General features: G+C 63.1%; 47 protein-coding genes, 2 tRNA genes and 2 pseudogenes (1 of these 51 cut by a window edge). 24 read left to right on the top strand and 27 right to left on the bottom strand.

Features of this window, described 5'->3' with window-relative positions:
• Positions 1–2,419, top strand: the 3' portion of a protein-coding gene (locus AC1RBA_RS11265; RefSeq protein WP_492418208.1) for a TonB-dependent receptor. Its footprint begins 71 nt before the window's first position; 2,419 of the gene's 2,490 nt are visible here — the last part of the coding sequence; the start codon falls outside the window, past its left edge; its stop codon occupies positions 2,417–2,419.
• Here the strand turns inward: AC1RBA_RS11265 and AC1RBA_RS11260 are convergent.
• Together AC1RBA_RS11260 and AC1RBA_RS11255 are read right to left on the bottom strand one after the other, a co-directional pair.
• Positions 2,416–3,063 carry a response regulator gene (locus AC1RBA_RS11260; protein WP_492418206.1) on the bottom strand — a complete coding sequence of 216 codons (648 nt, stop codon included), beginning with the start codon at positions 3,061–3,063 and terminating at the stop codon, positions 2,416–2,418. The genes AC1RBA_RS11265 and AC1RBA_RS11260 overlap by 4 nt on opposite strands.
• Before the next feature lie 8 nt (positions 3,064–3,071).
• Positions 3,072–3,983: a histidine kinase gene (locus tag AC1RBA_RS11255; RefSeq protein ID WP_492418205.1), complete on the bottom strand. Its 912-nt coding sequence runs from the start codon at positions 3,981–3,983 to the stop codon at positions 3,072–3,074.
• 441 nt (positions 3,984–4,424) lie between these two features.
• On the opposite strand from AC1RBA_RS11255, the gene AC1RBA_RS11250 reads away from it, so the two are divergent.
• From AC1RBA_RS11250 to AC1RBA_RS11230, 5 genes are all read left to right on the top strand, one after another.
• Entirely contained in the window at positions 4,425–5,240 is an 816-nt protein-coding gene (locus AC1RBA_RS11250) for an NF038120 family PEP-CTERM protein (RefSeq protein ID WP_492418203.1), read from the top strand.
• Between the two features lies 1 nt (position 5,241).
• Positions 5,242–8,406 (top strand): S8 family serine peptidase, encoded by a 3,165-nt coding sequence (locus AC1RBA_RS11245; RefSeq protein ID WP_492418201.1) that lies wholly within the window; start codon positions 5,242–5,244, stop codon positions 8,404–8,406.
• 156 nt (positions 8,407–8,562) lie between these two features.
• Positions 8,563–9,180, top strand: a complete 618-nt coding sequence (locus tag AC1RBA_RS11240) for an AIM24 family protein (RefSeq protein ID WP_070217680.1) — start codon at positions 8,563–8,565, stop codon at positions 9,178–9,180.
• Between the two features lie 17 nt (positions 9,181–9,197).
• On the top strand, positions 9,198–9,839 hold the full coding sequence (locus AC1RBA_RS11235; RefSeq protein ID WP_034784288.1) for an AIM24 family protein: 642 nt from the start codon (positions 9,198–9,200) through the stop codon (positions 9,837–9,839).
• Between the two features lie 3 nt (positions 9,840–9,842).
• Positions 9,843–10,580, top strand: coding sequence for an AIM24 family protein (locus tag AC1RBA_RS11230; RefSeq protein ID WP_070217678.1), 738 nt, complete (start codon positions 9,843–9,845; stop codon positions 10,578–10,580).
• 1 nt (position 10,581) lies between these two features.
• On the opposite strand, the gene AC1RBA_RS11225 is transcribed toward AC1RBA_RS11230, so the two are convergent.
• Both AC1RBA_RS11225 and AC1RBA_RS11220 read right to left on the bottom strand, forming a co-directional pair.
• The gene (locus tag AC1RBA_RS11225; protein WP_070217674.1) at positions 10,582–11,382 is read right to left on the bottom strand and encodes an enoyl-CoA hydratase; all 801 of its coding nucleotides are present in this window, start codon (positions 11,380–11,382) and stop codon (positions 10,582–10,584) included.
• A 42-nt stretch (positions 11,383–11,424) separates the two neighbouring features.
• The gene (locus AC1RBA_RS11220) at positions 11,425–12,054 is read right to left on the bottom strand and encodes a head GIN domain-containing protein (RefSeq protein ID WP_070217672.1); all 630 of its coding nucleotides are present in this window, start codon (positions 12,052–12,054) and stop codon (positions 11,425–11,427) included.
• A gap of 175 nt (positions 12,055–12,229) precedes the next feature.
• Between AC1RBA_RS11220 and AC1RBA_RS11215 the strand changes: the two genes are divergently transcribed.
• On the top strand, positions 12,230–12,787 hold the full coding sequence (locus AC1RBA_RS11215) for a flavin reductase family protein (RefSeq protein WP_070217670.1): 558 nt from the start codon (positions 12,230–12,232) through the stop codon (positions 12,785–12,787).
• Between the two features lie 95 nt (positions 12,788–12,882).
• Here the strand turns inward: AC1RBA_RS11215 and gdhA are convergent, their stop codons facing one another.
• The 4 genes from gdhA to AC1RBA_RS11195 all read right to left on the bottom strand — a co-directional run bounded on the left by gdhA (position 12,883) and on the right by AC1RBA_RS11195 (position 17,953).
• A complete protein-coding gene (gene gdhA, locus AC1RBA_RS11210; RefSeq protein ID WP_492418198.1) occupies positions 12,883–14,226 on the bottom strand; it encodes an NADP-specific glutamate dehydrogenase in 1,344 nt (447 codons plus the stop codon).
• A gap of 206 nt (positions 14,227–14,432) precedes the next feature.
• Positions 14,433–15,680 (bottom strand): DUF819 family protein, encoded by a 1,248-nt coding sequence (locus AC1RBA_RS11205; RefSeq protein ID WP_070292436.1) that lies wholly within the window; start codon positions 15,678–15,680, stop codon positions 14,433–14,435.
• Positions 15,681–15,864: 184 nt separating this feature from the next.
• Positions 15,865–17,226 (bottom strand): prephenate-dependent tRNA uridine(34) hydroxylase TrhP, encoded by a 1,362-nt coding sequence (gene trhP / locus AC1RBA_RS11200; protein WP_230506785.1) that lies wholly within the window; start codon positions 17,224–17,226, stop codon positions 15,865–15,867.
• 88 nt (positions 17,227–17,314) lie between these two features.
• Positions 17,315–17,953 carry a TetR/AcrR family transcriptional regulator gene (locus AC1RBA_RS11195; RefSeq protein ID WP_492418196.1) on the bottom strand — a complete coding sequence of 213 codons (639 nt, stop codon included), beginning with the start codon at positions 17,951–17,953 and terminating at the stop codon, positions 17,315–17,317.
• 105 nt (positions 17,954–18,058) lie between these two features.
• Here AC1RBA_RS11195 and AC1RBA_RS11190 point away from each other — a divergent pair.
• Positions 18,059–19,165: pseudogene (locus tag AC1RBA_RS11190) on the top strand (TCR/Tet family MFS transporter); the annotation flags it as partial.
• Here AC1RBA_RS11190 and AC1RBA_RS11185 read toward each other — a convergent pair.
• From AC1RBA_RS11185 to AC1RBA_RS11175, 3 genes are all read right to left on the bottom strand, one after another.
• A complete protein-coding gene (locus AC1RBA_RS11185) occupies positions 19,141–21,588 on the bottom strand; it encodes an acyl-CoA dehydrogenase (RefSeq protein WP_492418194.1) in 2,448 nt (815 codons plus the stop codon). The pseudogene AC1RBA_RS11190 and the gene AC1RBA_RS11185 sit on opposite strands and share 25 nt — an antisense overlap.
• Before the next feature lie 144 nt (positions 21,589–21,732).
• Positions 21,733–22,065, bottom strand: a complete 333-nt coding sequence (locus tag AC1RBA_RS11180; RefSeq protein ID WP_492418192.1) for a collagen-like protein — start codon at positions 22,063–22,065, stop codon at positions 21,733–21,735.
• A 415-nt stretch (positions 22,066–22,480) separates the two neighbouring features.
• The gene (locus AC1RBA_RS11175; protein WP_492418190.1) at positions 22,481–24,535 is read right to left on the bottom strand and encodes a hypothetical protein; all 2,055 of its coding nucleotides are present in this window, start codon (positions 24,533–24,535) and stop codon (positions 22,481–22,483) included.
• A gap of 162 nt (positions 24,536–24,697) precedes the next feature.
• Between AC1RBA_RS11175 and AC1RBA_RS11170 the strand changes: the two are divergent.
• A pseudogene (locus tag AC1RBA_RS11170) lies at positions 24,698–25,956 on the top strand (IS3 family transposase).
• 412 nt (positions 25,957–26,368) lie between these two features.
• Here the strand turns inward: AC1RBA_RS11170 and AC1RBA_RS11165 are convergent.
• Positions 26,369–26,444, bottom strand: a tRNA-Phe gene (locus AC1RBA_RS11165).
• 119 nt (positions 26,445–26,563) lie between these two features.
• Between AC1RBA_RS11165 and AC1RBA_RS11160 the strand changes: the two genes are divergently transcribed.
• The gene (locus AC1RBA_RS11160) at positions 26,564–27,334 is read left to right on the top strand and encodes a hypothetical protein (protein WP_492418189.1); all 771 of its coding nucleotides are present in this window, start codon (positions 26,564–26,566) and stop codon (positions 27,332–27,334) included.
• Between the two features lie 41 nt (positions 27,335–27,375).
• On the opposite strand, the gene AC1RBA_RS11155 is transcribed toward AC1RBA_RS11160, so the two are convergent.
• Positions 27,376–27,801 carry a hypothetical protein gene (locus AC1RBA_RS11155; protein WP_492418187.1) on the bottom strand — a complete coding sequence of 142 codons (426 nt, stop codon included), beginning with the start codon at positions 27,799–27,801 and terminating at the stop codon, positions 27,376–27,378.
• Between the two features lie 208 nt (positions 27,802–28,009).
• Between AC1RBA_RS11155 and AC1RBA_RS11150 the strand changes: the two genes are divergently transcribed.
• Entirely contained in the window at positions 28,010–29,005 is a 996-nt protein-coding gene (locus AC1RBA_RS11150) for a cytochrome-c peroxidase (protein ID WP_121668405.1), read from the top strand.
• Between the two features lie 119 nt (positions 29,006–29,124).
• On the opposite strand, the gene AC1RBA_RS11145 is transcribed toward AC1RBA_RS11150, so the two are convergent.
• The 3 genes from AC1RBA_RS11145 to AC1RBA_RS11135 form a co-directional block, all read right to left on the bottom strand.
• Complete coding sequence (locus AC1RBA_RS11145; RefSeq protein WP_492418185.1) at positions 29,125–31,512, bottom strand: S9 family peptidase; 2,388 nt, start codon at positions 31,510–31,512, stop codon at positions 29,125–29,127.
• A gap of 92 nt (positions 31,513–31,604) precedes the next feature.
• Positions 31,605–33,875 (bottom strand): putative bifunctional diguanylate cyclase/phosphodiesterase, encoded by a 2,271-nt coding sequence (locus AC1RBA_RS11140; protein ID WP_492418184.1) that lies wholly within the window; start codon positions 33,873–33,875, stop codon positions 31,605–31,607.
• Between the two features lie 258 nt (positions 33,876–34,133).
• The gene (locus AC1RBA_RS11135) at positions 34,134–34,454 is read right to left on the bottom strand and encodes a PsiF family protein (protein WP_492418182.1); all 321 of its coding nucleotides are present in this window, start codon (positions 34,452–34,454) and stop codon (positions 34,134–34,136) included.
• A gap of 264 nt (positions 34,455–34,718) precedes the next feature.
• Between AC1RBA_RS11135 and AC1RBA_RS11130 the strand changes: the two genes are divergently transcribed.
• Positions 34,719–35,258 (top strand): DUF2058 domain-containing protein, encoded by a 540-nt coding sequence (locus AC1RBA_RS11130; protein ID WP_070223805.1) that lies wholly within the window; start codon positions 34,719–34,721, stop codon positions 35,256–35,258.
• A gap of 128 nt (positions 35,259–35,386) precedes the next feature.
• On the opposite strand, the gene AC1RBA_RS11125 is transcribed toward AC1RBA_RS11130, so the two are convergent.
• Positions 35,387–35,462: transfer RNA gene (locus AC1RBA_RS11125), tRNA-Phe, on the bottom strand.
• 186 nt (positions 35,463–35,648) lie between these two features.
• Here AC1RBA_RS11125 and dkgB point away from each other — a divergent pair.
• From dkgB to AC1RBA_RS11080, 9 genes are all read left to right on the top strand, one after another.
• On the top strand, positions 35,649–36,473 hold the full coding sequence (dkgB, locus tag AC1RBA_RS11120) for a 2,5-didehydrogluconate reductase DkgB (protein ID WP_492418180.1): 825 nt from the start codon (positions 35,649–35,651) through the stop codon (positions 36,471–36,473).
• Between the two features lies 1 nt (position 36,474).
• Positions 36,475–37,404 carry an LLM class oxidoreductase gene (locus AC1RBA_RS11115; RefSeq protein ID WP_492418178.1) on the top strand — a complete coding sequence of 310 codons (930 nt, stop codon included), beginning with the start codon at positions 36,475–36,477 and terminating at the stop codon, positions 37,402–37,404.
• 66 nt (positions 37,405–37,470) lie between these two features.
• On the top strand, positions 37,471–38,703 hold the full coding sequence (locus AC1RBA_RS11110) for an FAD-dependent monooxygenase (protein ID WP_492418176.1): 1,233 nt from the start codon (positions 37,471–37,473) through the stop codon (positions 38,701–38,703).
• A 159-nt stretch (positions 38,704–38,862) separates the two neighbouring features.
• Positions 38,863–39,579 (top strand): DsbC family protein, encoded by a 717-nt coding sequence (locus AC1RBA_RS11105; protein ID WP_070223812.1) that lies wholly within the window; start codon positions 38,863–38,865, stop codon positions 39,577–39,579.
• Positions 39,580–39,711: 132 nt separating this feature from the next.
• Complete coding sequence (locus tag AC1RBA_RS11100; RefSeq protein ID WP_034753534.1) at positions 39,712–40,170, top strand: (2Fe-2S)-binding protein; 459 nt, start codon at positions 39,712–39,714, stop codon at positions 40,168–40,170.
• A 10-nt stretch (positions 40,171–40,180) separates the two neighbouring features.
• Positions 40,181–42,439: a xanthine dehydrogenase family protein molybdopterin-binding subunit gene (locus AC1RBA_RS11095; protein ID WP_230506774.1), complete on the top strand. Its 2,259-nt coding sequence runs from the start codon at positions 40,181–40,183 to the stop codon at positions 42,437–42,439.
• A 13-nt stretch (positions 42,440–42,452) separates the two neighbouring features.
• Positions 42,453–43,061: a nucleotidyltransferase family protein gene (locus tag AC1RBA_RS11090; protein WP_492418174.1), complete on the top strand. Its 609-nt coding sequence runs from the start codon at positions 42,453–42,455 to the stop codon at positions 43,059–43,061.
• A 27-nt stretch (positions 43,062–43,088) separates the two neighbouring features.
• Positions 43,089–44,999 (top strand): M61 family metallopeptidase, encoded by a 1,911-nt coding sequence (locus AC1RBA_RS11085; RefSeq protein ID WP_492418172.1) that lies wholly within the window; start codon positions 43,089–43,091, stop codon positions 44,997–44,999.
• Positions 45,000–45,218: 219 nt separating this feature from the next.
• On the top strand, positions 45,219–46,388 hold the full coding sequence (locus AC1RBA_RS11080) for a GGDEF domain-containing protein (RefSeq protein ID WP_492418170.1): 1,170 nt from the start codon (positions 45,219–45,221) through the stop codon (positions 46,386–46,388).
• Here the strand turns inward: AC1RBA_RS11080 and AC1RBA_RS11075 are convergent.
• The 7 genes from AC1RBA_RS11075 to rpe all read right to left on the bottom strand — a co-directional run bounded on the left by AC1RBA_RS11075 (position 46,339) and on the right by rpe (position 52,462).
• The gene (locus tag AC1RBA_RS11075; protein ID WP_230506771.1) at positions 46,339–46,788 is read right to left on the bottom strand and encodes a hypothetical protein; all 450 of its coding nucleotides are present in this window, start codon (positions 46,786–46,788) and stop codon (positions 46,339–46,341) included. The genes AC1RBA_RS11080 and AC1RBA_RS11075 overlap by 50 nt on opposite strands.
• A gap of 20 nt (positions 46,789–46,808) precedes the next feature.
• Positions 46,809–47,609, bottom strand: a complete 801-nt coding sequence (trpC, locus tag AC1RBA_RS11070; RefSeq protein ID WP_492404045.1) for an indole-3-glycerol phosphate synthase TrpC — start codon at positions 47,607–47,609, stop codon at positions 46,809–46,811.
• A 34-nt stretch (positions 47,610–47,643) separates the two neighbouring features.
• Positions 47,644–48,687 (bottom strand): anthranilate phosphoribosyltransferase, encoded by a 1,044-nt coding sequence (gene trpD, locus AC1RBA_RS11065; protein WP_070223787.1) that lies wholly within the window; start codon positions 48,685–48,687, stop codon positions 47,644–47,646.
• A 65-nt stretch (positions 48,688–48,752) separates the two neighbouring features.
• The gene (locus tag AC1RBA_RS11060) at positions 48,753–49,316 is read right to left on the bottom strand and encodes an aminodeoxychorismate/anthranilate synthase component II (RefSeq protein ID WP_070223786.1); all 564 of its coding nucleotides are present in this window, start codon (positions 49,314–49,316) and stop codon (positions 48,753–48,755) included.
• Position 49,317: 1 nt separating this feature from the next.
• The gene (trpE, locus tag AC1RBA_RS11055; RefSeq protein WP_077399327.1) at positions 49,318–50,814 is read right to left on the bottom strand and encodes an anthranilate synthase component I; all 1,497 of its coding nucleotides are present in this window, start codon (positions 50,812–50,814) and stop codon (positions 49,318–49,320) included.
• Positions 50,815–51,083: 269 nt separating this feature from the next.
• Entirely contained in the window at positions 51,084–51,788 is a 705-nt protein-coding gene (locus tag AC1RBA_RS11050) for a phosphoglycolate phosphatase (protein WP_492418167.1), read from the bottom strand.
• Positions 51,788–52,462, bottom strand: coding sequence for a ribulose-phosphate 3-epimerase (rpe, locus tag AC1RBA_RS11045; protein WP_086145604.1), 675 nt, complete (start codon positions 52,460–52,462; stop codon positions 51,788–51,790). Before rpe ends, AC1RBA_RS11050 begins: the two co-directional genes overlap by 1 nt.
• 167 nt (positions 52,463–52,629) lie before the next feature.
• Between rpe and apaG the strand changes: the two genes are divergently transcribed.
• On the top strand, positions 52,630–53,004 hold the full coding sequence (apaG, locus tag AC1RBA_RS11040) for a Co2+/Mg2+ efflux protein ApaG (protein ID WP_035828598.1): 375 nt from the start codon (positions 52,630–52,632) through the stop codon (positions 53,002–53,004).
• 24 nt (positions 53,005–53,028) lie between these two features.
• On the opposite strand, the gene AC1RBA_RS11035 is transcribed toward apaG, so the two are convergent.
• Positions 53,029–53,175, bottom strand: coding sequence for a hypothetical protein (locus tag AC1RBA_RS11035; RefSeq protein ID WP_162995539.1), 147 nt, complete (start codon positions 53,173–53,175; stop codon positions 53,029–53,031).
• A 49-nt stretch (positions 53,176–53,224) separates the two neighbouring features.
• On the opposite strand from AC1RBA_RS11035, the gene mltA reads away from it, so the two are divergent.
• Positions 53,225–54,454, top strand: coding sequence for a murein transglycosylase A (gene mltA, locus AC1RBA_RS11030; RefSeq protein ID WP_268994221.1), 1,230 nt, complete (start codon positions 53,225–53,227; stop codon positions 54,452–54,454).
• 37 nt (positions 54,455–54,491) lie between these two features.
• On the opposite strand, the gene AC1RBA_RS11025 is transcribed toward mltA, so the two are convergent.
• Together AC1RBA_RS11025 and AC1RBA_RS11020 are read right to left on the bottom strand one after the other, a co-directional pair.
• Positions 54,492–54,929, bottom strand: coding sequence for a universal stress protein (locus tag AC1RBA_RS11025; RefSeq protein WP_070312619.1), 438 nt, complete (start codon positions 54,927–54,929; stop codon positions 54,492–54,494).
• Positions 54,930–55,066: 137 nt separating this feature from the next.
• Complete coding sequence (locus AC1RBA_RS11020) at positions 55,067–56,368, bottom strand: MFS transporter (protein WP_492418165.1); 1,302 nt, start codon at positions 56,366–56,368, stop codon at positions 55,067–55,069.
• 76 nt (positions 56,369–56,444) lie between these two features.
• On the opposite strand from AC1RBA_RS11020, the gene AC1RBA_RS11015 reads away from it, so the two are divergent.
• Positions 56,445–57,221, top strand: coding sequence for an enoyl-CoA hydratase (locus tag AC1RBA_RS11015; protein ID WP_492418164.1), 777 nt, complete (start codon positions 56,445–56,447; stop codon positions 57,219–57,221).
• Positions 57,222–57,544: the final 323 nt, after the last annotated feature.

Raw genomic sequence — 57,544 nt, 5'->3', positions numbered from 1 at the left:
TGCCAACCTGGACCCGGCGTACGATTTGCCCACCGTCATTATCACGGGCAGCATGCCGCTGCCCACCGTGGAGCAGCCGCGCGATGCCTTCGCCGCGCCCGTGCAGACGGCCGGCGCGCAGCAGATCGCCGGCAGCGGCGCGCTCGATATCTCCGCCTTCCTGCGCCGCAACCTGGGCAGCGTCTATGTGAACGAGGTGCAGAACAACCCCTTCCAGCCCGACGTCAGCTACCGCGGCTACACGGCCTCGCCCCTGCTGGGCACGCCGCAAGGACTTTCCGTGTACCTCGACGGCATGCGGCTGAACCAGCCGTTTGGCGATGTCGTCAGCTGGGATTTGATCCCGCGCATGGCCATCGCCTCGCTGACCCTGATGCCCGGCTCGAACCCCCTGTTCGGCCTGAACACCCTGGGCGGCGCGCTGGCCCTGCAGACCAAGGATGGCAAGACCAGTCCCGGCACCGCCGTCGAGGCGCGCCTGGGTTCCGATCAACGTCGCGGCGTCGAGGTCGAGCATGGCGGCAGCCATGCCAGCGGCTGGCACTGGTACGTGACGGGCAACCGTTTCAAGGAAGACGGCTGGCGCGACGATTCCCCGTCCGACGTGCACCAGGTCTTCGGCAAGCTGGGCTGGAGCGATGCGCGCACGGACATCGCCGTCACCGTGGCCCACGCGGACAATGCGCTGACGGGCAACGGCTTGCAGGAGCAGCGTCTGCTGGCGCGCGATTACCGCAGCGTCTACACCAAGCCCGATTTGACGGAAAACAAGTCGACCCTGCTGAATGTGACGGGCAAGCACCAAGCCGGCGCTGGCTTGCTCTTGTCCGGCAATGTGTACTACCGCAAGATCGACACGCACACGTTCAATGGCGACTTGAACGACGAGTCGCTCGACCAGTCCGTCTACCAGCCCGGCGCGGCCGAGCGGGCGGCCCTGGCGGCGGCCGGCTACACGGGCTTTCCCGCCAGCGGGGCGAACGCGTCGAATACGCCTTTCCCGAAGTGGCGCTGCATCGGCAACGTGCTGCTGAACGATGAACCGGCCGAAAAATGCAACGGCATGCTCAACCGCAGCCATACGCAGCAGGAAAACTATGGTTTGTCGGGTCAGTTCACGGCGCTGGCCGACCTGGCCGGGCAGCGCCACGCCGTCACGGTCGGCGCCGCCTTCGATGCCAGCCACGCCACGTTTCGCCAGACCAGCCAGTTCGGCTATCTGAACCCGGACCGCAGCATCACGCCCGTCGACTTCTTTGCCGACGGTACGGAAATCGACGACGACGGCACGCCCGTCGACAACCGCGTCGACTTGAGCGGGCGCATGCGCACGTGGAGCGTGTATGCGAGCGACAGCATTGCGCTGAATCAAGCATTGACCTTGACCGTTTCCGGCCGCTACAACCGCAGCACCGTGCGCAACCGCGACGCCATCACGCCCGGCGGCGGCAGCGGCTCGCTCGATGGCGACCACCGTTTCAGCCGCTTCAATCCCGCCATCGGCCTGGCCTATGCGCCGGCCGATGGCGTGAGCGCCTATCTCGGCTACAACGAAGGCAGCCGCACGCCGACGGCCATCGAACTCGGCTGCGCCGACCCGGACAACCCGTGCCGCCTGCCCAACGCCATGGCGGGCGATCCGCCCTTGAAACAGGTCGTCACCAAGACGTGGGAAGCGGGCCTGCGCGGCAAGCTCGCCGACGTGGCCCGCTGGAGCGCCGGCGTGTTCCGCGCGGAAAACCACGACGATATCCTGTTCGTGGCCAACAATCAGGCCGGTTTCGGCTACTTCAAGAATTTCGGCAAGACGCGCCACCAGGGCGTGGAACTGGCGGCGGGTGGCAAGGCCGGTGCGCTGGACTTCGGCGTCAACTACACGTGGCTGCAGGCGACGTATCAAAGCCGCGAGCTCGTCAACGGCAGCGCCAACAGCAGCAGCGATGCGCAGGCGCCCGGCCTGGAAGGCAATATCGTCATCACGCCCGGCAACCGCATTCCGCTGACACCGAGCCATATCTTCAAGGCGCACGTGGACTATCAGGGCGGACGCGACTGGACGGTGGGCCTGGCCATGACGGCCGTGTCGAGTTCCTACGCGCGCGGCAACGAGAACAACCGGCACCAGGCGGGCGGCCCGGCATACCTGGGTTCCGGCAAGAGCGGCGGCTACGCCGTGGTGGAGCTGAACGGCAAGGTTCAGCTGACGCCACGGCTCAGCGTGTTCGCCCAGGTGAATAATCTGTTCGACCGCCAGTACGCGACGGCGGCCCAACTGGGCGCCACGGGCTTCGACGCCAACGGCAATTTTGCCGCCCGGCCATTGCCCGCCATGAACGGCGGCTATCCGATGGTCAACGCGACGTTCTATGCGGCCGGCGCGCCGCGCAGCGTGAATGCGGGTCTGCGCTACGTGTTTTAAGGCTGGACGTGCTCGATGACGCCATTGCGCAGCGCCAGGTGCACGAGGGCGGCGGGGCCGGGCACGTCGAGCTTTTCCTTGATGCAGGTCTGGTGGTTGGCCACGGTCTTGCTGCTCAGGTGCAGCAGGCGGGCGCAGTCAGCGGCGCTGCGGCCTTCGGCCAGCAGGCGGAAGATTTCGAATTCGCGCTGGCTCAGGCTGCTCAAACGGTCCGCTTCCATGCGGGCCGTACCGTGCAGCACGCCCGGTGCGCTGTGCGGATCGAGGTAGCGGCGGCCCGCGTGGGCGGCGCGCACGGCGTCGACCAGGTGTTCCGGGTCGGCTTGCTTGCTGACGAAGCCGCAGGCGCCGCCGTCCAACGCGCGCGCGATCAGTTGCGGCGTGTCGTGCATGGTAAACACGAGCACGCGCGCGCCTGCGTCGCGGGCCAGCAGCTTGCGCAACAATTCCAGGCCGCCGATGCCGGGCATGGACAAATCCGTCACGCAGACGTCGGGCGCGTGCTCCAGGTGCAGGGCATATGCCGTCTCGCCATTGCCCGCCTCGGCCACGACGGCGATATCGCCGCCCTGTTCCAGCAGCCGGCGGTAGCCCGTGCGCACCACCGGGTGGTCATCGACCAGCATCACGCTGATCGGGGGCATGGCCGCGTTCATGCCGCACCGGCCGCCAGCGGCATCGCCACTTCGATGCGCAAGCCCTTGCCCAGCGCGCTGATCCAGCGGATATGGCCGCGCAGGCCGGCCACGCGCTCGCGCATGCCCAGCATGCCGAAGCCATCTGCTGGCGTTTTATCCGGACACAAACCCTGGCCATTGTCTTCGATGGTCAGGTGCAGCACGCCGTGCGCATCGGCGCGCAATTCCACCGTGGCACGGTCGGCGCCCGCGTGGCGCGCCACGTTCGTCAAGCCTTCCTGCACCAGGCGGTAGACGGCGGTGGCGGTGCAGTCGTCGAGGCTGGCGGGGACGGCGTGCGGCGCGAAATGGCAGGCGATGCCGTGCTGCTGGGCCCAGCTGTCGCACAGCGCCTGCAGGGCCGGCGCCAATCCCAGGCTGTCGAGCACGGGCGGGCGCAGCCGGCGCAGCATCGTGCGCACCATCGCGTGCAGCGCTTCCGACGAGCGGGCGATGCTGGCGGCGCAGGCCTGCACGTTCGCCTGATCGCCGTCGCGCGCGCGCAGGATGTAGCTGGCGGCGGCGCGGATGGCCGTACAATCCTGTCCCACTTCATCGTGCAGCTCGCGCGCCAGCGCGCAGCGCTCCTCTTCCTGCGTGCGCAGCAGGCGCTGCGTGAGGGCGCGGTTTTGCGCCAGCAGCAGCGCCACCTGGCGTCCGCGCCGCACGGCAAAGCCGGCCAGCGCCAGCGCCAGCAGCAACAGGCTCATGGCCAGTTCATCGAGTTGCCAGCGTTCGTGGCGCCAGAGCGCGTGCGTCAGCCGTTCGGCCAGGTCCAGCCTGGCGGCCAGCAGGAAAAAAGCCAGTGCCAGCGCGCAGCACACGAGGATGCGCCGGGCCGGCCGCGTGCCTGCGCGGCCGCTGCCGGCCAGTTGGTAGTGTTCCATGATGCTGCTCCCTGAGCACGGTCGATCTCTTTGTTGTGCAAGCTTCATGCCACCGGCGCAGGGGCCTCTGGGGGCGCGTCATGCGGGGCAGGGGAGGGGATGACTGTTCCAGGATGGAACAGGTGTACCGCGATGTGACGGTGGGCGCTTGCGCTGGCCGCAGGCACGGTTTTCGAGCTTATCTGAAGTCGCGCCGGCACGCTGGCGCGCACGCCTGCAGTGCGATGCATTGTTGTTCCAATGTAACGTTGAGCTTACTCAAACTTTCATAGATAAAACAAAACAAAGTTTCGCAGGCTTAGATAAAAAATAAATAAATGATATTAAAAATATGATATTTGTTTTATGCGATTTGCTATATTTGTTGACACTTTTGTGAAAAAGCTGAAAGCGGGCACCAGACCTGCCGACCTATCTATCCACAACAAACAAGGGAATAGAATGAATCGTCCATCACATGCGCGGGTATCACCCGCCACCGTCTATCCACCCGCTACCCGCGGCCGCACCACCGTCCTGGCCGCGCTGGCCGCCGTGTCCGTGCTGGTCTCGGCGCCGACCATGGCCGATGTTTTGACCTTCGATAATTTGCGTCCCGACGTGTATGAAAGCGGCCAGACGCTCAATACGTCGAGCTACAATCTGCGGTTCCTGGCCGACCCGACCACGGCTGCCGGCGGCGGCGTCAGCGGCGTGGGTGCCATCCTCGATGGCCGCGCGGGTTCGTCGTGCGATATCGCCGCCTGCCCGCAGGGTGCCACCGGCAACTACCTGGCCATCCTCAACGATGGCGGCGTAAATTTCGCGCGTGCCGACCGCCAGGCGTTCAGCCTGGCCGGATTCGACTATTCCTTCATCGCGCCCGTCTCCGGCTTGCCCAACATGCAGTGGGGCGAACTGCAGCTGAGCGGCACCCTCAGCAACGGCCAGGTGGTCAGCACCTCGCTGGCGTTTCCCGGCCAGGGCAGCGATGGCAATTACCATTTCCAGGGCGCTTCCCTGCTGGGCGGTTTCAGCAACTATGCGTTTACGGGCCTGACCTTCAACGCCTGCATTTTCAATGACACCGGCGTGTGCAGCAATTCCATCGATTTCCCGGCCTTTAACCAGGGCCAGTTTGCGCTCGATAATATCAACGTCAGCGCCGTGCCGGAACCGTCGACCTACATGCTGCTGCTGGCCGGCCTGGGCGCCATCGGCATGCTGTCGCGCCGCCGCAGCGGCAAGGTCGCCGCGTTCACCGTGCAAGGAGCGTGAGATGAAGTTACGTCCCGTTTCACTCGCCATCCTCCTGCTGGCCGCCAGCCTGGCGCAAACGGCGCAGGCGCAGGAACGCCGTTCCTACATCGTGCAGCTGGTCGACAAGCCGGCCGCCACCTACACGGGCCAGGTTGACGGCCTGGCCGCCACCAAGCCGGCCCCGGGCGCGCGCATCAATGTGGGCGCCGCCGACGTGCAGGCCTATTTGAGCTACCTCGACAGCAAGCAGGCCGCCGTGGCCGGCACCGTCAGCGCGGCAGAAATCACGCACCAGTACAGCGTCGTCTTCAACGGTTTTTCCGCCTTGCTGACGGACGATGAAGTGCGGGCCCTGAAGAAAAACAGCGGCGTGGCCAGCATCAGCGCCGACTCCATCCTGCAGCTCGACACCACCTACACGCCCAGCTTCCTGGGCCTGGACAAGCCGGGCGGCCTGTGGGAGCAGCTGGGCGGCAAGGCGCACGCGGGCGAAGACATCGTCATCGGCATCGTCGACAGCGGCATCTGGCCCGAGAACACGGCCTTTGCCGACCGCCTTGACGAGAACGGCGTGCCCAGCCACAGCGGCAGCAATGTCGTGTACGGCGCGCCGCCGGCCAGCTGGCAAGGCACGTGCCAGACGGGCGAGGGATTCTCCGCCGAGAATTGCAACAACAAGCTGATCGGCGCGCGCTACTACCGCGCTTCCACGGCGGCGCTGCACTGGACGGAATTCCTGTCGCCGCGCGATTCCGTCGCCGGCCTGACGGGCCACGGCGGCCATGGCACGCACACGGCCTCCACGGCCGGCGGCAACAATGGCGCCATCGCCACCTCGAACGGTGTGTCGCTGGGCAAGGCCTCGGGCATGGCGCCGCGCGCCCGTATCGCCGCCTATAAAGTCTGCTGGACGGCCGCGTCGACTGGCCGCAACGGCTGCGCCACGGCCGACAGCGTGGCCGCCATCGACCAGGCGGTCAAGGATGGCGTCAACGTCATTAACTTCTCCATCGGCCCGAACGCGGGCGGCGGCGCCTTCGACGAACCGACGGAAGTCGCCTTCCTTGGCGCGGCGGCGGCCGGCGTGTTTGTCGCCACCTCAGGCGGCAATTCCGGTCCATCCACGCCCGCGCCCGACGTGCCGGCGCCCGTCTCGCACATCAGCCCCTGGCTGGCAACGGTGGCCAATTCCACCCACAACCGCCTGTACGCGGGCAACGTCATCCTCAGCAACGGCAGCAAGCTGGAAGGCGCATCGAGCAACGCGAAGACGCCGGCGCTGCCGCTGATCCGCTCGCGCGACGCGGGCCTGGCCGGCGTGCCGCCGACGGACGTCAATCTGCTGCGCTGCTTCGGCGCGGCCGATGCCGCACCGGCTTATCTGGACCCGGCGAAAGTGGCGGGCAAGATACTCGTGTGCGACCGCGGCGGCAATGTGCTGGTCAACAAGAGCGCGAATGCCAAGACGGCGGGCGCGGCGGGCGTGGTCATCGCCAACGTGGTCGGCGGCGCCAATACCATCATCAATCAGGCGCACGTGCTGTCGACGGTGCACCTGGCGCAGGCGCAGGGCGACGCGCTGAAGGCTTTCATGGCGGCCAATCCGGACGGCACGGCGGCATTGGGCGAAATCCACACCATCGCCGACACCACGGTGCAGGCGCCGATCGTCAGCGACCGCTCCTCGCGCGGGCCGAACGTGGCCAACGCGAACATCCTGAAACCCGACCTGTCGGCGCCCGGCACCAACATCCTGGCCGGCGTGACGGCCGACCTGACGCCGGCGCAGCGCGATGCCGTGGCCGCCGGTGGTGTGGCGCCAGCAGCGGAGTGGGATTTCTATTCCGGCACCTCGATGGCCAGTCCGCACGTGGCCGGCGTGGCGGCGCTGCTCAAGCAGCAGCATCCGAGCTGGTCGCCCGCGGCCATCAAGTCGGCGCTGATGACGACGGCGTTCAGCACGTATCCCGATGGCTTGAACGGTTCCGTGTCGTGGGATGCCACGGCGAAGAACTCGGGCCAGTTGCCGTGGGGCCAGGGTGCCGGCCACATCGCGCCGAACGGCGCCGCCGATCCCGGGCTCGTGTACGACGTGTCGGAAATCGACTATGCGCGTTTCCTGTGCGGCCTGAACCTGAAGGTCTACAGTCCCGCCACCTGCCAGGCCGTCGGCACCATTCCCGCCTACAACCTGAATCTGGCGTCGCTGACGGCGGCCAACGTACTGGGCACGCAAGTGCTGACGCGCACGGTGACCAACGTGGGTGCCAGCAGCGCCGTCTACAACGTCTCGGCCAGCCTGCCCGGCTACACGGTGGCGGTGACGCCAACGAGCCTGAGCCTGGCGCCGGGCGCCAAGGCGCAGTACCAGGTCAAGCTGACGCGCACCACGGCGCCGGCCAATACCTGGACCTACGGCGCCCTGAGCTGGACGGATGGCACGCATACGGTGCGCAGCCCGCTGACGGCGCGCGGCACCTCGCTGGCCGCCATTCCGCTGGTCAGCAGCGAAGCGGCCACGGGCAGCAAGGTGCTGACCCTGGGCACGGGCTTCTCGGGGGCGCTGGTCGGCGTCAAGTCGGGTCTCGTCGAAGCCGTGCGCCAGACGCGCACGATCGGCCAGGCGACGACGGGCGCTGCCGCATCGGCTGCCTGCAAGGCGGGCGGCGCCACGGGTGTGAACGTGCACAACGTGGTGATCCCGGCCGGCACCCTGGCGGCGCGCTTTGCCACCTACGACGCGGAAACGACGGGCGGCGCGAATACCGACATGGACATGGAGGTCTACAACGCCGCCAATGTACTGGTCGGCAGCAGCGGCAATGAAAGTTCCAATGAGCAGGTGGAACTGCGCCTGCCGGCCGCCGGCACGTACAAGGTGTGCGTGATCGGCTTTGCGCCGCAAAACGGCCAGGCCGACTACACCCTGTCGTCGTGGGTGCTGGCGCCGGGCTTGAACAACGGCAACTTCAAGGCGCTGATGCCGGGCACGGCCTACACGGGCGGCACGGCGACGGTCTCCCTGAGCTGGTCCAACCTGGCCGAAGGCAAGCGTCACCTGGGCGCCGTCGGCTACCAGGTCGCTGGCGTGGTGCAGGGCGTCACGGTGGTCGAGGTCAATACCAACGATCCCGTGCCGCTGTTCCAGAACGCGCGCGCCGCCAGGCCGGTGCTGGCTGAATAAACCGTTCTTTTCGTGAACGCAAGGCGTGCCTCCTGGCACGCCTTTTTTTTATGCACGCCCCCGTTCGGGAGGAATAGCACTTGCATGGCGGTAACGCCCCCGGTATCTTGTCGGATAGCCATGGCTTTGTGCCCTGGCATTCTTGGGGAGTCGCGCGTGACCAGTTTCCGCACCAATACCGACCGCCTGCTGGAAGTGCGCCTGCAGGATGAAAAAGTGCTGGCGATTGCCGGCGCGATGGTCGCCTATACGGGCAGCATCAAATTTGAAAAATCCCTGCTGGGCGGCGAGGGCCTCTTCGGCGCGCTCAAGCGCAAGGTGACGAACGAAGGCATGCAGGTGATGCAGGCCGCCGGCACGGGTACCGTGTTTTTCGCGCAGAACGCGGCCGAAATCACCGTCATGGCGCTGGCCGGCGAAAAGCTGACCATCGAAAGCAGCAGCCTGCTGGCCTACGACACGAGCCTGAAGACGGGCACCAGCTTTGCGGGCCTGCGCGGCGCCAGTTCCGGCCAGGGCCTGTTTTCCACCACCGTCGAAGGCCACGGCAACCTGGCCGTCATTTCGCGCGGCAACCTGATCATGCTGGAAGTGACGCCGGCGCACCCGCTGCGCGTGGACCCGGACGCCTTCGTCGGCTTCAAGGGCGATATCCGCCAGGAATTCGTTTTTGATGTCAACTGGCGCACCATGATCGGCCAGAGCTCGGGCGAATCGTACCAGCACAAATTCACAGGCCAGGGCGTGGTGTTCATCCAGCCCGCCGAACGTTAAGTCAGCGAGGACCCGCGATGCCTGTCTATCAGCAGATCAATGAAAAGATGCTCGAGGTTAAACTCGGCAATGAAGAAGTGTTCGCCCGCAAGGGCGCCATGGTGTCCTACCAGGGCGACGTGGCGTTCAGCCGCTCCTTCCTGGCCGGCCAGGGCGTGCAAAGCCTGGCCATGCGCGCCGTCACGAACGAGGGCTATGCCCTGATGTCGGCGCGCGGCACGGGCAGCGTGTTTTACGCGCAGGGCGGCCTGTTCGTCACCATCGTGCCCGTGCGCGGCGAAACGTTCTATGTGGAAAGCGACTCCCTGCTGGCCTTCGATGCGCGCCTGACGGCCGGCACCATGTTCCTCGGCAACCAGGGCGGCGTGCAGGGCGTGGTGCGCGGCATGGCCTCGGGCCAGGGCTTGTTTACCACCACCTTGCAAGGCACGGGCGAAGTGGCGATTTTGTCCGACGGCAATGCCATCGGCTTGCCCGTCACGCCGGACGTGCCCGTCTTCGTCGACCCGCAAGCGTATATCGGCCACACGGGCCAGCTGAGCTCGACCATCGTCACGGACCTGAACTGGAAAACCTTTGTCGGCCAGGCGTCCGGCGAATCGTACCAGGTGAAATTTACGGGCCAGGGCACGGTCTACATCCAAGCGAGCGAAAGGTAAGCCATGACGATTTACAACCCCGATACCTTGCCGAAGAACGATAACCTGAACCGTTTTTCGTATGTCATCGACGTCAAGGAACAGATCTTCATTCGCAAGGGCAAGATGATCGCCTTTTATGGCGAGCTGCGCTTCGAAGCCATGGGCAGCAGCGTGCTCGACTTGATCGTGCGCAATGCCTTCAATGCACCGAAATACGTGCACCACTTTGTCGTGGCACAAGGCCAGGGCCAGTTGATCCTGGGCGACAACGGCAACGACCTGGCGTGCTACGACCTGGACAACGCCAACATGACCATCCGCGCGAAAAACCTGCTGGGGTTTACCAAGGACGTGATTTGCCAGGAATCGACCTTGCCCGGCTATCTGACCATGATAGGCACCGGTAAAGTGATCGCCTCGTCGAACGGCCCCGTGCATTTCCTCGAGTTGCCGTGCCGCGTGGACGAGCAGGCCGTGCTGGGCTGGGCCGATTGCCCCAGCCCCTCGTATCACTACGATTACGCCCACGTGCAGGGCTGGGCCTCGGCCGCCGGCGCGCTCACGGGTTTTACCCTGTCGGGCGAGGAAAAGCAGATCGACTTCACGGGTGCCGGCACGGTGCTGGTGCAGTCGTCCGAGCTGGACGTGACGGGCAGCTCGGCCCTGATGCAGCTGCTGGCGCAATTGCCGCTGCTGGGCAAGGAAGACCTCGGTACCTTGAGTCTTTCCGTGCAGCAGCAACTAAAACAGGAGCGTTAAGCTACTTGACGGTCGCCCAGCCGGGCGGCCGCTTTTCAAGGAAGGCGCTCACGCCTTCCTCCGCATCCTCTTCCATCATATTGCGCGCCATCACGTCGCCCGCGTACGCATACGCCTCGTCCAGCGGCAGCTGGCGCTGCCGGTAGAACATCTGCTTGCCGTAGCGGATGGCCGTCGGGCTTTTCGCCATGATCTGCTGCGCCAGGCGCGCCACGGCCTCGTCGAGCGCCGCGTCGGCTACCGTTTCATTGATCAGGCCCCAGTCGGCGGCCGTGTCGGCGTCGATGAAGCGGCCCGTCACCAGCATGTCGAAAGCCCGCTTGGGCGACACATTGCGCGACAGGGCGACGGACGGCGTGGCGCAAAACAGGCCCACGTTGATGCCGGACACGGCAAAGCGGGCGGACGCGCCCGCCACGGCCAGGTCGCAGCTGGCGACCAGCTGGCAGCCGGCCGCCGTGGCGATGCCATGCACGCGGGCGATCACGGGCACGGGCAAGGTTTGAATGGCTTGCATCACGCGCGAGCATTGCGCGAACAGGGTTTGATAGTAATCAAGCTGGCGCGTGGCCTGCATCTGGCGCAAATCGTGGCCCGCGCAAAACGCCTTGCCTTCGGCGGCCAGCACCACGCAGCGTACGTGCGGCTGCTGCGCGATGGCATCAAACGCTTCCTGCAGCGCGGCCAGCATGGCTTCCGACAAGGCATTGAATTGCAGGGGACGGTTCAGGCGCAGGGTGACGAGCCCACCCTCGTCCTCGCGCAGCACCAGCGGCGCATCGTTATCTTGTAAAGCGGTCATGCGGTCTCCAGTGGCCTGATGGCCTTGTTTTTATGGAAAAGCTTACTTGGCGGCATTCACGCTGCCGATGCCGGCGATCGACTTGTGCACGATCTTCGGCTTGCCGTAATACGTCAGTTCGCCCATGCCGCGCACCACGGCGTTCAGCTCGCCCGAGGAATACACTTTGACGGAGCCGATGCCCTCGAAATTGACGTCGACGTTTTTCGCCAGCAAGGCTTTCGTATCGACTTCGCCCACGCCCTGCGCCTTCAGGCGCAGCCAGTCGACCTGGCCATCGGCGGCCAGGCGGCCCGCGCCCTTGTAGCTGATGTCGACTCTTGGACCATTGAGCTTGGTCAAGATCTTCTCGCCCGCGCCTTCCGCGATCAGCTTGCGCAAGGTGGGCATGGTGATGATGATGCGCGGGTCGCCCTCGGTCTTCTTGATATCTTTATCCTTCATGGAAATTTTCAGCTCGCCATCGACCACTTCCGTGATGACGCCGCTGAGGAATTTCTGGTCGCCGCGCAGCAGCAGGCTTTGCTCCTTGCCCGATTCCACTTCCATGCTGATGGGGCCGCGAATATCGATGGCGTTGAAGGCGGCGACCGTGCGGGTTTGCTCGTCGGCATGCGCGACGGTAGCGAGGCAAGCGAAGGATAGGAGTGGCAACAGGAACAGAGGACGCATGGCGGTTTCCTTGAGTAGTTGATCAGTGTATTCTATGTTGCAACATCTCCAACGGGGAGAAATTTGCGATGAACGGCGCAAATCGCGGCGCGGATGACACGCCGCCATCGCCCAGCCGCGCGCCCGCAAAGGCGCCGTTGGTCTATGCTATGGCGTACCGCGTCCTGGAGAGCAGATGAAAAATTATCACAAAGAAGATTATCCCGTCGCCGATATCCGCCGCTTCCTCGAGCCTGGCCCGGTGGTGCTCGTCAGTTCAACGTGGCAGGGCGAAAGCGACGTCATGACCATGGCCTGGCATATGCTGATGGAATTTACGCCATCCTTGCTCGGCTGTTTTATTTCCGACGCGAACCACAGCTATGAAATGATTAAGCGCAGCATGGAGTGCGTGATCAACCTGCCCACGGCCGACATGGTCGATCAGGTGGTCGCTATCGGCAATTGCAGCGGCGAAGACACGGACAAGTTCACGGCCTTCGGCCTGACGCCGCAGCCGGCCGAGCTGGTGGGCGCGCCGCTGATCGCCGAGTGCTATGCCAACTTCGAATGCAAGCTGGCCCAGGTGGCGGGCAACCCGAAGGGCGGCTTCTTCATCTTCGAGTGCGTGAAAGCCCACGTGGCCACCTCGCCCAAGCTGCCCGAAACCCTGCACTACCGGGGCAACGGCGAGTTCATGGTGTCGGGCCGGACCATCAGCCGCAAGAGCCTGATGAAGCCCGAGATGTTGTAGTCGGATTAGCGCGGCAACGCCGCGCGTAATCCGACGACATTGTTGACGCTTGCGGTGGTGTCGGCTTACGCGCTTCGCGCTAAGCCGACCTACGGTTAAATCACCCCCTGCGCCAGCATCGCATCGGCCACTTTGACGAAGCCGGCGATATTCGCGCCATCGACGTAGCTGACCGTGCCGTCGGCGCGCGTGCCGTATTGCTTGCACGCGGCATGGATGCCTTGCATGATCTGCAGCAAACGCGCGTCGACTTCTTCGCGCGGCCAGGAAATGCGGGCCGCGTTCTGGCTCATTTCCAGGCCGGAAGTGGCCACGCCGCCCGCATTGCTGGCCTTCCCCGGCGCGTACAGCACGCCAGCCGCCTCGAAGGCCTTGGCCGCTTCGATGGTGGTGGGCATGTTGGCCCCTTCGGCCACGCATTGCACGCCATTGGCGATGAGCAGGCGCGCATCGTCGATATGCAATTCATTTTGCGTGGCGCAGGGCAGGGCGATGTCGACCGGCACATGCCATGGCGACACGCCCGCTTCGAAGCGCACGCCCGTGCGCGCGGCGTAATCGCTGACGCGGCCATACAAATGGTTCTTGACTTCCATCAGGATGGCCAGCTTTTCCGGCGTAAAACCGTCTTCGTCGATGACGGTGCCGCTCGAATCGGAGACGGTGATGACTTTCGCGCCCATGGCCATGGCTTTTTCCACCGCGTACTGCGCCACGTTGCCCGAGCCGGAAACGGACACGCGCATGCCTTCGAACGAGCGGCCCCGCGTCTTCAGCATTTCTTGCGCAAAATACACGGTGCCGTAGCCCGTCGCTTCCGGACGCATCAGCGAGCCGCCGAAGCTGGCGCCCTTGCCCGTAAACACGCAGTCGGCGCGGTTGCTGAGCTTTTTCATCATGCCGGCCATATAGCCCACTTCGCGCCCGCCCACGCCGATGTCGCCGGCCGGCACGTCCGTATCCGAACCCACGTGACGGAACAGTTCGCTGACAAACGCCTGGCAGAAGCGCATCACTTCGCCCGGGCTCTTGCCCTTCGGATCGAAATCGGCGCCGCCCTTGCCGCCGCCCATCGGTAACGTGGTCAGCGCATTCTTGAACGTCTGTTCGAAGGCAAGGAATTTCAGCACGGACAGGGTGACGGAAGGGTGGAAGCGGATGCCGCCCTTGTACGGCCCGATGGCCATGCTGTGCTGGATGCGGTAGCCGCGATTGACTTGCACCTGCCCATGGTCATCGACCCACGACACGCGGAACATCACCACGCGCTCCGGCTCGATCAAGCGTTCCAGCAAGCCTTGTTCCGCGTATTTCGGGTGCTGTTCCAGGAACGGCCACAAGCTCTCCATGACTTCGGTGACGGCTTGCAGAAACTCGGGCTGACCTGGATTGCGTGCGGCGACATGCTGGACATACTCGTGAGCAGATGCGTATTTCATCAGAATTCCATGGAGGTAATCGGTTATTTGGGCAACTATCATCGCAGATTTCGCACAAAAATGGTGCGGAAGTTTGGTTTTGAGGGGTTTCTGCTACATTATGGGGAGTTTTCAGGACACTGCGGCCGATGCGAGCAGTAAACGACAACGCCAGCCCGAAGGCTGGCGTTGTCGTGGCAAGTTTGGCTGCTCAAGCCGGGTGGGCATCACCCCGCCATGCTGCGCAGGATCAAGCCCGTGATGTAGGCGCCATAGGTGCCCAGCGCATAGCCGAGCACGGCCAGCAGGACGCCCACGGGCGCCAGGGCCGGGTGGAAGGCGCTGGCGATGACGGGGGCCGAGGCGGCGCCGCCGATGTTCGCCTGCGATCCGACGGCCATGAAGAACAGCGGCGCGCGGATCAGCTTGGCGACGAGCAGCATCAGGCCGCCATGCACGGCGATCCAGATCAGGCCCAGCAGGAACAGGAAAGGCTTGTCGAACAGGGCTTTCAAGTCCATGTGCATGCCGATGGTGGCCACCAGCACGTACAGCATGGCCGAGCCGATGGTCGAGGCGCCCGCGCCTTCCAGGCTGCGCGCCCGGGTAAAACTCAGCAGCAGGCCGAAGGTGGTGGCGAGCACGACGATCCAGAAGAAGTTCGACGTCAGGCTGTAATCCTGCAGGCGCCATTCTGCCGGCAGGGTGGTGATCCAGCTGATGATGGGGCCGGCCAGGAAATGCGACAGGCCCGTCACGCCCAGGCCCACGCCGAGGATGATCATGATGTCGGTCAGATTGGCGACGCGTGCATGCTGGGCCCGGTAGCTTTCGATGCTGTCCTTGAGCGCATTGATGGCCGTCAAGTCGGCACCGGTCCAGCGGTCGAAGGCGCCCGCGCGGCCGGCCAGGAACAGCAGCACGGCCGTCCAGACGTTGGCCACCAGCACGTCGACGGCGACGAACTGGCCGAATAGGGTGGCGTCCACTTCAAATACTTCCTTCATGGCCGCCTGGTTGGCGCCGCCGCCTATCCACGAACCGGCGACAGTCGTCATGCCGCGCCAGGTGTCGCCCGCCACCGTTTCCGGGTGGATCAAACGCAGCGCCTCGAACGAGACGAGGGCGCCCAGCATGACGCCGAGGGTGCCGGTCAAAAACATGATGATGGCCTTGGGGCCCAGGCGGATAATGCCGCCGAAATCGATGGCCACGCACAGCAGGACCAGGGCGCTGGGCAGCAGGTAGTCGCGCGCCACGGCGTACAGGCCGGAGGCGTTGCCGTCGATGATGCCGAAGGTATTGAGCAGCGCCGGGATCAGGTAGCACATCAGCAGCGACGGGATATAGGTATAAAACTTTTTCCAGAAGCCGTTGGCGCGCGAGGCGGTCCAGAAGACGCCCCCCAGGGTCATGGCGAGCAGGCCGAGGACGACGGCGTCATTGGTGATCAGGGCAGAGGTGGCAGGTGGCATCGGGGATTCCGGTGAACGTGTCAGGGATGCCCGGGATGCCGATCAGGCCCCCGGGCGCAGGGTGGCCGTATCGTATAGCAATGTTGAAGCCTAAACAAATTATTTAGGCGCTAGCAATCGAAACTTCTCTTGTCAAATCAAACACTTGCTGACTGGTTTGCCGATGCCGCCGCCAGACTGGCGGTTACAAATAGCGCGCCAGCAAGGCTTTATTTAGCGCCCCGTCGAGTTCGATGCGCACGAAGTGGCCGCTGCCGGGCGCCACCTGGATTTCGCTGCCGTCGTCGGCCAGCATGCGGGTAATGGTGAAGTCGCGGTTGCCGCCCGGATGCAGGGCTTCGATGCGGTCGCCCACGGCAAAGCGGTTTTTCACGTCCACCCTGGCCCAGCCATCCGTCACGTCCAGCACGTCGCCCACATATTGGCTGCGGTCCGCCTCGGACGCGCCGCGCATGTAGTTCTGGTGCGTCTGCGTGTGGTGGCGCTGGTAAAAACCGTCCGTGTAGCCGCGGTTGGCCAGGCCTTGCAGCTGGCCCAGCAGGCTGATATCGAAGGGGCGGCCCGCCACCGCGTCGTCGATGGCCTGGCGGTAGACTTGCGCCGTGCGCGCCGCGTAGTACAGCGACTTGGTGCGGCCTTCGACCTTCAGCGAATCGACGCCGATCTTGACCAGGCGCTCGATGTGTTCGACGGCGCGCAAGTCCTTCGAATTCATGATGTAGGTGCCGTGCTCGTCTTCGAGTATCGGCATCAGCTGGCCCGGCCGCTGCGCTTCTTCGATGAAGTAGGGCTGGTCGGCCAGCGGGTGGCGCGGCTGCTGGTGCAGGGCGGAAAAGGCATTGTTGTCCGCCTCGGCCAGCGCCTGATGAAATTCCAGCGGCACTACCTGCATGCCGCCCAGGTCGCCGCTGGCGTCTTCGGCGGCATTTTTCACCTTGTAATCCCAGCGGCAGGAATTCGTGCACGTGCCCTGGTTCGGGTCGCGGTGGTTGAAATAGCCGGACAGCAGGCAGCGGCCCGAATAGGCGATGCACAAGGCGCCATGGACGAACACTTCGAGTTCCATTTCCGGGCAGCGCTGGCGGATTTCCTCGATCTCGTCGAGCGACAGTTCGCGCGACAGGATCACGCGCGTCAATCCCATGCGGTGCCAGAACTTCACGTCGGCCCAGTTGACGGCATTCGCCTGCACCGATAAGTGCACGGGAATCTCCGGCCACTTGTCGCGCACCATCATGATCAGGCCCGGATCGGCCATGATCAGGGCGTCGGGGCGCATGGCGATCACCGGTTCCATGTCGCGCAAATACGTCTTCAGCTTGGCGTTGTGGGCGAAGATATTGCTGGCGACAAAGAATTGCTTGCCCCGCGCATGCGCGCCATCAATGCCCTCCTGCAAGGCTTGCAAGGTCGAAAAATCGTTATTGCGCACGCGCAAGCTGTAGCGCGGCTGGCCCGCGTAGACGGCGTCGGCGCCATAGTCGAAGGCGGCATGCATCTTGGCCAGGGAGCCGGCAGGCAGGAGGAGTTCGGGAGCGTGGCGCATGGGATGGGCAAAGCCGGCGATTGTAGGCGGGCTGGCGCCAGATTGCCTTGCCTTGGGTCAAGGGATTGACATCCGATGCCCGGAAACGTCAGACGTAAGGCGTGCCCGCCAACGCTGCCTTCAGGCCGACATGCCCCTGGTCCACCAGGGCCAGGAAGCGGGCCTTGGCCAGCTGCGCGTCGCCATGCCGCGCGAAGGCGCGGTGCGCTTCGATCAGGGCCGTGCTCCAGGTGGCCAGCAGCAGGCTGGCCGCCAGCCGGGCCTGGGGATCGTGCGCGTCGCGCCCCGTGCTGTCGGTCAGCGCCGTTGCCACCACTTGCGCCAACTCGTCGCGGATCGCCCGCGCCCGCGCTTTCAGGGTCTCGCTGGCCTCGATGGTGGCAATAAAACCCTGGCCGGCGGCGGAAAACGTGACGTAGGGACTGTCTTCGGCCACCAGGCGGTGCGCCAGCAGGCGCAGCGTTTCGACCGGGGGCACCATGGGATCGCGCTGGCGCAAGGCGGCGCGTAGCAGTTCGCGTCCCTCTTCCTCGCGGTCGAAGAACATGTCTTCCTTGCGGGGGAAGTGGTTGAACACCGTCATGCGTCCCACGCTGGCAGCCGCCGCGATCTCGTCCACCGTCACCTGCTCGAAGCCGCGCACGAAAAACAAACGCGTGGCGGCATTCGAGATGGTTTGCCGGGTGGCAAGGCGTTTGCGGGAGCGGAGGTCGGAAGGAATCGTCATGTTGCTGCGATCATACACGAAGTGTACTGAGTACAGATAAGGCTTGATGGTGCAGCCAGGCTGGGCGTACTATTTATGTACTGAGTACATATTTAGATTGAGTATATGAAAATAGCCATTCCGGCGACAGCGCTGCCTGTCATCTTTGCCACGGTCGTGCTCGATGCGATCGGCATCGGCCTGGTCTTCCCCATCCTGCCCGCGTTGCTGCGCGACGTCACGCATGCCGATAACGTGGCGGCGTACATCGGCATCATGACGGCCCTGTATGCGTTGATGCAGTTCATCTTTGCGCCCGTGCTGGGCGCGCTGAGCGACCGCCTGGGGCGGCGTCCCGTGCTGCTGCTCTCCTTGGCGGGCGCGGCCGTCAATTACCTGTTCCTGGCCTTCGCTCCCAGCCTGTGGATGCTGCTGCTGGGGCGTGCCATCGCAGGATTGACGAGCGCCAATGTGTCCGTGGCCACGGCCTACATCACCGATATTTCCCCGGAAGAAACGCGGGCGCGCCGCTTCGGCTTGCTCAACGCCATGTTCGGCGCCGGCTTCATCATCGGCCCCGTGCTCGGCGGTGCGCTCGGCGATTACGGGCTGCGTTTGCCGTTCATGGCGGCGGCGATCTTGAATGCCGGCAACTTGCTGCTGGCATTGCTTGCGCTACCCGAATCACGCATGCCCACGCGTGAAGCTATCGACCTGGCGGCATTGAATCCCCTGCGCCCGCTGCGCTGGGTTTTGTCTCAGAAAAGCTTGCTGCCGATCACTGCCATCTTCTTTACCTTCAGCGCGGCGGGCGAGGTGTATGGCGTGTGCTGGGCGCTGTGGGGCCACGATGCGTTCGAATGGAACGGGATGTGGATCGGCTTGTCGCTGGGCGCGTTTGGCGTGTGCCAGGCGCTGGCCCAGGCCTTCCTGCCCGGCCCGGCCGTGAAACTGCTGGGCGAGCGCGCCACCATCCTGGCGGGCGCGGCGTGCGCCTGCGTGGCCCTGGTCGTCATGGCCTTCGCCACCCGCAGCTGGATGATCTTCGCCATCATGCCCGTGTTCGCCCTGGGCGGCATCGGCGCGCCGGCCCTGCAGTCGTTGGCCACGCGGCAAGTTGCCGAGGAGCGGCAAGGCCAGTTTCAGGGCGTGCTGGCCTCGTCCGTGAGCCTGGCATCCGTGCTGTGCCCGCTGGTATTTTCCAGCATTTATTTTGGCGTCAGGGCGTACTGGCCCGGCGCCGTCTGGCTGTCGGTGATCGTCGTGTATGCGGCACTGGTGCCGCTCGTGCTGGGCTTGTCGTTGGCCTCGACCACGCCGGCGTCATCGCGGGGATAGGCGTCCGGCGTTTCGTGCGCTGCGGCGGGCGCAAAATCGTCGACCTGGATCAAGCCGTCGACCAGGCGCGCATATTCCAGCAAGCTATTGTGCTCCTGGCAGTTGACGTTGCCTGTGGCCTTGGCCGCTGCCAGCCACGGCTGCATGGCGGACAGGCTTTGCGGCAGGTGCCGCAGGGCCGCGCCTTCGGGCGTGTCCTTCAGGCGTTTTTCGATGTGCAAAACCTCGGGCAGCAGGGCCAGCGCCCGCTCGGCGCAGGCGACGGGATCGTTGCCCTCGCTGGCGACATGGCCGTCGGCCAGCAGGCGTTCGCGGTCCGCGCCCGGTGTTTGCAGGGCCAGCGCCACTTCGCTGCCCAGCTCGTCGGACGGCGGGCGGTGGGGCAGGCCGAACGGGAACAGCAAGGTGCGCAGCAGCACGGCCAGCACGCGCGCGGGGAAATTGTCGAGCACGCCCGTCAAGCCCTGTTGCGCCTTGACCAGCGCATCCTGCAGCGACCAGTGCACGTAGGGCAGGTCGGCCTCGGGCCGGCCATCGTCCTCGTAGCGCTTCAGCACTGAAGAAGCCAGGTACAGTTGCGCCAGCACGTCGCCCAATCTGGCGGACAGCCGCTCGCGGCGCTTGAGTTCGCCACCAAGCACGAACATCGACATATCCGTCATGACGGCAAACGCCGTCGACAGCCGCGTCAGGGCGCGGTAGTAGGGCGCCAGTGCCGGGGCGACGGCGTCGGGCACGGCCGCCAGGCGCGCGCCGCCCAGTCCGTACCACAAGGCCCTGGCCACGTTGCCCAGCACAAAGCCCACATGGCCGAAGAAGGCCGCGTCGAAATCGCGCAAGGCCTTGCGGCCGTCGCTTTCGTTGACGGCGGCCATTTCCCTCAGTACATACGGATGCGCGCGGATGGCGCCCTGGCCGAAGATGATCAGGCTGCGCGTGAGGATGTTGGCCCCTTCGACGGTGATCGCGATGGGGATTTGCTGGTAGGCGCTGGCGAGGAAATTGTTCGGGCCCACGCAGATACCCTTGCCGCCGAGAATGTCCATGCCGTCGTTGACGAGCGCGCGGCCCCGTTCCGTCACATGGTATTTGACGATGGCGGAAATGACGGCCGGCTTCTCGCCCAGGTCGACGGCATGCGCGGCCAGGGTGCGGGCCGCATCCATCAGGTACAGATTGGCGCCCATGCGGGCCAGCGCTTCCTGCACCCCTTCGAACTTGCCGATGGGCATGTTGAACTGGCGCCGCACGGCCGCATACGCGCCGGTGCCGCGCACGGCCATCTTGCCCATGCCCACGCTGGACGAGGGCAGAGAGATGGCGCGTCCCGCCGCCAGGCATTCCATCAGCATGCGCCATCCTTTGCCCACTTGTGCCTGGCCGCCGATGACCCAGTCGATAGGGATAAAGACATTGTTGCCGGACGTGGGGCCGTTCTGGAAGGCGGCGTTCAAGGGATGGTGGCGGCGGCCGATCACCACGCCGTCGTGGCTGGCGGGGATCAGGGCGCAGGTGATGCCGGGCGTATCGTTGTCGGAGAGCAAGTGGTCGGGATCGCTGGTCTGGAAAGCCAGCCCCAGCAAGGTCGCCACGGGCGCCAGGGTGATGTAGCGCTTGTTCCACGTGAGGCGGAAACCCAGGGTGGGGCGACCTTCATGCATGCCCATGCACACGACGCCCAGGTCGGGGATGGCGGCCGCGTCGGAGCCCGCATACGGGCTGGTCAGCGCGAAACACGGGATCTCAGTGCCGGCAGCCAATCGCGGCAAGTAATGGTTTTTCTGTTCCTCGGTGCCGTAGTGCAACAACAACTCGGCCGGTCCCAGCGAATTGGGCACCATCACGGTCACGGCCAGCGCCGAGCAGCGGCTCGACAGTTTCATCACCACCTGCGAATGCATGTAGGCGGAGAACTGTTTGCCGCCGTATTGCTTGGGAATGATCATGCCGAGGAAACCCTGGCTTTTCATGTAGGCCCAGGCTTGCGGTGGCAAATCCTGCGCCTGTTGGGTTTCCCAGTCGTCGACCAGTTCGCACAAGCGCTCGACGTCATGGTCAAGAAAATGGCGCTCTTCGGCGCTGAGCGTGGCGCGGCCATAGCCCAGCAATTTTTTCCAGTCGGGCCGGCCGGAAAACAGCTCGGCATCCCACCACGTGGTGCCCGCTTCGAGCGCGTCGCGTTCCGTGTCGGACATCGTCGGCAGGATGCGTTTGAACAGGGCCAGCAGGTGCGGGGTAATCAGTGCGCGGCGCACGGGGCCGGGCGCGAACAGTACAACCAGGCCCAGCAGGGCCACCATCAGTATGAGCGTCAGCATGCGATATCTCCCTGTGTCATGACAACAGGGTAGGCCGATGCGGCCGATGTGACTGTGCGGTACAGCGCATACGCAGCAACGCCAACCGCAAGGGTTGGCGTTGTGGCTGAACAAGGTTGTCGCCGATAGCCGGCGCTAACGGTATTAGCGTTGCGGAACGACAATCACCGTATCGCCCGTCTTGCCCTTGGCACCGTCGTCGCCCTTGGCGCCGTCGTTGCCTTGCGCACCGGTAGCGCCCTTGGCGCCATCGTATCCGGCGGCACCGCTGTCGCCGGTCTGGCCCGTGGCGCCGGTGGCACCGGTCGCGCCGGGAGGCGCTTCAGCACCCGTGGCACCCGTGGCGCCGGCAGGGCCAGGCGCGCCGGCAGGGCCGGGAACGACTTGGACGACGGTCGGTGCGGGTGGCGCTTCGCGCTGGCAAGCGGTCAGGGCGAGAGTAGAGGCGAGCGCGAGCAATATCAGGGTAGGTTTCATGATGCATCCTTTGGCAGTGAGCCGTAATGTACGGAACGGCTCGACGGCGTCGGGCGCGAGTTTCGCATGGCGGTGTGGCGGGGAGAGCTGACCAGCCGACCCGTCTGCCGTGTCGCGCAGGGCGCTCGCGGCGGGAGGGAAAGTGATGGTCTGCCTGCAGCATGGGCTCTTGGGCGGCCGCAGTCCGTACGTTTGCGTACATAGCGGCGATGGATGACGCAAGCCGGAAAACAAAAACAAACAAAAATGTTGGTTGTTTTTGCTAGGCCCTCTAATCCTGAGCCGCATGTTCTTATCGACGTTGGGTATCTGTGAAAATTCGTCTATTGATAGGTACTTTAGATAGTTCAGAAGCTGTCGTCAAAGTGAGGAACGTCCCCTAGTGGCTGCATTCTTTCAGTCTCCCTTTTTTCGCTCAATCTGGTGCGTCGACTATAGTTCCCCATGCATCGCAAATGGTGCCATTGCGTACGTGCACGATCAGCAGCCGGCACGTATCGCTACCAAGCTCTTTCGCCACGTTTTCCGCTACTTGATTATGATCACCAATAAAATCCACATGATCTGCTCGTTGTAAGCAAAGTACGCACGGGAAATTTTCTTTGACTATGATACGTCTATGTGTAACCACGTTAAGTTGGGAGAGTTCAGCATCAATAAATTTCTCCAATTGCTCACTTATCGTTGTACTGAGGTCCCGAATGATTGTATCGGTTCGGAGGAAGCCAGGACTGCGTTTACCGTCAAGTGCGTTCAAAATCTGCCGCAACCAGTGCGGAAAAGAATGTCGAGGTGGACTTGCCTGTTCCCATTTTTCCAGATTGAAATACATATCGACGGGTCTTGCGGGATGCATGTTCATGATCCTGTCTATTCCCTGCGATACAAAGAAGTCGGCCGCGATATCGTAGCGCATATGGCTAACATATAGCCCAAGATGATCGGCTTCATCTACAAGCATTACCTCACGGATGCCAGCTATTCGTTGACGAACCATTAAATAATGCATTAGTTCACCAGTTGTCGGCAGGAAACGATTCAGAATGAACAGATCGTCAATAGCCATGGAGATAAACGGGAATCTTCCTAAGATCGCCTCTACATTGGGAAGTTGTTTGCTAGCGGCTGAAAAAGGAACGAAGCTTTCAATGGTTAATCCGATTGGGAAAACAAGCCGATAGTCGCATAGCCGCAGTTTGCCAGCAGGTCGTTTTTTGTTGTGTTCATCTTTTCTAAATAGTGTTACTTCATTGCCGGAGTTTGCGTATTCGAGGAAGCGTTTGCTTTGATGGTATGCATCTTGTATCAACTTTTCAACCTTTGTACGATACTTGTCAAAATCAAGCTCCGGCGAATGAATTGGCATCACACCCCCCTTTACCTCGACGACGAACAGAACGTCATCTTGCATAATAAGAAGGTCGAGCTCGCACCAATCTCCGGTCTCAACTTCTCGATAGTAGACTGAACGTAACACCTTTGAGCCAACAAGTTGTTTATGGAAAATTTTAGCAAATCCTGCTTCTGTGGCTTCCGTTTGTCGCTTTGTCCATTCAGCGTCGTTCAAAGGGAGCCTTTTGCGCATACCGCGTTGGATAGCACGGTATGCGCTGTCGCGTAAAAAATAAGGATCACATGCGTAGTAGCCGTCATTGAGGTGGATGAGCGGTTTTAATCGACCCGGTAGCGTGCGTAAAGGTGTAGCGCAGAGCGGGCCGGACGCAAAGAACTCGGAGTTTTCGCCAGGTGTATAAGATAGATCGTCCAGTAAGGAAGCTGGGAGTTTACTAGTGCGACTGACATTGTTGAGTTCGAGGGCAAACAGTTCGATTGAGTCGCCTGACTTGTTTGGCAATGGCAGGTGCGGTTCTCCCCTCGTTTTTATTAAGGTGATAACGGAAGCCTGCAGACCCTTCGCAATGGCGTCGGAGTCGACACCGTAGGCTTCCTGTAGCGACTTGGAGTGTGGTTCGAGTACAAATTTCAGAAATTCAGATTCCAGCACCGCATACCGATAAGCACGACTAAGTATCCAAGTGCTTAAAGCCAAGAAATGCAGTTCACCTGAATGCTGGAAAAATTGCCTGTCTTGGTTTTCGTTGTTGACGCGATTGGAATAGTCCATGCTGGCTTTGCGGACATTAGCTGCGTGGTGCAGGACGTCATTGACGGATTCGACGGACGTTTCAGTGCCCCAAGCGTCTGCGCTATAGCTCGACAGGACCGCATGTAAATATTCCATTGCCATAGTGACGTCGCATGCTTCAACTTCCACCAAGGCTTTGTTTCGATTGACGCCGACATCGTACGTACTCGCCTGCTGCCAAAGAAAGACTAACAAGAACTTGGGGGCGCATATGAGGATGGCGTCGCGTAACTGAGCAGCTGCTAGCTCTAGCGTGGCTTTTGCGCTGGCTGAAGATGAACCGTATAGATCGTCTGTCACTGTCAATGCCTCGGTTGTTTGCATACTCATCGCTGTAATTGTCTCGACGATCCCTGATATCGTCCTCACTAAAGCACACTTTGGTACACAATTGTGATAAGCGCAAGAGTTCTGCTTGAAATAGCCCCTTGATTCACCAGACACAGCCTATGCGTTATTCTTACGGATAGGAATAGGACTGTGCATATGACTAGGAACAAGCAAACAATCGAGGTGGTGACGGTGAGCCAGGAGCGCCGCAGGCGCTGGTCTGCCGAGGAAAAAGCGGCGCTGGTGCGCGAGACTTACGAGCCAGGCATGAACGTGTCGCTGGTCGCTCGCAAGCACGGCGTCGGTGCAAGCCAGTTGTTCAACTGGCGTAAGCTCGAACGGGAAGGCGCGCTAACGGCGGTCACTGCTGGCGAATCGGTGGTACCAGCGAGCGAACTGGCCGCTGCACGCGCGCAGATAGCCCAGTTGCAACGCATGCTCGGCAAGAAGACGATGGAGGCAGAAATCCTGAAGGAGGCCGTCGAGTTCGCTCGCGAAAAAAAGTGGATTGCGCGCTCGCCCTTGTCGGGCAAGGACGACCAGTGAAGCCGGTCTGCTCTGCCCTTGGCGTAGCGCGCTCACACGTCGCCCAGCTGCTGGTTCGTCCCGCGGACTGGATCGACGGGCGCACCACTCAGACGTTCCACCAGCCTGCCGACGCTATCCTGGTCGACGCCGTGCGCGCCGAGATTACGGCGCTGCCGACCTATGGCTACCGCCGGGCTGGCGCTCTGGTCAACCGCACGCGCGCCTTGGTGGGCCTGCCAGCAATCAATCACAAGCGGTTTTATCGCGTGATGAAAGCAAACAGTCTGCTGCTACCCAAGGCGCCGCAACGCCCAGTGAGCAGCCGCGTGCACAATGGCGTGGTGGCGGTGGACGAACCCAATCAGCGCTGATGCTCGGACGGCTTCGAGATCGCCTGCGACAACGGCGAAGTGGTGACCGGTGTGTTCATGAAGGATTGCTGTGACCGCGAAATCATTGCCTGGCGTGCGTGGGCTGAACGTGGCCTGCCAGGCGAACCCGTGCGCGACATGCTGGTGGAAGCGGTCGAGACAAGATTCGGCCAGGCCAGCGTCGGCTCGACCAGGCTGGAATTCTTGAGCGACAACGGCGGCGCCTATCGAGCCCATGAAACGCACGCGCTGGTGCGCGCACTTGGGATTGAACCGGTGCATACACCGGTATGCAGCCCGCAGTCGAACGGCATGGCCGAGAGCTTCGTGAACACGTTTAAACGGGACTACGTCAGCCTGATGGACCGCAGCAGCGCAAAAATTGTTCTGGCTCAACTGCCAGACGCCTTTATGCACTTCAACGAGGTCCATCCGCATTCGTCGCTGAAATGGAAATCGCCTCGCATGTTCAGGAGAGAGCTGGCGCGCCGGGCTCAGGAAAGCGGCGCTAACTAAACGATTGGCTATGTCTGGTTATACGGGGGCAAGATCACTGCTCATTAGTAATTCCGTTTCGTCGACTTCACGCGGCCTACGAAATGGCTTGATTTGTAGCACTTGCAACGCGCATCTACGTTGCATGCTGCATTTCACAGGCTGATGAGCGAAATTTTGAGCAGAAGTGGCGAACTGTAAAGGCGAATTCTCTCGTTTGATGAGGGCAGGTTCGAAATTGTCAACAGATCGTTTTTGATTCGTACAAGAGCGGGCCAATAATGGTCTGTATCGTTGAAACAGTTACAGTTCGCTCCTGTGCAATTTTTCATAGCAAGAAGCGTTTCAATAGAAACGGACCAGTGTTGAAGATCTTCTTGTGAAAAGAAAAAGCCACCCGAAGGTGGCTTTTTGCTATGTTCTGCTGAATTCTTGGTGGCCCGGGGCGGAATCGAACCACCGACACAAGGATTTTCAATCCTCTGCTCTACCGACTGAGCTACCAGGCCAAGGCGGCGAATTATAGCAGAAAGACTTTCCACCTGACCAGAGCTAGCTGTGTTCAAATGCAACAGATGGCCAAAACATGGTGTTTTGGCATCCTTGTATGAGCTGAAGGGATGTGGCGATGCGGCGACGTATTGGAGTGCAGGGCCTGGCGGCTGCGGGCTTGTTCAGTTTGTTTTGCGGTACGGCGCGGGCCGACGGGCTGGCCGATCTGAATGCGGCGCTGGCGCGCTTGCAGGGCCAGCTGCCCATCAAGGCGCAGGTGGAATCGAAAACCTGGCGCCGCGAGGGCGAGGGCAAGGCGGCGGAAGAGGATAGCGGCCAGGCCACGGTGGCTGTCGAGGGCGGACCGGCGGGCTTGCAAGTGCTCTACAGCAAGGATTTGCTGGCGAAAGTGGAGGCCGAGCAGCGCGCCAGGGTGAAGGATCCGAAGGTCAAGACGCCGATCGGCTTTGCGCTGGGGGAGATGAAGGCGGCGGAGTTGCGTTCCATGGTGTCGGCGGCCGATTCCCTGTCGCGCGAGATCGAGGAAGCCGTGTTCAGCGGCGAGAAGATGGATAGCTACAAGGGCAAGCCGGCCCGCCTGCTCAGTTTTACCTTGTCGCTCGACAAGGTGCCTGAGAAAGACCGCAAGTATGTGAAGAAGTTCGAGGGTGGTATCGAGGTGTGGATCGCCGCCGACGGCACGCCGCTGGCCAGCCATTTCCACTTTGATGTGAGCGGGCGCGCCTTTGTCGTCGTCAGCTTTACGCAAAAGACGGACGAGACGCGCCAGTATGGCGTCAGCGGCGACCATCTATTGTTGCTGCGCAAGGAAAGCAAGAATGCCACCTCGGGCGCGGGCGAGAAGGTGGAAAGCAAGATCGTCAAGACCTTGCAGCTGCAGTCCTGACGTGTTGCCGCATCACGCAAGCCGCTGATCCAGCGGCTTTTTTACATCGCCGAGCTGCCGCCCATGGCGCTCTTTTGCAGCACGCAGCGTCCCGCCTCGCAGGTGGCGCCCGGGTCCGTGACGATGGAGCAGGTCGACATCATGCCGTCAGCCTGCTGCTGCTTGCGGCTGGCCTCGGCTTGCGCCTGGGCCAAGGCCTTGAGTTTTTTGCCGTCATTGTCCTTGCTGGACCAGGCCAGGTAGCGCTCGGGACCGCCGCAGGCTTTGGCGCCGATGGCGATGGTTTGGCATTGCTGGGTGGAATCGCAGGCGGCGGCGCCCACTTCCGCCTGAATTTGCGCCAGCAAGCCGGCATTGCCGGGCGCGGGTGGCGCATCTTGTGCGGGGGCGCTGCCGCAGGCACTGGTAGCCAGCAGCAGGATGGCGGCGCACGCGGTGCGCAGGGCGGAGTAGGTAGAAGTATGCATGCCTTCATCATGTGCCACGCTTGCCCAAATGGCAAGCGCGATTCGCGCGCTGGACGATCCTTGACGCCGGTCATTTTCATTATCAAGCCGTCAAAGTTAATATAAATCAACATCCAATCAGCGATGGTCGGGTGGCGACCGGGCCGCTGCGCTGCATTCCCGCGCCGGCGTGCACCGCCGATTCGGGAATGCTTCCAGGAGTTAGACTATGCGCCGTACCCTCTCCCCCTTTGTCTTCATCGCCAGCCTCGCTTTCAGCGGCACGCTGCACGCCGCCAGCAAGGAGCCGATCCAGCCCATCACGGCCGCCAAGGTGGCCAATCCGGCCATGGTCGAACTGGGCAAGAAACTGTTTTTCGATCCGCGGCTGTCGCGTTCCGGATTTATTTCCTGTAATAGCTGCCATAACCTGAGCATGGGCGGCACGGATAACATCAAGACGTCGATCGGCCACAACTGGCAGCGCGGACCCATCAACTCACCAACGGTGCTCAATTCCAGCATGAACGTGGCGCAATTCTGGGATGGCCGCGCCAAGGATTTGCAGGAGCAGGCGGGCGGCCCCATCGCCAATCCGGGCGAGATGGCTTTTACGCACGAGCTGGCCATCGACGTGCTGGCCTCGATTCCCGCCTACCGCGCGGAATTCCGGCAAGTATTTGGCCAGGATAAATTGACCATCGAGCAAGTCACGCGCGCCATCGCCGCCTTCGAGGAAGTGCTGGTGACGCCCGGTTCGCGCTTTGACCAATGGCTGATGGGCAAGAAAAGCGCGCTGACGAAAGACGAGCTGGCCGGCTACCAGCTGTTCAAATCCAGCGGCTGCATCGCCTGCCATAACGGCCCCGCCGTCGGCGGCAATACTTTCCAGAAGATGGGTGTGGTGGAACCGTACAAGACGGCGATGACGGCGCAAGGGCGCTCGGCCGTGACGGGCAAGGATGCCGACCGCTTCAACTTCAAGGTGCCGACCCTGCGCAACGTGGAATTGACGTATCCCTACTTCCACGATGGCGAAGCGGCCACCCTGACGCAGGCCGTCGATGTGATGGGCCGTTTACAGCTGGGCCGCACGTTTGCGCCCGATGAAAACGCGCAACTCGTCGCTTTCCTGAAAACACTCACGGGCAAGCAGCCGCACCTCGTGCTGCCGATCCTGCCGCCATCGAGCGACACGACGCCGCGGCCGGTGCCGTTTGACTGAGTGCTTGTGGTGGGTGTGGTGTCGGATTACGCCCTTGCGGGCTAATCCGACCTACACCTGAGCGAGTAGGTCGGATTAGCGGCGCAGCCGCGTAATCCGACATTTTTTGTTGATATCGCTTATTTCAACGTACGATTGAACAGCTGATAGATACGGCGGTACTCGTCATACCACGCTTCCGGCTGCACGAAGCCGTGGCGCTCCATCGGGTAGCTGGCCATTTCCCAGTTGTCCTTTTTGAGCTCGATCAAGCGCTGCGACAGGCGCACGGAATCCTGGTAAAACACGTTGTCGTCGATCATGCCGTGGGCGATCAGGAGGTTGCCCGTCAGTTTGTCGGCGTATTCGATGGGCGACGAGATTTTATACGCCTGCGGGTCGACGTCCGGCGTGTTCAGGATGTTGGCCGTGTACTCGTGGTTGTAGGTGGTCCAGTCCGTCACGGGACGCAGGGCGGCGCCCGACTTGAAGATTTCCGGCGCGCGCATCAGGGCCATCAGGCTCATGAAGCCGCCATAACTGCCGCCATAGATGCCCACGTTCTTGATGTCGCCCTGGTGCCGGGCTGCCAGCCAGTTGGCGCCATCGATGAAATCTTCCAGTTCCGGGTGGCCCATCTGGCGGTAGATGGCCGTGCGCCACGCGCTGCCGTAGCCGAGCGAGGCGCGGTAATCGACGTCGAGCACGATGTAACCCTGCTCCACCAGCAGGTTGTGGAACATCTGTTCGCGGAAGTACACGGGGTAGCGCTGCGTCACGTTTTGCAGGTAGCCGGCACCGTGCGCGAACATGACGATCGGGTAGCGCTTGCCCGCTTCCAGCTGCGCCGGGCGATACAGCTTGGCCCAGATCGGCGCCGCGCCATGCGTGGACGGCACTTGCACCAGTTCCGGCATGACCCAGTTGCGCGCCTTGAAGGCGTCGCTGCGCGTATCGGTCAGGATAGTCGCCTTGCCGCCAGAGACAGAAACCGTGGCCAGCTGGGCCGGCATATAGCTGCTCGAATAGCGCAGCAGCAGCTTGCCGCCATCGGGCGACAGGCCGAAGTTTTCCACGCCTTTCAAACTGGTGACTTCGCGCGCGCCGCCATCCTTGGCCGTGCTGGCACACACTTCATACGTGCCTGGCGCTTGCGGGTTGCACATAAAATAGGCGGTCTTGCCGTCGCGGCTCCATTCGACGGCGCTCACTTCCCATTGCCCGCTGGTCAAGGCGCGCGCGGGCGCGGCGCCCGTTTTCGTGTACAGATGGGCGTAGCCGCTTTCCTCGGACAGATACCACAGGGTGGCGTTGTCGGGCAGCCAGCCGAATTCCTCGGCGCGGCGGTTGACCCAGGCCGTGTCGCTGATGCGGTGCGCGGGAACGAGGGCGCCGTTGGCCAGGTCGACGGTGGCGAGCCAGCCGTCCTTGTTGTCGATGGCGCGCACGCGCACGGCCGCTTTGGAACCGTCATCGGTCCAGGCGATGCCGTCGCGCTGGGCGTCGACGCGCACGGCACGGTTGCCTTTCAGCGGCGGCAGCTTCTGTTCGGCGCGCAGGGAGGCCAGCGGATCGGTGGCGATGCCGGGCAGGCTGTCGAACGGTATCTCGCGCACCTGGCCCGTGCGCAGGTCGGCCAGTTTCAGGCTTTGCGCGATCGGCATGTTGCGGCCCACGCGCGTGCGCTCGTCGTCCGCTTCCGGATAGCCCGTTTCCGTGACGTAGCGTGCCAGTTTGCCCAGCTTGCCCTTTTCGGCGGCCTTGTCTTGCGTGACGAACAGCAGCCAGCGGCCGTCCGGCGACAGGGCACTGCCGGAAATGGTCACTTTGTCGCCCAGGTAGATCGGTTCCGGCGCGCGCGTGGCGTCCAGACGGCGCTCTTCGTGGCGTCGCTCGCGGCTCGCGTCGCGGTCTTCCTTCTGGCGCGCCAGGTTGACGATCAGGCGCAGCTGCAGCTCGCGCAGGGCGTCCGCTTCCGGCTTGGCGTCCGGGTCCTTGGCCGCGCGCAGCAGGGCGACGGGGGCGCTCAGGCGGTCAGTGCGGCTCCAGCTGAACCAGTCGGTTCCGCTGCGGTACTGCACGGCGCTGCCGTCGGCGGAATACTGCGGGTCGCTGATGGCGGAGACGCCCCGCGTGATCTGGATCAAGGCGCCGTTTTTCAGGTCGCGCTCGAACAAGTCGCCGTTGCGCAGCAGGATGGCGCGCGTGCCGGCCCGGTTGACGACCATCTGCTGGCCATCGAGGTTCGCCAGTTGCGCATCGTCGACCTTCTTGCCGCTATTGAGTTTCGCATGCGCGCCAGATACGTGAAACGTGTCGCGCAGGGGCGAGCCGAGGCGTTTTTGTTTGTAGTAGAGCTGGCCGTTCCAGCCCCACCACGCCGCTTCGACGGGTGTGCCGATCCAGTCGGGATCGGCCATGGCCTGGTCCAGCGTGATCGGCGTGGGCGCGGTGGCAGAGGGGGCCGCGTTGGCGGCGGGCAGCAGAGATAGCAGCAGGAGCGGCAGCAGGGGAAGAACCAGACGCATCGGAGATCACTTTAACGAGAGGGGATGGTGAAGGTACAGGCTATGAGGCCGGTATTCTAGCGGAGGAGTTTCGTGCAGGAAATGTCGGAAAGCTAAGCTTGATGCCGGGCCAGCCAGACGAGAAACTCATCGAGCGGCATCGGCCGCGCATACAGGAAGCCTTGCAAGCCGTCGCAATCGTGGGCGACGAGGAAGTCGGCCTGCTCCTGCGTTTCCACGCCTTCGGCCACGACGCGCAAGCCCAGGTGGCGCGCCATGGCCAGGATCGCCTGCACGATGGCCGTGTCGCGCGCATCGCGCGGCGTGTCGTCGATGAAGCGCTTGTCGATTTTGAGTTCGTACAGCGGCATCGAGGTCAGGTAGGCGAGACTGGAATAGCCGGTGCCGAAATCGTCGATGGAAAAGCGGATACCCAGGTCCGCCAGTTCGCGCATGCGCGCCAGCGAGGCGTCGCGCTGGTCGATCAGCAAGCCTTCCGTCAGTTCCAGGATCAGGGCGCCGGCCGGCGTGCCGTGTTCGGCCAGCGCCGCTTGCACGCGGGACGCGAAATCGGGCTGGCGAAACTGCGCCGGACTGACGTTCACGGACAGGGGGACGGGCCGGCCCGCCTGCGCCAGCACCCTGGCGGCGCGGCACGCTTCGCGCAGGGCCCAGTGCCCGAGCTTGACGATCAGCCCAGATTCCTCGGCAATCGGAATGAAGATATCCGGCGCGATATGGCTGCCGTCCGCCTGCGGCCAGCGCATGAGCAATTCGGCGCCCGTCACCCGGCCGTGGCGGTCGACCTGCGGCTGCACGTGCATGCACAATTGCCCCAGGTCGAGGGCGCGCGCCAGCGCCCGTTCCAGGGTCAGGCGGCGCTCCACGCCCGCCTGCATGGCCGCTTCAAAGAAGGCGATGCCGTTGCGTCCTTCCGCCTTGGCGCGGTACATGGCGATGTCCGCTTCGCGCAGCAGGTCGTGCGCCTGCTGGCCCGCTTTCGGCAGCAGGGTCACGCCGATGCTGGCGCTGCAATGATAGGACTGCGCGCCGATCTCGAAGTCGCGCGCGATGGCAGCGCGGATTTTCTCGGCCACCTGGGCCGCCGCGCGGGCGGCGCTGTCCAGGTCATCGGCCAGGTGCGCCAGCAGCACGACGAATTCGTCGCCGCCGATGCGTGCCACCGTGTCGGCCTTGCGCATCAGCTGCGCCAGCCGTTCGCCCGCCAGGCGCAGCAGCGCGTCGCCCGTGGCGTGGCCGCGCGCGTCGTTGATGTGCTTGAAGTGATCGAGGTCGATGAACATCAGCGCGCTGATGGTCTGGTTGCGCGGCGCGGCGGCCAGCAGGTGGCCGATGCGGTCCGTCAGCAGGCGCCGGTTGGGCAAGCCCGTCAGCACGTCGTAGAAGGCCAGGCGGTGGATGTCCGCTTCCGATTTTTTGCGCTCGTCGATTTCCCGCTCGACGGCCACCCAGTGCGTCTGCCTGCCTTCCGCATCCGTGAACGGCACCAGTTCCGCTTCGACCCAGTACGCCTTGCCCGCCTTGTTGTAGTTCAGCAATTCCGCCCTGGCCGGCTGGGCACGGGCCATGGCGGCGGCGATGCGCGCCAGTTCGTCCGCATCGGTGGCGGGGCCTTGCTGGAATAGCAGGCTGCGGCCCAGCACCTCGGCGCGCGCATAGCCGCTGCTGCGTTCGAAGGCGTCATTGACGAAGATGATGCGCGTGGCCGATACCGTCCCGGCGCCGGGGTCGGGCGGGCCGTCCAGCACTTCGGCGATCATCACCATGTCGTTCAGGCGGGCCAGCGCCGTGGCCGTCAGGCGCAGCTCGGCGTTCAGCTGCGACAAAGCCTGGCTGCTGTCTTCCAGGTGGCGCAGCAGGAAGGCGCAGGACAGGGTCAGCACGGCGGCGATGAACAGGAAGTTCAGTGCCACGATCAGCGCGCGCAGCACGGGAGAGTCGGGCGTGCCCGGCAGGCGCAGGGCGACGTCGGGATGCAGACCGAGGAAAAAGATGGTCAGCGTGGTCAGGACCAGGGTCGACAAGGCTGGCCGCATGCCCAGCAGCAGTGCCGCCAGCACGGGCATGAGCATCATGTAGATCTGGCTGACGGGACCGATTTTCAGCAGCAGGCCCACGCCCACCAGATAGGCGACGATGAGGAATTGCCACACGCGCCAGCGGTAGGGCATGGCGCGCAGATGCCAGATGAGGCCGATCCAGCCGATGGCCAGCAAGTCGAGGACGACGATGGACCAGATCGCCTCGCTCGCGGCCAGCAGCGCGCTGGGAATGGCCGTGACGATGCCAAGCAGCAGCACCACCTGCAACAGGCGGGTAAAGACCAGGCCGCGCCAGTGCGCGAGATCGCTCGATATCGCCACGCTGCCATCCTTCCCCTGGGGTAAGCTGCTGCCGCGCCGTGCATTACTGCTGAGTAAATATTACGCGCTATTAATCCTCTTGTCATCTTGATCATTAATCATGATTGCCGGCGTTCCGCGTGGCTGCCTCATTCATCGGCCCTTTGGCGGGGATGGTCATTCTGCCCTGGGCGCCGCGCCGTTTGATGCGAGCAAAAAAAGCCAGCCTGTCGGCTGGCGCTGTGCAGTGAAGCGCACACGGGCGCTTCGAAGCGGCGCTTATTTCTTTGGCGCGCTCAGGCATTCTTTCATGAACGCCTTGCGGGCGTCGCCCTTCATGTCCTTGGCGTCGACATTGCACGCCTTCATCTTGTTTTGCTGCGTCATGGCCGGCGCCGGCTTGGCGCTCAGGCATTCCTTCATGAAGGTTTTGCGTTCATCGCCTTTCTTGCCGGCGGCATCCGCATTGCAGGTGGTCATTTTCGACTGTTGCGCCGTCTTGGCGACGGGCGCCGCTTCCGGTGCGGCGGCAAAGGCGGTGCTGGCAAACGCGGTGCTGGCAAACGCGGCGGCGATGCAGAGGGCGATTAATTGTTTCATGGCAAATCCTTTAGACGCAAACGATGGAAGGGGCATGCAACCGGCTGGAAACTGCCGATATGCAGAACGTAACTAACTATATGACATTTATCAACAAAATTTCCACTCGAGTGTGTCTTTTTGTTACTGCCCGGCGCCAGGCCCCCGCCGGCTGGCCCGGGCAGCCATGTTGCGGCGGCAGCGGCCCCGTTTTTTGCTATGCTAGCGTCTTTCCACCGGCCGATGCCGCTGCCTTGGCCGGCGCACCCTCATTACGGAGTAGTTATGGTCTCGTTGCAAGAGCAGTTTTTAAAGGCCGGCCTGGTCGACAAGAAGAAGGTCAAATTGGCCAACCAGGACAAGAGCAAGCAGAAAAAGGACGAGCGCAAGAGCGGCACGCAAAGCGTCGACGAGGTGCGCCTGGCCGCGCTCGAGACCCAGCGCAAGAACGCGGAACGCGCGCGCGAACTGAACGCCCAGCGCGATGCGGCCGCGAACCAGAAAGCCATCGTGGCGCAAATCGCGCAAATGGTGCAAAAGAACCGCCAGAGCAAGGGCAACAACGGCGACGTGCCGTATAACTTCACGTTCAACAACAAGATCGAGCGCATCTACGTGACGGCCGCCGTGCAAGCCCATCTGGTGGCGGGCCGTCTGGTGATCGTCTGCCTCGGTGGCGCCGTGGAGCTGGTGCCGCGCATCATCGCCGACAAGATCGCCGAACGCGACCCCGCCATCGTCGTGCGCGTGAAACAGGCCAGCACGCAAGTGGATGAGGACGATCCGTACGCGGCGTTCCAGATTCCTGATGATTTGATGTGGTAAGAGGGTGATTGCCCGGTGCCGACGGTACCGGACTGGCGTAACTGCGGGCCGGAAACGGCCCGTTTTTATGTGGACTACAAACAAAAACGCCACCCGAAGGTGGCGTTTTTGAACGTGAAACGAATTCTTGGTGGCCCGGGGCGGAATCGAACCACCGACACAAGGATTTTCAATCCTCTGCTCTACCGACTGAGCTACCAGGCCAAGGTGGCGAATTATAGCAGACCAAAACGGGAATGCAAGAGCCGGCTGCGACTTTTCCTGCATTTCCAGGATTCACCCTCCATTACTTGCGCCCGGGTCAAATATGATTTGATATAAACGGTATTTTTCTCAACAAAGGATGGGCGCATAGTGTGGCCATCGTTACTGACTTGAGAGGATTACCGCATGCACGCCATTACCCAACACACCGCCATCCCTGAAATCGGTCTGGGCACCTTCCGCCTGCAGGGCCAGGTCGTCATCGATTCCGTCACGACGGGCCTCGACGTCGGCTACCGCCATATCGACACGGCGCAAATCTACGGCAATGAAGGCGACGTGGGTCAGGCGATCGCGGCCAGCGCCGTTGCGCGCGACGAGTTGTTCGTCACCACCAAGATATGGATCGACAATCTGCAGCGCGACAAGCTGATTCCCAGTTTAAAAGACAGCCTGCACAAGCTGCGGCTGGAGCAGCTGGATTTGACGCTGATCCACTGGCCGTCGCCGCAGGACGCGATTCCCGTGGCCGAGTACATGGCGGCGCTGGCGCAGGCCAAGGCGCAAGGGCTGACCAAGGCCATCGGCGTATCGAATTTCACGAATGCGCAGCTGCGGCAAGCCATCGATACGGTGGGCGCGGCGGAAATCGCCACGCAGCAGGTCGAGATCCACCCCTTCCTGCAAAACCGCAAGGTCATCGAGTTCGCGCGCAGCCAGGGCATCCACATCACGGCCTACATGCCGCTCGCGTACGGTAAGGTGGTCGTCGATCCGGTCATCATGGCGATTGCGGCCAGACACGGCGTGACGTCGGCGCAGGTGGCTCTGAGCTGGTCGCTGCAGCAGGGCTTTGCCGTGATTCCGTCGTCGACGAAGCGCGCCAACCTGGAAGCGAACCTGCATTTCCAGCGCATCACCCTGTCGCCGGACGAGATGGCGCAGATGGCGACTCTGGAACGGGGCGAGCGCCTGGCCAACCCGGACGGCCTGGCGCCGCAGTGGGATTGAGATGGGCGCCATGACGAAGCTGGGGCAGGGCGGTTTCAGTATCGGCCTGGAACTGCCGCTCGATAATGACTGGTCGTCCACGGGACGCCAGGCGCATGCGGCCTGCGGCCGCGTGCCGGGCGAGCCGGACATGCAACAGCATGCGGCGCTGGCAAAGCTGGCCGACCGCCTGGGTTTCCGGGCCCTGTGGCTGCGCGACGTGCCCCTGTACGATCCGTCGTTCGGCGACGCGGCCCAGGTCTTCGAGGTATTTACCTATCTGGGCTATTTGGCCGGCATCACCGAGAACATCTTGCTGGGCACGGCCGCCGTGGTGCTGCCCCTGCGCGAACCGGTGCTGACTTTAAAAGCGGCGGCCAGCGTCGACCAGTTGAGCGGCGGGCGTTTGCTGCTGGGCGTGGCCAGCGGCGACCGGCCCGTCGAGTATCCCGTCTTCGGCCGCGATTTCGCGCAGCGCGGTGAGGCTTTTCGCGAGCAGGTGGCCATGCTGCGCGACTGGGGAGATATACGCCTGCCGCCCGGCATTCGCCTGCTGCCCAAGCCGGCCGCACCGTTGCCGCTGCTGGTGGCCGGGCTGGCGCAGCAAACGCCGGCCTGGATAGGCGCGCAGATGGATGGCTGGCTCGCCTATCCGGGCACGCCGGAAGACCATGCCCGGCGTTCCGCCCAATGGCGGGCCGTGGCCGGGGACGACAAGCCGTATGTCAGCTTCATCCACCTGGACCTGGACGACGATCCGACCTTGCCGCTGCAGCGTTTCCACTTCGGCGGTCGCACGGGGCGCGATGGACTGATCGCCGAGCTGCACGCCATGCGCGCGGCCGGCGTGCGGCATATTGGCCTGCAGCTGCGGCAGAACCGCCGCCCGCTGGCCGAGACGATGCAGGAGATCGGCGAATACGTGCTGCCGGTGTTTCATGGCGCCGCTTGACCTGGGGCATGCGTTCTGTACTTCCGGACTAGCTGAAAAGGGTGGGGCAAACGCTATAATGGCCGCATGAACAGTCCCACTCCCCCCACCATGCGGCGCTTCATGCACAGCCACAGCGACGTTTGCATCGTCGGCAATGGCGCCATCGCGAAAACCACGGCGCTGGCATTTGCCCAGGCAGGACAAAGCGTCACGCTGTTATCCCCGGCGAACCCTCCGGCACCCACCGCCAGGCCGGTCGAAGCCAGCTGGGATGTGCGCGTGTATGCGCTCAACCACACGGCGCACGACTTGCTGTCGTCGCTGAAGGTATGGGGCGCTTTAGAGGCCGACAGGGTGGCGCCCGTCGATGCCATGCTGGTCAACGGCGACGGCGCGCAGGCGGGCGGACTCGGTTTCGACGCCTACGGCGCCCATGTGGGCGCACTGGCGTGGATCGTCGAAGACCGCAACCTGGGCCAGGCGCTGGACGCCGCCCTGAAATTCGCGCCGAACGTCAGCGTGCTGCAGGGCCGCGCCAGCCGCCTGGAATGGACGAACGACTCGGCCATCGTGCACCTCGACGGCGGCGACACCATCACTTGCGCGCTGGTCGTGGGCGCCGACGGCGCCCAGTCGTGGGTGCGGGGCCAGTGCGACATCGGTCTCGATTACCGCTCCTACGGGCAGCGCGGCGTGGTCAGCAACTTCGCCTGCGAAAAGCCGCACCATGGCGCGGCCCACCAGTGGTTTACGGGCAGCGAAGGCATCGTCGCGCTGCTGCCGCTGCCGGGCGAGCGCGTCTCTCTCGTCTGGTCGGCGCCCGATGCGCTGGCCGATACCTTGATGGCCGAATCGGCCGACGCCCTGGCTGCGCGCCTGGCCGCGTATTGCCACGACAAGCTGGGCAAACTGACGCCTTTGCAGCCGGAGCTGGTGCGCGCGTTTCCTCTGACCCTGATGCGCCCGCACGCCATGGTGGCGCCGCGCGTGGCCCTGGTGGGCGACGCCGCCCACGTGGTGCACCCGATGGCCGGCCACGGCATGAATCTGGGTTTTGCCGACGTGGCGCAGCTGGTCAAGACGATCGGCGAACGCGAAGCGCACCGCGGCATCGGCGACGAGCGCGTGCTGGCGCGCTATGCGCGCGCGCGCAAGGAAGACGTGCTGTTGATGCAGCTGGCGACCGACGGCCTGGCGCGGTTATTCGGCGCCGATCTGGAGCCGTTGCGCGTGGTTCGCAATTTGGGATTAAACTTGCTGGATAAATTACCTGCGCTGAAGCGAAAAATGATCTCGCACGCATTGGGACATCCGTAAATATCAGCGTATCTTAAGATATCGCCGGATAATGGCAGCAGTGAAAATTCAAGGTCGCCGCAGCTGGTCTGCGGCGATCGTTTTGTCGAAGAGATAACGACGCCGGTCCAGAGGCCAGTCCCGCCGGGCGTTTCAAGTGGAGAAGTGATAGTGATCAAAATGAGCAGAATCGCATTGGTACTGGCCTCGGGCCTGATGATGTCGTGCGCCGGCGCGGAAACGCCGACGGAAGCGAGCATCAAAAAGCTGATCGAACCGCGCCTGGGCGAAGGCGCCAAGGTGGACTCGGTCAAGGAAACCCCGTACGGCGGCCTGTACGAAGTGCGCACGGGCGGCGACATCCTGTACACGGACAAATCCGCGCAATACCTGTTCGTCGGCCACGTCTTCGACGCCAAGACGTCGCAGGACCTGACCAAGGTGCGCCTGGACGAAGTCAACCGCATCAAGTTCTCGGACCTGCCGCTCGATTCGGCCATGAAAACCGTCAAGGGCAACGGCAAGCGCGTGATCGCCGTGTTCGAAGATCCGAACTGCGGCTACTGCAAGCGTTTCCGCCAGAACGCACTGAAGGAAATCGACAACGTCACCGTCTACACTTTCATGTACAACATCCTGTCGCCGGACTCCATCGTCAAGTCGCGCAATGTCTGGTGCGCGCCGGACCGCAACAAGGCCTGGGATGACTGGATGTTGAACGGCAAGGCGCCAGCCACGGTCGCCGCCACTTGCGCCAACCCGCACGAAAAAATCCTCGCCCTGGGCCAGCAATTGCGCGTCTCGGGCACGCCAGCCATCTTCTTTGCCGACGGCAGCCGCATTCCGGGCGCGGTCGATGCGAAGACGCTGGAACAGAAATTCTCGACCATTAAGTAATCCGGGCTGTCGCCAGGAAGGCTGGACGGCGCGCCCTCGCAAGGCGCGCTTTTTTTTGCGTTTTTTTCCGCTGTCGTATCATCAAGTGTAGTTCGTAGACGCCATAACAATCCAAAAAAGGGGAAGCAGCAGATGATTACCTTGAATATCAACGGACGCGACACGCAAGTCGACGCCGATCCTTCCACGCCCATCTTGTGGGCGCTGCGCGATAACCTGAACATGACGGGCACCAAGTTCGGTTGCGGCGCGGCCCTGTGCGGCGCCTGCACGGTGCACCTCGACGGCCAGCCGATCCGCTCGTGCATCACGCCCATTTCATCTGTGGGCGCGCAAAAGATCACCACCATCGAAGCGATGGAAAACGACCAGGTGGGCAAGGCCGTGCAGGCGGCATGGGTGCGCCACGACGTGCCGCAATGCGGCTACTGTCAAAGCGGCCAGGTGATGAGCGCGACGGCGCTGCTGCGCACGAACAAGGCGCCCAGCGATGCCGACATCGACGGCGCCATGAGCGGCAATATCTGCCGCTGCGGCACCTATCAACGGATCCGCGCAGCCATCAAGGACGCGGCCAAGACCCTGGCCTGAGGAGAGCGACATGCGTATCGAATGGTTGAATCAGGAAGCATTGCAGCATGGCGCAGTGACCTTGGGCACGGCGCTGGCATCGGCGCCGGTGGCCGATGGCGTCTCGCGGCGTGGATTCATGAAGGCCGGCGCGGCGGCGGGCGGCGGCTTGATGCTGGGATTTTTCCTGCCCGGCGCAGGCAAGCTGGCGCAGGCGGCCGATGCCGCTCCCGCCAAGCCCGTGTATGCGCCGAACGCCTTTTTGCACATCGCCCCCGATAACACGGTGACGGTGCAGGTGAACCGGCTCGAATTCGGCCAGGGCGTGCAAACGAGCTTGCCCATGCTGATCGCCGAGGAACTCGACGCCGACTGGAGCCTGGTGCATGGCGCACTGGCGCCGGCCGGCGAGCAGTACAAGGATGCCGCCTATGGCATGCAGATGACGGGCGGCTCGGGCAGCATCGCCCATTCGTTTACGCAGTACCGCGAAATCGGCGCCAAGGCGCGCGCCATGCTGGTGGGCGCCGCCGCCGCGCAGTGGAAAGTCAATCCCGACCAGGTACGGGCCGCCAAGGGCGTGCTGTATGGCCCCGGCGGACAAAAGGCGACGTATGGCGAGTTTGCCGACGCGGCCATGCGCCAGCCCTTGCCCGCCACCGTCAAGCTGAAGGACCCGCGCGAATTTTCCATCATCGGCAAACCCGTGAAACGCCTGGACGCGGCCGCCAAGTCCACGGGAAAACAGCAGTTCGGCATCGACTTCAAGCCGCCCGGCGCGAAAGTGGCCATGGTGGCGCGCCCGCCCGTGTTTGGCGCGAAGGTGGCGAAATTCGACGCCAGCAAGGCGAAAGCCATCAAGGGCGTGCTGGAGGTGCTGGAAGTGAAAACCGACCGTGGCGGCAGCGGCGTGGCCGTCATCGCCGACGGCTACTGGCCCGCCAAGCAGGGACGCGATGCGCTGGTGATCGAGTGGGATACGAGCGCCGTGGAAAAGGTCAGCAGCGACAAGCAGCTGGCCGCTTTCAAGGCGCTGGCCAGGACGCCGGGCACGGTGGCGCGCGCATTCGATGTCGCCGCACTGGCCAAGGCGCCGAAGAAGATCGAAGCCGTCTACGAATTCCCCTATCTGGCGCACGCGCCGATGGAGCCGCTCAATTGCGTGGTCGACCTGCAGGCCGACAAATGCACGATGTGGGTCGGTTCGCAATTCCAGACGGGCGACCAGGCGGCGATTGCCGCTACTTCCGGCCTGAAACCGGAGCAGGTGACCCTGCACACGATGATGGCGGGCGGCGGCTTCGGCCGGCGCGCCGTGCCCTCGTCCGACTACGTGGTCGAAGCCGTCAACGTCGCCAAGGCGTACCGGGCTGCGGGCAAGAGCGGTCCATTAAAGCTGATGTGGAGCCGCGAGGATGACATCAAGGGCGGCTACTACCGGCCGTCGCATGTGCACCGCGCGCAGATCGGCCTCGACGCCAAGGGCAAGATACTCGCCTGGGACCACACCATCGTGGGCCAGTCCATCATGGCCGGCACGCCGTTCGAAGCGTTCATGGTGAAAAATGGCGTCGACGGCACCATGGTCGAAGGCATGGGCGAGCCGTACACCTTGCCGATGAAGCTGTCCGTGCATACGGCCAAGGCAAACGTGCCCGTGCTGTGGTGGCGCTCCGTCGGCTCGACGCATACGGCCTTCGTCATGGAGACACTGATCGACGAAGCGGCGCACGTGGCGAAGATGGATCCCGTCGCCTACCGCAAGCAGCTGATCGACGCCAAGCACACGCGCCACATCGCCGCGCTGGACCTGGCCGTGGCCAAGTCCGGTTATGGCAAGAAGAAGCTGCCGAAAGGGCAGGCCTGGGGCGTGGCCATGCACGAGTCGTTCAATTCCGTCGTCGCCTACGTGGTGACGGCGTCCGTGGTGGAGGGGGCGCCCAAGCTGCACCAGGTATGGGCGGGCGTGCATTGCAACCTGGCCGTCAACCCCTTGACGATCGAGGCGCAAGTGCAGGGCGCCGCGCTGATGGCGCTGGGCATGACCATTCCCGGCGCGGCCATCACGCTCAAGGATGGCGTGGTGGAGCAGCAGAACTTCGGCGACTACCCCGTGCCGCGCATGCCCGACATGCCTGTGATCGAGGTGCACCTGGTGCCGTCGGGCGATGCGCCGACGGGCATGGGCGAACCGGGCGTGCCACCACTGGCGCCCGCGTTTGCCAACGCGCTGTTCGCCCTGACGGGCAAGCGCCTGCGCAAGCTGCCGTTCGACCTGGCGGCCGCATGACGGCAGCGGTTTTTTGAGTACGGTCGGCATCTTGCTGGCAGCCGGAAGGGGACGCAGGTTCGACCCTTCCGGCGTACAGAACAAATTATTGCAGCCGCTGGCCGAAGGCCCGCATGCGGGCTTGCCCGTGGTAGTGGCAGCGGCCAAGAACATGCTGGCGGCCCTGCCGCGCGTGCTGGCCGTGGTGCGCGCCGACGATACGCAGGTGGCGCGCGTGCTCGGCGCGCTCGGCTGCGAGGTACGCGTCTGCCATGACGCCGACACGGGCATGGCCGCGTCGCTCACCTGCGCCATCGATTACGTGCGCGGCGCGCCGGGCTGGTTGATCGCCCTGGGCGACATGCCTTTCGTGGAAGCGGCTACAATCGCCGCCTTGTCGCAAGCCGTCGGCGATGGTGCGCACATCGCCGTGCCCGTGTTCCAGGGACGGCGCGGCAATCCTGTCGCATTCGGCGCCTTTCACTTGCCGCTGCTGCTGGCGCTCGATGGCGACCAGGGCGCGCGCAGCATCGTCAACAGCCATGCCGTATGCGAAGTGACAGTGGACGACGTCGGCATCTTGCGCGATATTGATACCCCTGACGATTTGTCGCCGGTGCCTGGCGCGCCCGGGCGATTGTAGAACATCCATGCCAGACACGAGGAAAACATGAAGAAAGCACCGATTCAAAAAATCACCGCCAAGGCGGGAGCCAAGGCAAGCGGCAAAGCCACAAGCAAAGCCGCGGCGAAAACCGCAGTGAAAATCGCAGTGAAAACCACGCCGGCCGCCGGCATTATCTACAGCATCGCCGCCGCTGATCTGGCTGGCCACATGTTCAAGGTGACGTTGACCGTCAAGTCGCCAGCCGCCATCGGCCAGGTATTTGCCTTGCCGGCCTGGATCCCGGGCAGCTACATGATCCGCGAATTTTCGCGCAACATCGTCAGCATCCGCGCCGAGTCCGAGGGCAAGGCCGTGGCGCTGACCAAACTGGACAAGCATTCGTGGCAAGCCGCCCCGTGCAAGGGCCCATTGACGGTCGAATACGACGTCTACGCCTGGGACCTGTCCGTGCGCGCCGCCCACCTGGACCAGAATCACGGCTTCTTCAACGGCACCAGCGTGTTTTTGCGCGTGCTGGGCCAGGAATCCGACGCCCATGAAGTGCATATCGTGCAGCCCAAGGATGCGGCCTGCAAGACCTGGCGAGTCGCCACCACCCTGCCGGAACTGAAGGCCAAGCGCTACGGCTTCGGCAGCTACCAGGCCGCCAACTACGATGAGCTGATCGACCACCCGGTGGAAATGGGCGACTTCGCGCTGGCCACCTTCACCGCATATGGCGTGCCGCACGATATCGTCGTCACGGGCAAGGTGCCGAACCTGGACTTGCCGCGTTTGTGCCGCGACCTGAAAGCCATCTGCGAAACGCAGATCGCCTTCTTCGAGCCGAAGACGAAGAAAGCGCCGATGGACCGCTATGTGTTCATGACCATGGCCGTCGGCGACGGTTACGGCGGCCTCGAACACCGCGCCTCGACGGCGCTGATCTGCGCGCGCGCCGACCTGCCGACGACGGCGTCAAACGGCACGGAGATCGGCGACGGCTACCTGAAATTCCTCGGCCTGTGCAGCCACGAGTACTTCCACACCTGGAACGTCAAGCGCATCAAGCCGGCCGCCTTTGCGCCGTACAACCTGCAGGCGGAAAGCTATTCGCCGCTGCTGTGGCTGTTCGAAGGCTTCACCAGCTATTACGACGACCTGATGCTGGTGCGCGCTGGCCTGATCGACGAGGCGGCCTATTTCAAATTGCTGGGCAAGACCGTCAACAGCGTGCTGCGCGGCAGCGGACGCACCAAGCAAAGCGTGGCCGATTCGAGCTTCGACGCCTGGGGCAAGTACTATCGCCAGGATGAAAACGCGCCGAACGCCATCGTCAGCTACTACACCAAGGGTTCGCTGATCGCGCTGGCTTTCGATTTGACTTTGCGCAGCAAGACGAATGGCGCAAAATCGCTGGACGATGTGATGCAGGCGCTGTGGCAGCGCTACGGCCGCGATTTCTACAAGGGTAAAGCGCGCGGCGTGACGCCGGCCGAAGTCGAAGCCCTGTTCGACGAGGTCTCCGGCACGCGCATGAAACCGTTCTTCGAGCGCTACATCCGCGGCACGGACGACGTGCCGCTGGCGCGCCTGCTGGCGCCGTTCGGCGTGAAATACAGCGACGCGCGCAAGGCGGAAAAAGCCAGCCTGGACGTCAACCTGGGCCGCGACGGCAACGACGCCAGACTGGCGCAGGTGCACCAGGGCGGCGCCGCCCACGTGGCGGGCCTGTCGGCGGGCGACGTGCTGGCGGCCGTTGATGGCTTGCGCGTAACGGGCAACCCGGCGAACCTCGACACCTTGCTGGGCCGCTATGCCGTCGGTGCCAAAGTGACGGTGCACGCCTTCCGCCGCGACGAGCTGATGACGTTTGCCGCCGTTCTGCAGGGCGACCGCGTGCCCGGTGTCAGCTTGGCCCTGCTGCCGGCGCCCAAGAAGGTCACGGGGCCGAAGCGTCCTAGCGCGGCATGATGCTGTTTGTCATGCAGTAAGACAGAAAACCGGCCTCACTGGCCGGTTTTCTATTTCAGGCAGCAATGTCTCAATGTAACGCCTCCCCTGAAATTGGCGTATTGCCATCATATTTACTGCAAATGAACTAATTTTTCTTTAACTAAACTAAAATTGCCGAACTGATTCTTTTCGACCGCGCCCAACGTGCAAACCCTCGATCCTCGAACGATTATGCTGATGACGACCCTGATGTGCGGGGCGATGAGCGTCGTCATGTTCTCGGTGTACCGCAGTTTCCGGCGCGAGGTGCATGGCCTCGGACATTGGGCGGCCGGTTTGCTGCTGCTGGTGTGCGCATCCTTGCTGTTCGGCACCCGCGAAGTGCTGCCGCCGGCATTGTCCATAATCGCGGCCAATGCGGCGCTGGTGGCCGGCATCGGCCTGTCGATGCTGGGCACGGAGAAATTCTTTGGCCTGGCGCCCAGCCGCCGTGCCTATCTGCTGATACTTGTCCTGGCCATCGCCGGCAATTGCTGGTGGCTGCTGGCGTACCCCGACTTCTCGGCGCGCGTGGCGCTCTTCTCCCTGCTGGTCTTCCTGTTTTATGCGCGCCAGGTGCAACTGGTATGGCGCCATGGCGAGCGCCATTTCTCGAGTTTGTTCTTTGGCGCGCTGATGCTGCTGCAAGCCGTCGTGGTGCTGGTGCGCGGCGTGTCGGCCTTGCTGCATGGCGGCGCCAGCGTGAAGCTGACGGTGGCAGGCACGCCGGCCGGCATCTATCTGGCGGTTGCCAATTTCATGGCGCTGCTGCTGACGGTAGGCTTCATGACGGTGGCGACCCGGCGCCTGCAGCAGATACTGGAGCGCCGCTCGACCCACGATCCGCTCACGCAGGTGCTGAACCGGCGCGGCTTTGGCGACGCCTATGCGCGCGAAATCGGCAATCTGCGCCGCCGCCGTTTGCCGCTGACACTGCTCAGCATCGACCTCGATTACTTCAAATTGATCAATGACCGCCACGGTCACGCGGTGGGCGACCAGGTGCTGGCGCATGTGGCCGCCGTTATCAAAGGCGCCCTGCGCGAATCGGATTGCGTGGCGCGTTTCGGCGGCGAGGAGTTCGTCGTGCTGATGCCGGATATGCCGGTGCATAACGCGCTGGGCGTGGCCGAACGCATCCGCGCCTTGCTGCGCGAGCCCAGTCATGCGGGGCTGCCACCGTGTACGGTCAGCATCGGCGTCGCTTGCCAGGCATCGGTGGTGGAAGGGCTGGAACAGTTGCTGTCGCGCGCCGATGCGGCCCTGTACCTGGCCAAGGAGCGGGGACGCGACCGCATCGAACTCGATGCTTGTGCGTTTACTGAGGACCGGACAATGTCCGCAGCTGGAAGCGGTACTGGTCGTTGAAGAGGAAAGTTTCGGAAAAATCGAAGGTGCGGGCGTGGCGGCGCATCAGGTGTGCGGCCGGCGGAAAGAGGACCTGCACGCGCCGCACGGCGGCCAGCGCGGCGGCCGATGCTTCGCTGTCGCGCGAACGGTGCACGTGCACGCTTTTCAGTTCGCCATCGGGACCCACGCTCAGGTCGAGCACGACGATGGCCGGCAGCATGGGCGGCAGGCGCCCGCTGAACGTGTATTCTGCGTTGGCCGCCATGATCTGCTGCGCCACCAGCGACTTGTAGACGTCGATGCTGGCGGCAAGCTGTATCGCGGCCGGCGTGCGGGGCATGCGCTCCGCTGGCGGGGGCGCAGTCTGGCAAGCCGACAGCAGGGCAGCAGTGGCAAGGACGGTGATCGCGTGTCTCATGTCTGCCAGACTACCATGGTTTAACTGAACAGGCGTTCCAGCTCCACGCCGGGGTCGGGTGCGCGCATGAACGCTTCGCCCACGAGGAAGCTGTGGATGTGCGCATCGCGCATGCGTTGCACGTCGGCCGTGCTGTGGATGCCCGATTCCGTGATGATCAATTTGTCCTGCGGGATGCGCGGCAAGAGATTGATGGTCGTGTCGAGCGACGTCTCGAACGTGCGCAGGTTGCGGTTGTTGATGCCGATCAGCGCACTCTTGAGTTTCAATGCCGCCGTCAGTTCTTCGCCGTCGTGGCTTTCGATCAGCACGCCCATGCCCAGTTCGTGGGCGCACGCTTCCATCTCGGCCATCAGGCCATGGTCGAGTGCCGCGACGATCAGGAGGATGCAGTCGGCGCCCATGGCGCGCGCTTCATAGATCTGGTACATGTCGACCATGAAATCCTTGCGCAGCACGGGAATGGCGCAGGCGGCGCGCGCCTGCTGCAGATAATCCACGGATCCCTGGAAGAACTGTTCGTCCGTCAGCACGGACAGGCAGGCCGCGCCATGCGCCGCATAGCTGACGGCGATGTCTGCCGGACGGAAGTCGGCGCGGATCACGCCTTTCGACGGTGACGCCTTTTTGACTTCGGCGATGATGCCGGGCTTGCCGGCGGCGATGTGCTGGCGCAGGCTCGCTTCAAAGCCGCGCAGGCCTGCACGCAGGGCGCTGTCGCTTTCCACGTCGCCGCGCAGGCTGGCCAGGCTGCGGCGGGCTTTGGCCTTGGCCACTTCATCGGCTTTTACGGCCAGGATTTTATCGAGTATGTCGGACATGATGGTCGCTATTCTATCAAGGAGGGCGGAGAGCTTACGCTTGCGGCGGGGTACCCAGCTGCTGCGTCACGCGCACGAACTGGTCGAGTTTCGCCAGCGCGGCGCCCGAACTGACGGCGGTGCGCGCACGCGCCAGGCCGTCTTCGATCGAGCTGGCCACGCCGGCCGCGTACAACGCCGTGCCCGCATTCAGGGCCACGATGTCGGCGGCGGCACCAGGCTCGCCGCGCAGCGCTTCCATCATCTTCGCTTTCGATTCGATGGAATCGGCCACCTTCAGATTGCGGCTGGCGATCATCGACATGCCGAAGTCTTCGGGATGGATTTCATATTCGCGGATCTCGCCGTTGATCAATTCGCCCACCATGGTGGCCGCGCCCAGCGACACTTCATCCATATTGTCGCGGCCATACACGACGATCGCATGCTGTGCGCCCAGGCGCTGCAGCACACGCACCTGGATGCCGACCAGGTCGGCGTGGAACACGCCCATCAGGATGTTCGGCGCGCCGGCGGGATTGGTCAGGGGACCGAGGATATTGAAGATCGTGCGCACGCCCAGCTCCTTGCGCACGGGCGCCGCATGCTTCATGGCCGCGTGGTGGTTCGGCGCGTACATGAAGCCGATGCCCGTTTGCGCGATCGACTGGGCGATCTGCTCGGGCTGCAGGTTGATGTTGACGCCCAAGGAATCGAGTACGTCGGCGCTGCCGGACGAGGACGACACGCTGCGCCCGCCATGCTTGGCCACGCGGGCGCCCGCCGCCGCCGCCACGAACATCGAGGCGGTGGAAATATTGAACGTGTGCGCGCCGTCGCCGCCCGTGCCGACGATGTCGAGCAGGTTGGTGGTGTCGGCCATGGGCACCTTGGTGGAAAACTCGCGCATCACTTGCGCGGCGGCGGCGATTTCGCCGATGGTTTCCTTTTTCACGCGCAAGCCCATGGTGAGGGCCGCGATCATGGTGGGCGACATTTCGCCGGACATGATCTGGCGGAACAGGTACAGCATTTCGTCGTGAAAGATTTCGCGGTGTTCGATGCAGCGCAGCAGGGCTTCTTGTGGGGTGATCGGCATGATGCTTCCTTCTTCAATGATGGCGCAGGAGGACACTGATGGCACGCCGGGGCGTGCGCATGGGATCAGCGCTCGAGGAAATTCTTCAGCAGGGCGTGGCCGTGCTCCGAGAGGATCGATTCAGGGTGGAATTGCACGCCCTCGATATCGTATTCCCGGTGGCGCACGCCCATGATTTCGCCGTCGTCCGTCCACGCCGTCACTTCCAGGCAGGAAGGCAGCGAGGCGCGTTCGATCGCCAAAGAGTGGTAGCGGATCACTGTGAAGGGGCTGGGAATGTCCTTGAAGACGCCCACGCCCGTATGCGCGATGAGGGAAGTTTTGCCATGCATGACTTGCTTGGCGCGGATGACCTTGCCGCCAAACGCATCGCCGATGGCCTGGTGGCCCAGGCATACGCCCAGTATCGGCTTCTTGCCGGCGAAGTGTTTCAGTACTTCCACCGAAATGCCCGCCTGTGCCGGCGCTTTCGGGCCGGGCGAGATGCAGATGCGGTCCGGGTTCAGCGCCTCGATCTGTGCGATCGTGATTTCATCGTTGCGGTAGACCCGCACGTCTTCACCCAGCTCGCCGAAATACTGCACGATGTTGTAGGTGAAGGAGTCGTAGTTGTCGATCATCAGCAGCATCTTAAAACCCTCCATCCAGGCCATCTTGCACTTGTTCGGCGGCACGCAGTACGGCGCGCGCCTTGTTTTCAGTTTCCTGCCATTCCATTTCGGGGATGGAGTCGGCCACGATGCCGGCCGCGGCCTGCACATACAGCATGCCGTCCTTGACCACGCCCGTGCGGATGGCGATCGCCACGTCCATTTCGCCGCCAAACGACAGGTAGCCGCAGGCGCCGCCGTAGATGCCGCGCTTGGTGATTTCCAGTTCGTCGATCACTTCCATGGCGCGCACTTTCGGCGCGCCCGTCAGGGTGCCGGCGGGGAAGGTCGCGCGCAGCACGTCCAGGTTCGACAAGCCCTCCTTGAGGGTGCCTTCCACGTTCGAGACGATGTGCTGCACATGCGAGTATTTTTCGATGACCATGCGGTCGGTGACTTGCACGCTGCCCGTTTCGGCGATGCGGCCGATGTCGTTGCGCGCCAGGTCGATCAGCATCACGTGCTCGGCGATCTCTTTCGGATCGGCCAGCAGCTCGGCCGACAGCTCGGCGTCGCGCTCGGGCGTGGCGCCGCGCGGACGCGTGCCGGCAATCGGACGCAAGGTGACTTTCTTGCCGCCGTCCGCCGTCTTCTCGTTGCGCACCAGGATTTCCGGCGAGGCGCCGATGATCTGCATGTCGCCGAAATTATAGAAGTACATATACGGCGATGGATTGAGCGAACGCAAGGCGCGGTACAGGGTCAGCGGCGAATCGACATACGGCTTGCGGATGCGCTGGCCGATCTGCACCTGCATCAGGTCGCCCGCCATCACGTATTCGTGCGCCTTGGCGACCGCCTTCAGGTAGTCTTCCTTGGAAAAATCGCGGATGGTTTCCGTGCGCACGGAAGCGCTGGTGACGGGCGCATCGACACCGCGGCGCAGCATCATGCGCAAGTCCTTCAGGCGCTGCTGTGCTTTCGAAAACGATTCGGGCTGCGTCGTGTCGGCGTAGACGATCAGGTAGAGTTTACCGGACAGATTGTCGATGACGGCCAGTTCTTCCGTCACCATCAGCTGGATGTCGGGCAGCTTCAAGTCATCTTTCGGCGCGCCGCCGGCCAGCTTTTTCTCGATGTGGCGCACGGTGTCGTAGCCGAAGTAGCCGGCCAGGCCGCCGCAGAAGCGCGGCATGCCGGGGCGCAGGGCGACCTTGAAGCGCGACTGGAATTGTTCGATGAAGTCGAGCGGATTGCCTTCGTGTTCTTCGATCACGCTGCCGTTCTTGACGATTTCGGTGCGTTTGCCGTAGCTGCGCAACACGGTCGTGGCGGGCAAGCCGATGAAGGAGTAGCGGCCGAAGCGTTCGCCGCCGACGACGGATTCGAGCAGGAAGGTGTTCTTGCCACCTTGTTGGGCCTGTGCCAGTTTCAGGTACAGGGTGAGCGGAGTTTCCAGGTCGGCGAACGCTTCCGCGATCAGGGGGATGCGGTTGTAGCCTTGCTGGCCCAGCGATTTGAATTCGAGTTCGGTCATGTTTCTCTCCATGCCGTCAGGGTATGAGTGTGCATAGTGCACAAACCCTGCGGTGGGTTATCAAAAAACTTGCCGGTACATGGAACTTGCGCAAGAGGCGCAAAGGACGCGTGTGCAGCCGGCAGCAATCGTAACGGCTCGGCCCTTAAGCCTGCCAAGATTGCCAGCGTCGCCAAAGCCAGGCCTCAATCGAGCCGGTTTGGGTGACATTGTGTTTTTTGATGAGAAACGTGTTCACGATATGGTGTTGGGTTTGGTCAGTATGCCGCTTAGTTTTGCATGCTAATAAAACGTGCTGCTTCGAGCAGTGTCTTTACTATACCATCGGAATCGGTATCGTGTATAGAGTGTCCGTGATTGTAGCCATACGGTACCGTCAATACGGGGCAAGCCGCAGCCCTGGCCGCTTGCGCGTCATTCGAGGAGTCGCCGATGGCCACCACTTTGGCGGGCGCCAGGTCGAAGTCCGCGCACACTTGCAGCAGCGGCAGCGGATCCGGTTTTTTCTTCGGCAGCGAATCGCCGCCGTAGACGATCTCGAAATACTGGTCGAGGTTTTTCAGTTTCAGCAGGGGCAGGGCAAAGGCGATCGGCTTGTTGGTGACGCAGGCCAGGCGCAGGCCCGCCGCCTTCATCGCCGCCAGCCCCGCTTCCACGTCCGGATACAGGGTGCTGAACTGGCCGTTGATGGCCAGGTAGTGGCGCTGGTAACCGTCCATCGCCTGCTCGAAATGCTGTTCCACGCCGGCCGCGTCGAAGTCGAGCGCCAGCACGGTGCGGATCAGGTTTTCCGAGCCCTTGCCGACCATCCGCTTGATGGCCTCGGCGCTGATGGGTGCCAGGTCCAGTTCAGCGCGCATGCCATTGATGGCGACATGAAAATCGGGCACGGTGTCTAGCATCGTGCCATCGAGGTCGATGATGGCGGCGCGCACGCCGGCCAGTACGTGGTCTTTCACCGTGCCCGCTTGCATCAGGCGCCCGCCACTTTGGCCAATTCTGCGCGCATGGCGTCGATGACGGCCTTGTAGTCGGGCTTGCCGAAGATGGCCGAGCCGGCGACGAAGGTGTCGGCGCCGGCCGCGGCGGCGGCGGCGATGTTGTCGATCTTGATGCCGCCATCGACTTCCAGCATGATGTCACGGCCCGATTCGTCGATCATGCGGCGCGCTTCGGCGATCTTCTTCAGCGCCTGCGGGATGAAGGACTGGCCGCCGAAGCCCGGGTTGACCGACATGATCAGGATGATGTCGATCTTGTCCATCACGTGTTCCAGGTAGTGCAGCGGCGTGCCCGGGTTGAAGACCAGGCCCGATTTGCAGCCATTGTCGCGGATCAGCTGCAAGGAACGGTCGACGTGATCCGACGCTTCCGGGTGAAAGGTGATGATGTTCGCGCCAGCCTTGGCGAAATCCGGGATAATGCGATCGACAGGCTTGACCATCAGGTGGACGTCGATGGGCACTTGCACGTGCGGGCGGATCGCTTCGCACACCAGCGGGCCGATGGTCAGGTTCGGCACATAATGGTTATCCATCACGTCGAAGTGGATGATGTCGGCGCCGGCGGTAACGACGTTGCGCACTTCCTCGCCGAGGCGGGCAAAGTCGGCGGACAGGATGCTGGGAGCGATACGGAATGTTGTCATGGTGGCTAAAGGCTGAGAGTAGAAAATGCGAAGATGCGCTATTTTACGCTTGACGCCGGTACCATGCTTCATTGAAGGACCGTGAAACACAGAATACGCATCGCGCGATGGTCAATGCGTCGCGCGCGACACACAATACGACTGGCAATGTCTGAATAGGAATGACGATGGCGACTTATGAATTTACGGTAACGGTCAAGACGCAATACCTGCCCGAGCAATCGGCACCGGACCAGGGGCGGCACGTGTTCAGCTACACGATCCGCGTCGTCAACACGGGCACGGCCGGCGCGCAACTGATTTCGCGCCACTGGGTCATCACGGATGCGAACAACAAGGTGGAAGAGGTACGGGGCCTGGGCGCCGTCGGCCACCAGCCGCTGCTGCAGCCGGGCGAGCAGTTCGAGTACACGAGCGGCACCATGCTGGGCACGCCGCAAGGCTCGATGCATGGCGAATACTTCTGCGTGGCCGAAGACGGCCATCAGTTCGAAGCTTTGATTCCCGAGTTCGTGCTGTCGGTGCCGCGCACCCTGCATTGACGCAACGCCGGGGGGCTTGGCCCCTTATTTCAGTTTCTCGGTGCCGTCCTGTTCTTCGCCGAGCTGTTTGCGTGCCGGTGGCGCGGGTTTTTTACCCGAATACATGGTCCACCAGACTATAAATGCCAGCAAGAAGAACGCCACCAGCGCCTCTATCATCAAGATCCACATACGCACCCCTATGTTATTTACCCGCAGCTTAGTATTTACCCGCCGTCTGTTGACACGCGGTAGTCTACCCGTTTCCATCGGCGCCGTCGCGCTTGCGCTTTCCGCCTGTACCACGCCATCGGCGCCACCGGCCGCCGCCGGCGGCAAGGCGCCGCCCATCGCGCCGACCGTCGTCAGGCCCGTGCCCGCCAAGCCGGCCGACGCCAAGGATGCCGCGGATGTGGCAGCGCCCACCTTTGTGCCCGCCAAGTTCGCCGCCTTGCCTGGCTGGGCCCGCGACGACATGCGCGCCGCCTGGCCAGCCTTCATGGCTTCGTGCGGCGTGCTGGTGAAGCGTCCGGACTGGAAGGAATCGTGCACGATCGCGCGCCAGGTGAATGCCGACAGCGACAAGGCCATCCGTCTGTTCTTCGAGACCTTCTTTGTGCCCAATCAAGTCATTACGGCCGATGGTGCCAGCACGGGCCTCGTCACCGGCTACTACGAGCCGCTGCTGCACGGCGCGCGCAAGCGCGGCGGTCCATACCAGACGCCACTGTACAAGGTGCCTGACGACCTGGTCTCGGTGGACTTGGCTGGCGTGTATCCGGAACTGAAGAACATGCGCCTGCGGGGCAAGCTGGTCGGCAAGAAGGTGATCCCGTACGCGACCCGTGCCGACATCGAGCGCGCCACGTCCGTCACGGGCAAGGAATTGCTGTGGGTGGATGACGAAGTCGAGGCGTTCTTCCTGCAAGTGCAGGGTTCCGGGCGCGTGCAGCTGACCGATACGCAGGAAACCGTGCGCGTGGCATATGCGGATCAAAACGGCCACCCCTACAAGTCGATTGGCCGCTACCTGGTCGACAAGGGCGAGCTGACCCTGAGCCAGGCGTCCGCGCAAGGCATCAAGGCGTGGATCGCCGGCCACCCGACGCGCAAGGATGAATTGTTCAACGCTAACCCCAGCTATGTCTTCTTCAAGGAAGAGCGTTTGCCCGATCCGAAAGTGGGGCCGAAGGGTGCGCTGGGCGTGCCGTTGACGCCGCAGCGCTCGGTGGCCGTCGATTCGCGCTTCCTGCCGCTGGGCGCGCCCGTGTTTTTGTCCACCACGCAAGCCAATAGCGAGATTCCCATGCAGCGCCTGGTGATGGCGCAGGATACGGGCGGCGCCATTCGCGGGCCGATCCGTGTCGATTATTTCTTTGGCTTTGGCGCGGAAGCGGCCGAGAATGCGGGCCGCATGAAGCAGAGCGGCGCCGTGTGGGTGTTGTTGCCGAAGCAGGCGCCGGCGCGCTGAGTTGCTGCGCGCGACGCCGGGGTAGCGATGGCCTGGCTTAACGCAGAACCATGACCGGCAAATGCGTATGCGCGAGCACCTTTTGCGTTTCGCTGCCCACGAACAGCTTGTTCAAGCCCTTGCGGCCATGCGAGGCCATCAGGATGATGTCGCAATGGTAGGTTTGCGCCGCATTGACGATTTCGTCGTGCGGACTCGGTGACACGGCTACCACGCCTTCGAAGGGCACGCCGGCGGCGCGCGCCGCTGCGCCGATCTTGTCGATGGCGCGTTGCGAAGCTTCCTGCATCTGCTGTTCATACAGGCTGGCATCGAGCACGATGCCGCCGTCGGCCATCGGCGAGAACGGGAAAGGCTGCACCACGCTGATGGCGACCAGCTTGGCCTTGTTCAATTGGGCGAAGGCGAGGGCGGTCTCGGCGGCTTTGTCGGACAACGGCGAGCCGTCGGTGGGAAATAAGATGGTGTTAAACATGGCGTGCTCCTCAAGTGATGTAAGACAGCTTATGGATTTACATCAATTAAAACCTTGATGTAAATCAAACCTCACAGGCTTTGGCATGAATAGTGTCGCCAAGGCAATCTTTCATCAGTGTATGCCCGTTCCTCGCTTCAGGTGCGCACGCCACGCAGCGGTGTGCCCCACACCATGGCGACCGTCAACGCAATGCTGCCTGCCGCGATGCAGGCCAGGCCATTGCGCACGCCAAAGTGTTCCGCTACCCAGCCGGCGGCCAGCGCGCCCAGCGGCGCCGTCGCCACCGTCAGGAAGCGCATGGTCGATGTCATGCGGCCCAGCATGGGATCGGGCGTGACTTTCTGGCGCAAGCCCAGGTAGGGAATAAAGAACAGCATCACGCCGCAATCGAAAAAGAACATCAATATGGCATAGGCCACGGCGCTGGCCGCCGCACTGCCGAACAGCGCGGCGGGAATCGTTGGCGTCAGGGCAAAGCAGAGCGAGGTCGAAGCCAGGCCGATCAGGATGGTGCGGCCAGCGCCGTAGCGCTTCGTCAGCGGCTTGACGATGAAGGCGCTGAGCAAGACGCCGGCGCCGCCCAGCATCTGCGTCATGCCCAGCACGCCAGGGCTCATGCCCAGGTCGCGTGTGGCGAACAGCACCGTCAAGGCCATGCTGGCATAAAACAGGAAGTGCCAGATGCCGGCGCCCCAGGCCAGCGCGCGCAGCAGCGGTTCGTGCCAGACGAACAGCAAGCCGTCGGCGATGTCGCGCAGGGCGTGCTTGTCGGAGGGGGCCGGCCGTGGGTCGCGCACGCTCATGGCGCGCAGATTGAAAACGGAAATCAAGTATCCGCAGGCCGTGCACAGGATGGCGACGGGCGCCGACAGCATTTGCACCAGCACGCCGGCCAGGCCGGGGCCGATCAGGCGCGAAGCCGATTCCGTGGCGGCAAATTTCGATTGCGCATCGATCAAGCCATCGCGGCCCACGAGGAAAGTCAGAAACACCTGTTCGGCGCCGCCGCCGACGACGAAGCCCGTGCCGATGATGAATCCCACTATATATAACCATGGCATCGACAGCACGCCGCACCAGTAGGCCACGGCCACGCTGGCCAGGGCCAGGCCGGACATGCTTTCGCTGAACAGCATGATCGGGTGCTTGCTGCGCCGGTCCAGCAGCACGCCGACAGGCAAACCGAACAGGGCGAACGGCAGCGCCTGTAGCGCGACCAGTACGCCCATCTGTTCCGGCGTCGCATGCAGCAGCAGTACCGCGCAAAGGGGCAGGGCCAGCGAGGTGATCTGGGCGCCGAAGCAATTGAGGCCGTTGCTGAACCACAGGCGGCGGAAATTGACGCTGGCGGCGCTGCCGTCGCCGCGCAGATAGCGGGTGCAGTACTGGAAGAAGGAGGAGAAAATACGCTGCTCGATAAAGGTGATCGGACTCACAATAATAGCAGCGCACCTGCCGCGCCGCTGCCGTTAGCCGCTACAATCGTTGCACCGTTCATCGAGAGGAGACACTATGCAATACGAAGACCTGATCATCGACATCCAGGACAAAGTGGCGGTCATCCGCCTGAACCGTCCCAAGGCCTTGAATGCCTTGAACGACAACATGATGAATGAACTGGGCCACGCCTTGCTGAAATTCGACGCGGACGAGAATATCGGCTGCATCGTGCTCACGGGCAGCGAAAAAGCCTTTGCCGCCGGTGCCGATATCGCCGCCATGGCCGATTACACCTACCCGGATACCTATACCCAGGGCTACATCAGCCGCAACTGGGAGCATATCTTGCGCGTGCGCAAACCGGTGGTGGGTGCGGTGGCCGGCTATGCGCTCGGTGGAGGCTGCGAACTGGCCATGATGTGCGATTTCCTGATCGCCGCCGACAGCGCCAAATTCGGCCAGCCCGAAATCAAGGTTGGCGTCACGCCGGGCGCGGGCGGTACGCAGCGCTTGCCGCGCGCCATCGGCAAGGCCAAGGCCATGGATCTGCTGCTGACGGCACGCACCATCGATGCCGCCGAGGCGGAACGCATCGGCCTCGTGTCGCGCGTGGTGCCGGCCGATAAATTGCTGGAAGAAACCCTGGCCGCCGCCAAGACCATCGCCGCCATGCCGACCTCGGTTGCAATGATGATCAAGGATTGCGTCAACCGCGCCTTTGAAACGACCTTGACCGATGGCGTCGCCTATGAGCGCCGCTTGTTCCAGGCTGCCTTCGGCACGCCTGCACAAAAAGAAGGCATGCACGCTTTCCTGGAAAAGCGCTTGCCAAACTTCGACGGTCTTTGATATGATTCGCCTCCCCGATGAGACGCACTAGTTTGCGGCACAAAAGGGGCGGCCTTCCGGGGCTGGGTAGTAAAAAAGAAAGTTGACGAATTAGCCGAAACGCTTCATACTCTTCCTTCTTCGCAGCTGACAAACACAACGCTTTGTCGATAGCGCGAAAGCAGTAGCCGAATACAGTTCTTTAACAATTAACAGTCGATAAGTGTGGGCATTTGATGTAAGTGCAGCGCTGCGCAAGCAGCGTAAAACTTAAAATATCAAATGTTCACAAGAAATAATGAAATAGGCGCTACGCAAGTAGTGGCCTGTCAGTTTTTTGAGTG

Source organism: Janthinobacterium sp. GW823-FHT03B06, assembly GCF_058796955.1.
Note: the sequence above shows the minus strand (reverse complement) of the source record. Positions and strands in the feature narration are given on the sequence as shown.

Bases quoted from the DNA above. Each gene is read 5' to 3' on its own strand.
- AC1RBA_RS11130 (WP_070223805.1), top strand. From the start codon at position 34,719: ATGGTCTCGTTGCAAGAGCAGTTTTTAAAGGCCGGCCTGGTCGACAAG.
- AC1RBA_RS11175 (WP_492418190.1), bottom strand. From the start codon at position 24,535: ATGCAAACAACCGAGGCATTGACAGTGACAGACGATCTATACGGTTCA.
- AC1RBA_RS11110 (WP_492418176.1), top strand. From the start codon at position 37,471: ATGAACAGTCCCACTCCCCCCACCATGCGGCGCTTCATGCACAGCCAC.
- AC1RBA_RS11225 (WP_070217674.1), bottom strand. From the start codon at position 11,382: ATGACCGCTTTACAAGATAACGATGCGCCGCTGGTGCTGCGCGAGGAC.
- AC1RBA_RS11185 (WP_492418194.1), bottom strand. From the start codon at position 21,588: ATGCTGACGCTCATACTGATGGTGGCCCTGCTGGGCCTGGTTGTACTG.
- AC1RBA_RS11050 (WP_492418167.1), bottom strand. From the start codon at position 51,788: ATGCAAGCGGGCACGGTGAAAGACCACGTACTGGCCGGCGTGCGCGCC.
- trpD (WP_070223787.1), bottom strand. From the start codon at position 48,687: ATGCCGATCACCCCACAAGAAGCCCTGCTGCGCTGCATCGAACACCGC.
- AC1RBA_RS11235 (WP_034784288.1), top strand. From the start codon at position 9,198: ATGCCTGTCTATCAGCAGATCAATGAAAAGATGCTCGAGGTTAAACTC.
- AC1RBA_RS11075 (WP_230506771.1), bottom strand. From the start codon at position 46,788: ATGAGACACGCGATCACCGTCCTTGCCACTGCTGCCCTGCTGTCGGCT.
- apaG (WP_035828598.1), top strand. From the start codon at position 52,630: ATGGCGACTTATGAATTTACGGTAACGGTCAAGACGCAATACCTGCCC.
- trpE (WP_077399327.1), bottom strand. From the start codon at position 50,814: ATGACCGAACTCGAATTCAAATCGCTGGGCCAGCAAGGCTACAACCGC.
- AC1RBA_RS11115 (WP_492418178.1), top strand. From the start codon at position 36,475: ATGGGCGCCATGACGAAGCTGGGGCAGGGCGGTTTCAGTATCGGCCTG.
- trhP (WP_230506785.1), bottom strand. From the start codon at position 17,226: ATGCGCCACGCTCCCGAACTCCTCCTGCCTGCCGGCTCCCTGGCCAAG.
- AC1RBA_RS11245 (WP_492418201.1), top strand. From the start codon at position 5,242: ATGAAGTTACGTCCCGTTTCACTCGCCATCCTCCTGCTGGCCGCCAGC.
- AC1RBA_RS11150 (WP_121668405.1), top strand. From the start codon at position 28,010: ATGCGCCGTACCCTCTCCCCCTTTGTCTTCATCGCCAGCCTCGCTTTC.
- AC1RBA_RS11135 (WP_492418182.1), bottom strand. From the start codon at position 34,454: ATGAAACAATTAATCGCCCTCTGCATCGCCGCCGCGTTTGCCAGCACC.
- AC1RBA_RS11155 (WP_492418187.1), bottom strand. From the start codon at position 27,801: ATGCATACTTCTACCTACTCCGCCCTGCGCACCGCGTGCGCCGCCATC.
- AC1RBA_RS11220 (WP_070217672.1), bottom strand. From the start codon at position 12,054: ATGCGTCCTCTGTTCCTGTTGCCACTCCTATCCTTCGCTTGCCTCGCT.
- AC1RBA_RS11025 (WP_070312619.1), bottom strand. From the start codon at position 54,929: ATGTTTAACACCATCTTATTTCCCACCGACGGCTCGCCGTTGTCCGAC.
- trpC (WP_492404045.1), bottom strand. From the start codon at position 47,609: ATGTCCGACATACTCGATAAAATCCTGGCCGTAAAAGCCGATGAAGTG.
- AC1RBA_RS11180 (WP_492418192.1), bottom strand. From the start codon at position 22,065: ATGAAACCTACCCTGATATTGCTCGCGCTCGCCTCTACTCTCGCCCTG.
- rpe (WP_086145604.1), bottom strand. From the start codon at position 52,462: ATGACAACATTCCGTATCGCTCCCAGCATCCTGTCCGCCGACTTTGCC.
- gdhA (WP_492418198.1), bottom strand. From the start codon at position 14,226: ATGAAATACGCATCTGCTCACGAGTATGTCCAGCATGTCGCCGCACGC.
- AC1RBA_RS11145 (WP_492418185.1), bottom strand. From the start codon at position 31,512: ATGCGTCTGGTTCTTCCCCTGCTGCCGCTCCTGCTGCTATCTCTGCTG.
- AC1RBA_RS11035 (WP_162995539.1), bottom strand. From the start codon at position 53,175: ATGTGGATCTTGATGATAGAGGCGCTGGTGGCGTTCTTCTTGCTGGCA.
- AC1RBA_RS11085 (WP_492418172.1), top strand. From the start codon at position 43,089: ATGAAGAAAGCACCGATTCAAAAAATCACCGCCAAGGCGGGAGCCAAG.
- dkgB (WP_492418180.1), top strand. From the start codon at position 35,649: ATGCACGCCATTACCCAACACACCGCCATCCCTGAAATCGGTCTGGGC.
- AC1RBA_RS11195 (WP_492418196.1), bottom strand. From the start codon at position 17,953: ATGACGATTCCTTCCGACCTCCGCTCCCGCAAACGCCTTGCCACCCGG.
- AC1RBA_RS11160 (WP_492418189.1), top strand. From the start codon at position 26,564: ATGCGGCGACGTATTGGAGTGCAGGGCCTGGCGGCTGCGGGCTTGTTC.
- AC1RBA_RS11105 (WP_070223812.1), top strand. From the start codon at position 38,863: ATGAGCAGAATCGCATTGGTACTGGCCTCGGGCCTGATGATGTCGTGC.
- AC1RBA_RS11260 (WP_492418206.1), bottom strand. From the start codon at position 3,063: ATGCCCCCGATCAGCGTGATGCTGGTCGATGACCACCCGGTGGTGCGC.
- AC1RBA_RS11060 (WP_070223786.1), bottom strand. From the start codon at position 49,316: ATGCTGCTGATGATCGACAACTACGACTCCTTCACCTACAACATCGTG.
- AC1RBA_RS11230 (WP_070217678.1), top strand. From the start codon at position 9,843: ATGACGATTTACAACCCCGATACCTTGCCGAAGAACGATAACCTGAAC.
- AC1RBA_RS11080 (WP_492418170.1), top strand. From the start codon at position 45,219: ATGACGACCCTGATGTGCGGGGCGATGAGCGTCGTCATGTTCTCGGTG.
- AC1RBA_RS11255 (WP_492418205.1), bottom strand. From the start codon at position 3,983: ATGGAACACTACCAACTGGCCGGCAGCGGCCGCGCAGGCACGCGGCCG.
- AC1RBA_RS11100 (WP_034753534.1), top strand. From the start codon at position 39,712: ATGATTACCTTGAATATCAACGGACGCGACACGCAAGTCGACGCCGAT.
- AC1RBA_RS11095 (WP_230506774.1), top strand. From the start codon at position 40,181: ATGCGTATCGAATGGTTGAATCAGGAAGCATTGCAGCATGGCGCAGTG.
- AC1RBA_RS11205 (WP_070292436.1), bottom strand. From the start codon at position 15,680: ATGCCACCTGCCACCTCTGCCCTGATCACCAATGACGCCGTCGTCCTC.
- AC1RBA_RS11015 (WP_492418164.1), top strand. From the start codon at position 56,445: ATGCAATACGAAGACCTGATCATCGACATCCAGGACAAAGTGGCGGTC.
- AC1RBA_RS11215 (WP_070217670.1), top strand. From the start codon at position 12,230: ATGAAAAATTATCACAAAGAAGATTATCCCGTCGCCGATATCCGCCGC.
- AC1RBA_RS11250 (WP_492418203.1), top strand. From the start codon at position 4,425: ATGAATCGTCCATCACATGCGCGGGTATCACCCGCCACCGTCTATCCA.